The organism is Flavobacterium columnare NBRC 100251 = ATCC 23463 (assembly GCF_002530675.1).
Taxonomy (GTDB): Bacteria; Bacteroidota; Bacteroidia; order Flavobacteriales; family Flavobacteriaceae; genus Flavobacterium; species Flavobacterium columnare.
Window position 1 is genome coordinate 1 of record NZ_PCMX01000005.1, and the last position, 53654, is coordinate 53654.

General features: G+C 30.3%; 41 protein-coding genes and 2 tRNA genes. 24 read left to right on the forward strand and 19 right to left on the reverse strand.

Going from position 1 to position 53654, the window contains the following annotated elements; genetic code table 11:
• Nucleotides 1-46 precede the first annotated feature (46 nt).
• The 4 genes from B0A78_RS00945 to B0A78_RS00960 form a co-directional block, all read right to left on the reverse strand.
• A complete protein-coding gene (locus B0A78_RS00945; protein WP_097609303.1) occupies nucleotides 47-898 on the reverse strand; it encodes a class I SAM-dependent methyltransferase in 852 nt (283 codons plus the stop codon).
• Nucleotides 899-993: 95 nt separating this feature from the next.
• Nucleotides 994-2865, reverse strand: a complete 1872-nt coding sequence (gene mnmG, locus B0A78_RS00950; RefSeq protein WP_097609293.1) for a tRNA uridine-5-carboxymethylaminomethyl(34) synthesis enzyme MnmG — start codon at nucleotides 2863-2865, stop codon at nucleotides 994-996.
• A gap of 132 nt (nucleotides 2866-2997) precedes the next feature.
• Nucleotides 2998-3420 (reverse strand): rRNA maturation RNase YbeY, encoded by a 423-nt coding sequence (gene ybeY, locus B0A78_RS00955; protein ID WP_014165846.1) that lies wholly within the window; start codon nucleotides 3418-3420, stop codon nucleotides 2998-3000.
• A complete protein-coding gene (locus B0A78_RS00960; RefSeq protein ID WP_065212846.1) occupies nucleotides 3407-6766 on the reverse strand; it encodes a DUF4175 family protein in 3360 nt (1119 codons plus the stop codon). The genes ybeY and B0A78_RS00960 overlap by 14 nt, the downstream gene beginning before the upstream one ends.
• Nucleotides 6767-6937: 171 nt before the next feature.
• Between B0A78_RS00960 and gltX the strand changes: the two genes are divergently transcribed.
• Entirely contained in the window at nucleotides 6938-8440 is a 1503-nt protein-coding gene (gltX, locus tag B0A78_RS00965) for a glutamate--tRNA ligase (RefSeq protein ID WP_065213907.1), read from the forward strand.
• Nucleotides 8441-8555: 115 nt separating this feature from the next.
• Nucleotides 8556-9536, forward strand: a complete 981-nt coding sequence (locus B0A78_RS00970) for an SPFH domain-containing protein (protein ID WP_014165843.1) — start codon at nucleotides 8556-8558, stop codon at nucleotides 9534-9536.
• Between the two features lie 201 nt (nucleotides 9537-9737).
• Here B0A78_RS00970 and B0A78_RS00975 read toward each other — a convergent pair whose 3' ends face one another.
• Together B0A78_RS00975 and B0A78_RS00980 are read right to left on the reverse strand one after the other, a co-directional pair.
• On the reverse strand, nucleotides 9738-10493 hold the full coding sequence (locus B0A78_RS00975; RefSeq protein ID WP_097609294.1) for a T9SS type A sorting domain-containing protein: 756 nt from the start codon (nucleotides 10491-10493) through the stop codon (nucleotides 9738-9740).
• A gap of 91 nt (nucleotides 10494-10584) precedes the next feature.
• Nucleotides 10585-12273, reverse strand: coding sequence for a glutamine--tRNA ligase/YqeY domain fusion protein (locus tag B0A78_RS00980; RefSeq protein ID WP_014165840.1), 1689 nt, complete (start codon nucleotides 12271-12273; stop codon nucleotides 10585-10587).
• 118 nt (nucleotides 12274-12391) lie between these two features.
• Here B0A78_RS00980 and folB point away from each other — a divergent pair, with 118 nt between their 5' ends.
• Both folB and B0A78_RS00990 read left to right on the forward strand, forming a co-directional pair.
• Nucleotides 12392-12748, forward strand: a complete 357-nt coding sequence (gene folB, locus B0A78_RS00985; protein ID WP_065212844.1) for a dihydroneopterin aldolase — start codon at nucleotides 12392-12394, stop codon at nucleotides 12746-12748.
• Between the two features lie 57 nt (nucleotides 12749-12805).
• Nucleotides 12806-12876 (forward strand) — tRNA-Cys (locus B0A78_RS00990).
• A 195-nt stretch (nucleotides 12877-13071) separates the two neighbouring features.
• On the opposite strand, the gene B0A78_RS00995 is transcribed toward B0A78_RS00990, so the two are convergent.
• From B0A78_RS00995 to rnr, 5 genes are all read right to left on the reverse strand, one after another.
• Nucleotides 13072-13156: transfer RNA gene (locus tag B0A78_RS00995), tRNA-Ser, on the reverse strand.
• Between the two features lie 146 nt (nucleotides 13157-13302).
• The gene (locus B0A78_RS01000) at nucleotides 13303-13968 is read right to left on the reverse strand and encodes a GldM family protein (RefSeq protein WP_014165838.1); all 666 of its coding nucleotides are present in this window, start codon (nucleotides 13966-13968) and stop codon (nucleotides 13303-13305) included.
• A gap of 101 nt (nucleotides 13969-14069) precedes the next feature.
• Complete coding sequence (locus B0A78_RS01005) at nucleotides 14070-14756, reverse strand: LysE family translocator (RefSeq protein WP_014165837.1); 687 nt, start codon at nucleotides 14754-14756, stop codon at nucleotides 14070-14072.
• A gap of 115 nt (nucleotides 14757-14871) precedes the next feature.
• Nucleotides 14872-15549 (reverse strand): head GIN domain-containing protein, encoded by a 678-nt coding sequence (locus B0A78_RS01010; RefSeq protein WP_097609295.1) that lies wholly within the window; start codon nucleotides 15547-15549, stop codon nucleotides 14872-14874.
• A gap of 353 nt (nucleotides 15550-15902) precedes the next feature.
• Nucleotides 15903-18080 (reverse strand): ribonuclease R, encoded by a 2178-nt coding sequence (gene rnr / locus B0A78_RS01020; RefSeq protein ID WP_065213906.1) that lies wholly within the window; start codon nucleotides 18078-18080, stop codon nucleotides 15903-15905.
• A gap of 838 nt (nucleotides 18081-18918) precedes the next feature.
• On the opposite strand from rnr, the gene B0A78_RS01025 reads away from it, so the two are divergent.
• Both B0A78_RS01025 and B0A78_RS01030 read left to right on the forward strand, forming a co-directional pair.
• Nucleotides 18919-19350: an RpiB/LacA/LacB family sugar-phosphate isomerase gene (locus B0A78_RS01025; protein ID WP_014165833.1), complete on the forward strand. Its 432-nt coding sequence runs from the start codon at nucleotides 18919-18921 to the stop codon at nucleotides 19348-19350.
• Nucleotides 19351-19439: 89 nt separating this feature from the next.
• The gene (locus B0A78_RS01030; protein ID WP_014165832.1) at nucleotides 19440-20354 is read left to right on the forward strand and encodes a cation diffusion facilitator family transporter; all 915 of its coding nucleotides are present in this window, start codon (nucleotides 19440-19442) and stop codon (nucleotides 20352-20354) included.
• Nucleotides 20355-20364: 10 nt separating this feature from the next.
• Here the strand turns inward: B0A78_RS01030 and B0A78_RS01035 are convergent, their stop codons facing one another.
• The gene (locus tag B0A78_RS01035; RefSeq protein WP_014165831.1) at nucleotides 20365-20967 is read right to left on the reverse strand and encodes a trimeric intracellular cation channel family protein; all 603 of its coding nucleotides are present in this window, start codon (nucleotides 20965-20967) and stop codon (nucleotides 20365-20367) included.
• A gap of 213 nt (nucleotides 20968-21180) precedes the next feature.
• Between B0A78_RS01035 and B0A78_RS01040 the strand changes: the two genes are divergently transcribed.
• A complete protein-coding gene (locus B0A78_RS01040; protein ID WP_014165830.1) occupies nucleotides 21181-22227 on the forward strand; it encodes a hypothetical protein in 1047 nt (348 codons plus the stop codon).
• A gap of 127 nt (nucleotides 22228-22354) precedes the next feature.
• A complete protein-coding gene (locus B0A78_RS01045; protein ID WP_014165829.1) occupies nucleotides 22355-23491 on the forward strand; it encodes an ATP-binding protein in 1137 nt (378 codons plus the stop codon).
• A gap of 39 nt (nucleotides 23492-23530) precedes the next feature.
• On the opposite strand, the gene B0A78_RS01050 is transcribed toward B0A78_RS01045, so the two are convergent.
• A complete protein-coding gene (locus B0A78_RS01050) occupies nucleotides 23531-23791 on the reverse strand; it encodes a DUF1294 domain-containing protein (RefSeq protein WP_065213905.1) in 261 nt (86 codons plus the stop codon).
• A 110-nt stretch (nucleotides 23792-23901) separates the two neighbouring features.
• Between B0A78_RS01050 and B0A78_RS01055 the strand changes: the two genes are divergently transcribed.
• Together B0A78_RS01055 and B0A78_RS01060 are read left to right on the forward strand one after the other, a co-directional pair.
• The gene (locus B0A78_RS01055; RefSeq protein ID WP_169859062.1) at nucleotides 23902-26106 is read left to right on the forward strand and encodes a TonB-dependent receptor; all 2205 of its coding nucleotides are present in this window, start codon (nucleotides 23902-23904) and stop codon (nucleotides 26104-26106) included.
• The gene (locus B0A78_RS01060) at nucleotides 26051-26932 is read left to right on the forward strand and encodes a DUF4249 domain-containing protein (protein ID WP_050855781.1); all 882 of its coding nucleotides are present in this window, start codon (nucleotides 26051-26053) and stop codon (nucleotides 26930-26932) included. Before B0A78_RS01055 ends, B0A78_RS01060 begins: the two co-directional genes overlap by 56 nt.
• Before the next feature lie 33 nt (nucleotides 26933-26965).
• On the opposite strand, the gene B0A78_RS01065 is transcribed toward B0A78_RS01060, so the two are convergent.
• Nucleotides 26966-28303, reverse strand: coding sequence for a hypothetical protein (locus tag B0A78_RS01065; protein ID WP_014165825.1), 1338 nt, complete (start codon nucleotides 28301-28303; stop codon nucleotides 26966-26968).
• A gap of 114 nt (nucleotides 28304-28417) precedes the next feature.
• On the opposite strand from B0A78_RS01065, the gene B0A78_RS01070 reads away from it, so the two are divergent.
• Nucleotides 28418-30541: a Tex family protein gene (locus B0A78_RS01070; protein WP_014165824.1), complete on the forward strand. Its 2124-nt coding sequence runs from the start codon at nucleotides 28418-28420 to the stop codon at nucleotides 30539-30541.
• Nucleotides 30542-30645: 104 nt separating this feature from the next.
• Here the strand turns inward: B0A78_RS01070 and B0A78_RS01075 are convergent, their stop codons facing one another.
• From B0A78_RS01075 to B0A78_RS01090, 3 genes are all read right to left on the reverse strand, one after another.
• Complete coding sequence (locus tag B0A78_RS01075) at nucleotides 30646-33144, reverse strand: T9SS type A sorting domain-containing protein (protein ID WP_065213902.1); 2499 nt, start codon at nucleotides 33142-33144, stop codon at nucleotides 30646-30648.
• Between the two features lie 613 nt (nucleotides 33145-33757).
• Nucleotides 33758-35020 (reverse strand): lipopolysaccharide biosynthesis protein, encoded by a 1263-nt coding sequence (locus tag B0A78_RS01085; protein WP_097609298.1) that lies wholly within the window; start codon nucleotides 35018-35020, stop codon nucleotides 33758-33760.
• A 3-nt stretch (nucleotides 35021-35023) separates the two neighbouring features.
• A complete protein-coding gene (locus B0A78_RS01090; RefSeq protein ID WP_014165821.1) occupies nucleotides 35024-35980 on the reverse strand; it encodes a CZB domain-containing protein in 957 nt (318 codons plus the stop codon).
• Nucleotides 35981-36591: 611 nt separating this feature from the next.
• Here B0A78_RS01090 and B0A78_RS01095 point away from each other — a divergent pair.
• Genes B0A78_RS01095 through argH form a run of 8 tightly spaced genes read left to right on the forward strand, consistent with a single transcriptional unit; the run spans nucleotide 36592 to nucleotide 44592 of the window.
• A complete protein-coding gene (locus B0A78_RS01095; RefSeq protein ID WP_231138875.1) occupies nucleotides 36592-37164 on the forward strand; it encodes an N-acetyltransferase in 573 nt (190 codons plus the stop codon).
• Nucleotides 37133-38344, forward strand: coding sequence for an argininosuccinate synthase (locus tag B0A78_RS01100; protein ID WP_065213973.1), 1212 nt, complete (start codon nucleotides 37133-37135; stop codon nucleotides 38342-38344). Before B0A78_RS01095 ends, B0A78_RS01100 begins: the two co-directional genes overlap by 32 nt.
• A complete protein-coding gene (argC, locus tag B0A78_RS01105; RefSeq protein ID WP_065213899.1) occupies nucleotides 38331-39293 on the forward strand; it encodes an N-acetyl-gamma-glutamyl-phosphate reductase in 963 nt (320 codons plus the stop codon). Before B0A78_RS01100 ends, argC begins: the two co-directional genes overlap by 14 nt.
• A gap of 36 nt (nucleotides 39294-39329) precedes the next feature.
• Nucleotides 39330-40454, forward strand: a complete 1125-nt coding sequence (locus B0A78_RS01110) for an aspartate aminotransferase family protein (protein WP_097609304.1) — start codon at nucleotides 39330-39332, stop codon at nucleotides 40452-40454.
• Between the two features lie 33 nt (nucleotides 40455-40487).
• Nucleotides 40488-41435, forward strand: coding sequence for an N-acetylornithine carbamoyltransferase (locus B0A78_RS01115; protein ID WP_063744159.1), 948 nt, complete (start codon nucleotides 40488-40490; stop codon nucleotides 41433-41435).
• 3 nt (nucleotides 41436-41438) lie between these two features.
• Entirely contained in the window at nucleotides 41439-42212 is a 774-nt protein-coding gene (gene argB, locus B0A78_RS01120; RefSeq protein ID WP_097609299.1) for an acetylglutamate kinase, read from the forward strand.
• Nucleotides 42213-42215: 3 nt separating this feature from the next.
• The gene (locus B0A78_RS01125; protein WP_097609300.1) at nucleotides 42216-43310 is read left to right on the forward strand and encodes a M20 family metallo-hydrolase; all 1095 of its coding nucleotides are present in this window, start codon (nucleotides 42216-42218) and stop codon (nucleotides 43308-43310) included.
• On the forward strand, nucleotides 43282-44592 hold the full coding sequence (gene argH, locus B0A78_RS01130) for an argininosuccinate lyase (RefSeq protein WP_097609301.1): 1311 nt from the start codon (nucleotides 43282-43284) through the stop codon (nucleotides 44590-44592). Before B0A78_RS01125 ends, argH begins: the two co-directional genes overlap by 29 nt.
• On the opposite strand, the gene B0A78_RS01135 is transcribed toward argH, so the two are convergent.
• Both B0A78_RS01135 and tatA read right to left on the reverse strand, forming a co-directional pair.
• Nucleotides 44589-45050, reverse strand: a complete 462-nt coding sequence (locus B0A78_RS01135) for an Lrp/AsnC family transcriptional regulator (RefSeq protein ID WP_014165812.1) — start codon at nucleotides 45048-45050, stop codon at nucleotides 44589-44591. The two genes, argH and B0A78_RS01135, sit on opposite strands and share 4 nt — an antisense overlap.
• Before the next feature lie 23 nt (nucleotides 45051-45073).
• Complete coding sequence (gene tatA, locus B0A78_RS01140; RefSeq protein WP_014165811.1) at nucleotides 45074-45253, reverse strand: twin-arginine translocase TatA/TatE family subunit; 180 nt, start codon at nucleotides 45251-45253, stop codon at nucleotides 45074-45076.
• Nucleotides 45254-45401: 148 nt separating this feature from the next.
• On the opposite strand from tatA, the gene B0A78_RS01145 reads away from it, so the two are divergent.
• From B0A78_RS01145 to B0A78_RS01165, 5 genes are all read left to right on the forward strand, one after another.
• A complete protein-coding gene (locus B0A78_RS01145; RefSeq protein WP_014165810.1) occupies nucleotides 45402-45884 on the forward strand; it encodes a hypothetical protein in 483 nt (160 codons plus the stop codon).
• Nucleotides 45884-47365 (forward strand): GH3 auxin-responsive promoter family protein, encoded by a 1482-nt coding sequence (locus tag B0A78_RS01150; protein WP_097609302.1) that lies wholly within the window; start codon nucleotides 45884-45886, stop codon nucleotides 47363-47365. Before B0A78_RS01145 ends, B0A78_RS01150 begins: the two co-directional genes overlap by 1 nt.
• 170 nt (nucleotides 47366-47535) lie before the next feature.
• Complete coding sequence (gene cas9 / locus B0A78_RS01155) at nucleotides 47536-51915, forward strand: type II CRISPR RNA-guided endonuclease Cas9 (protein ID WP_014165808.1); 4380 nt, start codon at nucleotides 47536-47538, stop codon at nucleotides 51913-51915.
• A 1077-nt stretch (nucleotides 51916-52992) separates the two neighbouring features.
• Nucleotides 52993-53388 carry a PAAR-like protein gene (locus tag B0A78_RS01160; RefSeq protein WP_097609305.1) on the forward strand — a complete coding sequence of 132 codons (396 nt, stop codon included), beginning with the start codon at nucleotides 52993-52995 and terminating at the stop codon, nucleotides 53386-53388.
• A gap of 18 nt (nucleotides 53389-53406) precedes the next feature.
• Nucleotides 53407-53654 (forward strand): hypothetical protein (locus B0A78_RS01165; protein ID WP_133065776.1); only part of this gene is annotated, 248 nt, incomplete at its 3' end.

The following is a 53654-nucleotide window of genomic DNA, read 5'->3' on the forward strand; positions in this document are numbered from 1 at the left end:
AGCGAATCAATTGATTCGCTTTTCTATACCAAATTATTTGATTTAATTAATTGTTGTTTTTTACGATGTAAATATGAGAGGAAAATTCTTTTTTAGCACCAGCCTTAATATTTGATTTTAATCCAATCCAAAAAGCTTTTAAAAAATTCATTTTACCTGTTTTATATTTCTCAGATAAAAGTGAAACATAAAAACTATCAAAAATCATAGGGTGAATTTGAATAACCTTCATTTTAGTTTGACCAAATAATTTTTCTATGCTTTTTTTAGAAAAATGCCATAAATGTCTAGGTGCGTCATAAGCTGCCCAATATTCCCCATAATATTCTGCATCATAGGATTTGTAATTAGGAACAGCAATTACTAAAGTTCCATTGGGTTTTAATAAACGTTTTAATTCTTGAATTTGTTCTTCTAAATTAGGTACATGTTCTAAAACATGCCACATTGTAATAAGATCTACAGAATAATCGGATATTGATTGGGTAGCATCTACTAATTCTATTCCTTTTGATAAAGCTAAATTTCGAGCGTTGGTATTAGGTTCAAATCCTTTTGTTATCCAACCTGCATTTTTTGCAGTAACTAAAAAATCACCTGTTCCAGCACCTATATCCAGAAGAACTCCTTTTGTTTTATGAATGCTACTAACTAAAGCTACTTTCTTTATTAAAGCATACGATTTCACTAAATGGTATAAACGTTCAAATAAAGAACGTTTACCATCTGTATGCGAAATATAGTCTTCGCTTTCATAATAAAATCCTAAACGCTCTAAAGAGGGTTGAGGATGTGTTTTTAATAATTCCGTTTCAGGATCTAATAATAAATTAAAATTTTCATTAGAAACGGAATGGTCTTTTACTTTTATGTAACTATTTTGTTCTGAAAAATTCATTTGTATAATAAAACTTTGGTTTAAAAAAGAATATTTAGTTTTCAAGAAAGTTCCACGTGAAACAAAATATTCTTTTATTTTAAATCTTTAAAAGGTTATCTCCCCATGTAAACTAACATAACAGAAATATCATTAGGGGATACACCGCTAATACGTGATGCTTGCGATATAGTAACTGGACGTATTTTTTTTAGTTTTTCACGTGCTTCGTAGGACAAAGATTTTAATTGATCGTAATCAAAATTATCAGGAATACGGATATTTTCTAAACGATGCAATTTTTCAGCATTAGCACGTTCTTTTTCTATATAGCCTGAATATTTAACTTGTATTTCTGATTGTTCTATAACTTCTTGATCTAAATTATTAGAAGCTACATAATCTTTAACTTTTTCAAATTTCATCATATCCTCCATTTCTATTTGAGGGCGAGAAAAAATCTTAAACATTTTATCTCCTTGGGTAATAGGAGAACTTAGCTTAGCTTCTAAAACAGGATTTGCTTCTTTTATTGAAACTGATGTTTCTCTAAAAAAAGCAACCATTTTTTCAGCTTCATTAAATTTATATTCCATTCGTTTTAATCGTTCTGAACTTGCCAGACCTATTGCGTGTGATTTAGGTGTCAAACGATAATCAGCATTATCTTGACGAAGTAAGGTTCTATATTCTGCACGAGATGTAAACATACGATAAGGTTCTTCTGTACCTTTCGTTATTAAGTCATCTATTAATACTCCTATATAGGCTTCGTCTCTTTTTAAGGTAAATTCTTCACGTTCTTGCGCTTTTAAAGCAGCATTTATACCCGCCATTAAACCTTGAGAAGCTGCTTCTTCATATCCTGTAGTACCATTTATTTGTCCTGCAAAATACAAACCAGAAATTATTTTCGTTTCTAGAGTATGTTTTAATTGGGTAGGAGGGAAGTAATCATATTCTATTGCATACCCTGCTCTAAAAAATTTTACCTTTTCAAAACCTTCTACTGAACGCAAAGCTTTAAACTGAACATCCTCAGGAAGGGAAGTAGAAAATCCATTTACGTAAACTTCAACAGTATTCCATCCTTCTGGTTCAACAAAAAGTTGATGGCGATCTTTATCGGCAAAACGGTTAATTTTATCTTCTATAGATGGGCAATAACGAGGACCTAAAGATTTAATTCTACCATTAAACATAGGAGATCGATCAAAACCTTCACGCAACAATTCATGCACTAAAGGAGAGGTGTAAGTCATATAACAATCACGCTGTTTTACCAAAGACTTTGTAGAATCGGAAAAAGAAAACTTAGCTGGATTTAAATCTCCTGGTTCTACACGCATTTTAGAATAATCTAAAGAACGACCATCTACACGAGGCGGTGTACCTGTTTTCATACGACCGGCTTGTAACCCTAAACGAACTAAATCTTCGGTTATACCATAAGAAGCACTTTCACCAGCTCTACCACCCCCAAATTGTTTCTCACCAATATGAATCAAACCATTTAAAAAAGTACCATTTGTTAGAACAACTGTCTTAGCGTAAATAGATAATCCTATAGCAGTTTTAACCCCTATCACACGTTCTTTTTCAGTAATCAAACCAACAACCATTTCTTGATAAAAATCAAGATTAGGTGTTTGCTCTAACATTAAACGCCATTCTTCTGAAAAACGCATACGATCACTCTGACAACGCGGAGACCACATTGCGGGTCCTTTTGATTGATTTAGCATTTTAAACTGAATTGCTGTCTTATCAGACACTATACCAGAATACCCTCCTAAAGCATCAATTTCACGAACGATTTGTCCTTTTGCAATTCCACCCATAGCTGGATTACATGACATCTGTGCTATATTCTGAAGACTCATTGTAACCAACAAAGTCTTAGAACCTAAATTAGCAGCTGCAGCTGCAGCCTCACAACCAGCATGTCCAGCCCCTACCACAATTACATCATAATTTTCTACAAACATTATATATCTTTAAAATAATTACTTTTACATATAACTTTTTCTTTCTTTAAACTGTTTCACGTGAAACAGTTTAAAGAAAGAAAAAGTTCCACGTGAAACAAATAAAATTTGTTTCACGTGGAACTAAAGCCGTTAATCATGTTTCACGTGAAACATTTTTATTTTCTCATCTTCTTTTAATCGCATCATTTTTTCTTCTTCCGAACTCTTGTCTTTGTATCCACAATAGTGCAATACTCCATGAATAATAACTCTCTTTAATTCTTCTTCAAAAGAAACACCTAAACTACTAGCATTTTCTTTTACACGGTCAATAGATATAAAAATATCACCAGCAATTAAGCCTTCTTCTGTGTAATCAAAACTTATAACATCTGTATAGTAATCATGATCTAAATATTGCTTATTAATTTGTAATAAATATTCATCATCACAGAAGATGTAATTAATTTCGTTTAACTCCTTATCCTCAGATTTTACAACAGATTCAATCCACTCAGTATAACCTATCTCATTCTCTAACAAGAAATTAGTTTCGTAATTATAATTTATCATTTTGTTTAAAATATTCTTGAATACGTTTATTAAATTGCGAGCGCAAAGGTAAGCTTTGTCTATTTAATATTTCTATACTATTTAAATATTCTTGTAACTTTTGCGGTAGGGTAGAAGAGGTGTTTTGAAATTCTCTTTTATTAGTAATCCCTTCTCTTTTATTATCTTGGTTTTGTTCTTGTGCTGCTTCCTGTAATTTTAATAGTTCGTATTTTAATTGCAATGCTTTTTGTACTAACTGTTGATTGAATCCTTTAGTTATTAATTGTTTTTCTAGCTGTTTCATTTGATCTATAGCATTCTGTCCTTGTACTCCTAAACCTTGTTTGTTTAATTCTTTTTCTAAAGCATCTCGTAATTGTTGCTGCTCTTTTAGAACATCTATAATATCTTTTGCATTCCCTTCACCATTTTCACCTGAATTATTTTGTTTTGAATTTCCTCCTTTAGAATTTGAATTTCCTTGAGTACCTGACTTGTTACCTCCTGCTTCTTTCCCTTCACCTTCGCCATTACCAGAGGATCCAGAAGAGCTAGGTTTTTGTGATTTACCTTTTCCCATCTTTTTCATCAACTCCTCTTGTTTCATAATAATATCTGGTAATTGCATACCTGATCCTTGTCCTTTTCCAGGACTAGGAGTCCCTTGCCCTGATCCTGATCCTGACATAGACATTTGCATATTATCTAAAACATCGGCTAATAAATTAGCTAAATTATTGGCACCAGTAAACGTATATTGTTGACTAGATACTCCACGCGATATTTGATTTTCTGTAAAATAATCTATGGATTTATCTAAGTTGTAATAAATAGTTCCCACTTCTTTAGTCACTTTTTCTCCAATTTTAGGATTACGTAATGACAGGGCAAATAGACTATCGTCTACATGTTTGAATTGATTTTTCAAATCTTGCTGTGTCTTAATGTGTTTAGAAAATGAAGAAGATGAACCATTAATACTTTTAAAATTATTCATTAACTTTTCTTCTGAAAAAGAAAATTCAAGTAGGTTGTCTACAATTTGTCTAAGCATTTTTATATCCTCACTCATTTGTTCTTTATCACCACCTTGCATATCCTTCTCAATTGATTGTGCCATCTGACGCATTTTACGCGAAGCACTTTTTTGTTTAGCACTAGCCTTAGAATTATTTTTAGCTTTTAACTCATTACTTGCACCCTTCATATCTGTATCAATACTCTTTTGTTTTTCATTATCAGAAGGAATTGAAAGAGGTTTTTTTAACTCTTTATTTTCCTTATCCAAATCGTTTAATTCTTTTTGTAAACGATCAAAAGAAGAATTTAACTCTTCTTGTTGTTTTTCATTATTGTCTTTATTAGTAGATAATTGTTCTTGTTTATCAGCCAATTTTTCTAATTTATCTACCAGTTGTTTTGCTTTTTGTTCAATATAATAACGCTTCGTCAATTCTACTAACTGCTCTAAACTTTTAGATTGATTCTTAGATTTTTGCTGAAATTTTTCTATCTTATCAAATAACTCTTCATGCTGTAATTTTTCGTTTAGTTCTTTTAATTCATCTAACAATTTTTTGTTTTTATCTAAATCTTTTTGAACATTATCTAAACGTTTTTCTAATTCTTCTTTTTTAGGATCTTTAGAAGTGGGTTTAAATTGATCTAAATTTTCTTTTATTTTTTCAGCGTAATTTTTTAATACTTCTTCTTGTTGCTTTTGACGTTTGATAAAATCATTTACTTTCTGTTGTTCTTTATAATCTAATTCTTTTTTTTCTTTACCTATTTGTTGCAGTTTTTCTAATTCTGATTGTTGTTTGTCTTGCAATTTTAAAGATTTTGAAAGACTATTAATATGATCATTTTGTTGTTGTAAAAATTCTTCTTGTTTTTCTTGCTCTGTTGATTCACGGTGAGAAAAAACAGAAGACTTAGAAATCTTAAAACCATTTAAAGCATCATTATCTGAAATTTCAAAATAATATTCATACTGAACTCCTGCTTTAATAGGAAGAGAACTAGGAAAGCTAAAAACAAATTTATCATATACACCTTGTTTAAAAGATAAAATCCCTCGTTTTGCCTCATGTACTTTACCTTTAGGGAAATAGATAATACTCAAACGATGAAACCCGTAATCATCTGCAATTTGACCTACTACGTAAGGTTTAGAAATATGTAAACTATCAGGTGTGTTATCAATTTTAATAGTTGGGTATTGGTCTTTAATAACATTTAAAGAATAAGTTAATTTTTCGAAGTTTTTAACTGATTTATTTGAAGTAACTATTTGATAATCTGAATTTTGATTGATTCTTTTAACTAAGATAAAACTATTATTCTGCCAATTGAAGTTACTCAAATACTTATTTATATTCATCTGAACTAACTCGGTAGATTGAGCCTTAATTGTCCAAGTTATAGTGGTCCCTTCTGGAATAATGGCATTACCTGTACCTCTAATTAATTCAGGTTTTTTACCCAAATAACTTGGGAAATTTAATACCATTTGAAAATCAGTAATAGCAGGAATAGGATTTACTTTTAAATGATAGTTTTTACTAATTACTTCATTTGATTGAATGTAAAATTTTGCATCGGCTAAAGGATTTTCAAATGTGTATTGAAAAGTACCTGGAGCAGTATTTTCCATAAAATATTGTTCATTACCAATAACAATAATTGCTTTGTCTGGATTTACTTTTCCTTTCGAAAAAACAGTTAAAGTAAAATCTTTATTTTGTTGTGTTACCAATGAATCTTTAATATATAATTCAAATGGAGCAGGAGGGGAGAAGTGTTTATTATAATTAACAACACGATTCATACCTTGAGCCAAATATTCTTCTTTCCCTGAAATCATAAAAAATAAAATAATCAGAAAAGGAATTAATGCTAAAGGAATGTATTTTTTATTCTTTTTAAAATCTATTGCCTTTGTAAAAGGTATAGGTTGTAAACTTTTTGCTTTTTGATCTATAGAAGCTAATAATAATTCAGATTGATTAGCATCTTTTACTAACTGTAAGAAATTAACTAATTTATCATTTACTTCATTAAAATGTTTACCTATTATAAAAGAAGCCTGTTCATAACTCAATCCTTGTTTAAACTTAAATAATTTAAATAACGGAATGATTATAAAACGAATTAATAAGAAGCATTCTACTAGAATAAACAATCCAAATAAAATACTTCTTCCAATAGGCTGTAACCAAAGAAAATATTCGATAAAGTTGGTAATTAAAAAATAGAGTAAACCTAATCCTATAAAAAATAAGCTACCACGAAGCAATTCATTGGTATAATATTTCTTAATAAAACTTTCTAACTTAGCAAATATGAGTTGTTTTGATTCCAAAATTCAATACTTTAATTATAACCCATAAAGTTAGTAAATTATCAAATACAATAGCAATACTCAAAATCAAACAAATATGTAAAGAGTATGATGTATCTTTGTAAAACACATTGCCTCTTAACTAGACTCAAAATGATGCTTTGTGTAATAAATAACAAAAACAATAAAAAAATGTCAAAGCCAGTTAGAGTGCGTTTTGCACCCAGTCCAACAGGACCTTTACATATAGGCGGTGTAAGAACAGCCTTATTTAATTATTTATTCGCTAAAAAACATAACGGGACATTCTATCTACGAATAGAAGATACAGATCAAACTCGTTTTGTTCCTGGAGCAGAAGCTTATATTTTTGAAGCTCTAGAATGGTTAGGAATAGCTCCCGATGAAACGGTAGGGAAAAATGAAAAATTTGGTCCTTATCGCCAAAGCGAACGTAAGGCAATGTATAAACAATATGCTGACGAATTAATTGAAAAGGGGTGGGCTTATTATGCTTTTGATACAGCTGAAAAACTAGATGAACTAAGAAAATCTACGGAAACTAATGGTCAAACTTTTATATACAATCATACCGTTCGAGAAACTTTAGATAACTCCTTAACTATATCAAAAGAAGAAATAGAAAAACGCATAGCTAATGGTGATGCTTATGTTGTACGTTTTAAAACTCCAGTTAATCAAATATTAGAATTGAAAGATATTATCCGTGGGGATATAAAATTTGATACTAACCTATTAGATGATAAAGTATTATTTAAAAGTGATGGCATGCCTACTTATCACTTAGCTAATATTGTTGATGACCATTTAATGGAAACTTCACATGTTATTCGTGGCGAAGAATGGTTACCTTCATTGCCATTACATATTTTATTATATAATGCTTTTGGTTGGGAAGCTCCGGAATTTGCACACTTACCATTAATATTAAAACCAGTAGGCAATGGCAAATTATCCAAACGTGATGGTGATAAAATGGGATTCCCCGTATTCCCATTAGAATGGAAAACAGAAGAAAATACTTCTATGGGGTACCGTGAAAATGGTTTCTTCCCAGAAGCTGTAGTAAATTTCCTTGCTTTGTTAGGTTGGAATGATGGTACAGAACAAGAAATCTTTTCATTAGAAGAATTAATAAACAAATTTGATTTAGCGCGTGTAAATAAATCGGGAGCTAAATTTGACCCTGAAAAAAACAAATGGTTCAATCATCAGTATTTATTAGGGAAAAGTGATGACTCACTAACTAATAGTTTTGCTAAGGAATTAGAAAAAAGAGGGATTACAACTTCCTTAGATTTGGAAAGAATTGTTTCCTTAAACAAAGAACGTGCAAATTTTGTAACTGATTTATGGGATTTAACTGATTATTTCTTTGTAGCCCCTACATCTTATGATGAAAAAGGTTTAAAAAATTGGAAAGAAGAAACTCCTGAATTATTAAAACAATTGATTGCGGTTTTAGAAGAAATTTCAGATTTTACAAGTGCAACCATCGAAACATTAGTAAAAGAATGGTTGACAGCTAATGAAATTGGGATGGGTAAAGTAATGCAACCCTTCCGATTAAGTTTAGTAGGAAAAATGATGGGACCCCATTTATTTGATATTGTAGAGATTCTTGGAAAAGAAGAAACTATTAAACGTTTAAAAAGAGCTATAACAAGTATATAAAAGTATAACCCTCAGCAAATGCTGGGGGTTATACTTTTATAAATTAAAATAATATGTGTAACAAAAGTTTACTTGGCACATATAAATAAATATTTAACAAACTAATTTTTTTATTATGAATTCATTATTTATTCTTTTTATCCTCTTTGGATTTATTTTATTAATATCATCCTTCTTCACTGTAAAACAACAAACGGCTGTTGTTGTGGAACGTTTTGGTAAATTTAATAGCATTAGACAATCTGGTTTGCAAATTAAAATTCCAATTATTGATCGTATAGCTGGACGTGTAAATTTAAGAATACAACAATTAGATGTGGTTATTGAAACTAAAACAAAAGATAACGTATTTGTTAAAATGAAAGTTTCAGTACAGTTCAAAGTAATTCAAGAAAAAGTATACGATGCTTTTTATAAATTAGAATATCCTCACGATCAAATTACCTCTTATGTATTTGATGTAGTTCGAGCAGAGGTACCTAAACTTATTTTAGATGATGTTTTTGTACGTAAAGACGATATTGCTGTAGCTGTAAAACGCGAATTAAATGAAGCAATGACTACTTATGGATATGACATTATAAATACCTTAGTTACTGATATTGATCCAGATATACAAGTAAAAAATGCTATGAATCGTATTAATGCAGCTGATCGCGAAAAAACGGCTGCTGAATATGAAGCAGAAGCACAACGCATTCGAATCGTAGCTAAAGCTAAAGCGGAAGCAGAAAGCAAACGCTTACAAGGACAAGGTATTGCAGATCAACGTCGTGAAATTGCACGTGGCTTAGTAGAAAGCGTAGATGTATTAAATAAAGTGGGTATTAATTCACAAGAAGCCTCCGCACTTATTGTGGTAACTCAACATTATGATACTTTACAAGCTATTGGTAGTGACACCAACTCTAACTTAATTTTATTACCTAACTCACCACAAGCTTCAACCGATATGTTAAACAATATGGTAGCAAGTTTTTCAGCAAGTAATCAAGTAGGAGAAGCTATGAAATTAGGAGCTAAAAAGAAGCAAGAGCAAGATAAAAAGTTTCCAAAAGAAAATTTTGGAGATCATAACTCTGAGGAAACTATTTAAAAAATAAAAAAGTGGTCAAATGACCACTTTTTTATTTTAAAGCTTTTTAAGAGACTATTATACTAATAGTAATAAAATCACCTTATCTATTTTTTTTTATTGCTTAAATTAAAAATATAAAAGCCAAAATAATAAAATAAAATCTATTAATTTTTAAAAACAATAAAAAAAACCTATAATAATAAAAAACTATTAAAAGTACTAATTCTTAATAATTTTCATAATACTTCTTTTATCGTTTTCAAAAAACACATCTAAAAAATAATGGCCTTGCTCTAACTTATTAATATCAATCGAAGAAAAAGAATAAGGCAATTCTAACGTTCTTCCATTAATATCATAAGAAATAACTTTTTTAATTTTTTCTGTAGTATCTACAAAAACATTTGTCTGAGCAGGATTAGGATAATGGTTAACTGAAATAGGTTTAAAATTTTCAGTACCTAAAGTTTCGCCTACGTTAATACTCTGACCTGGCACATTATTATAAGCATAACTTTTAAGAGTAATAACTCCATTAGCCGTACTATTAACTAATAACCAACCATAATATTTAACCCCCGAAATTTTGAAAAAACATCCAATATAAGAATCTCCTATAGGAAATTTTTCATTTGGATTAGCCCAATTAGGATTAATGTAAGCATCGCCTTGCGCATCAAAACTACTTGTATTTGAGATAGTTGAACCAAGAGCTAAAGATTTAATAATATCCCAACCATGACCACTAGCTAAGGTGCCTGTACCAATAAAATTAACATCTGTAGGGTTAAAAAAACTACCTACAGAACCTCCCATTTCTTGAAAACTAAACTCTGAAACTGCATCATTATTAAAATCAATATCAAGAGATGCATTAGGTGTAAATGTAAAATCAGCTATGTCACGAACAATAATATTTGCTTGTGATTGTACATACATAAAAAGGCAAAAAATGCCAGAAGTAATTTTTTTCATAGATCAACATATTAAATTAATGATATTAAAAGTAATAAAAAAAGAGCTCAATTTAATCATTAAGCTCTTTAAAAAATAAATATCTATTTAACTATTCTTCTTTACTTTCAACCTTTGCCCAAGTATCTTTTAAACCAACTGTTTTGTTAAAAACAAGCTGATTTTCAGTAGAATCCTTATCTACACAGAAGTAACCTAAACGTTGAAACTGAAAATGTTCTAATTCCTTTGCTGAAGCTAAACTAGGCTCTAAATATCCTTTAATAACCGCTAAAGAATTTGGATTGATAAACTCTTTAAAATCAACTTCTTTGTTTCCATCTGGATTTTCATGCGTAAATAAACGATCATAAACACGAACTTCAGCTTCAATAGCATGGTTAGCTGAAACCCAATGAATAGTCCCTTTTACTTTACGTTTAGAAGCTTCTGAGCCACTTCCTGAACGTGAGTCCGCGTCATACGTAGCGTGAATTTCTATAATATTACCTGCCTCATCTTTAATAACAGACTCCGCTTTAATAATATACGCATTTTTTAAACGTACTTCTCCGTCTAATTTCAAACGGAAAAACTTTTTATCAGCTTCTTCTTTAAAGTCCTCTCTTTCAATATATAATACTTTAGAAAAAGGTACTTTTCTAAAAGTCAATACTTCTTCTTCTGGATTATTTTCAGCTTCTAACCATTCTTCTTGACCTTCAGGATAGTTCGTAATTACCAATTTTACAGGATCTAAAACCGCCATGACACGTGGTGCAGTCTTATTTAAATCTTCACGTACACAGAACTCTAATAAAGAAACATCAATCAAATTCGTACGTTTAGCAATACCAATCGTTTTAGCAAAATTACGTATTGAAGCTGGTGTATAACCACGACGACGCATTCCTGAAATGGTACTCATTCGAGGATCATCCCAAGCAGTTACATGACCTTCTTGTACTAATTGCAACAATTTACGCTTTGAAACTACAGTATGTGATAAATTTCTACGAGCAAATTCACGTTGTTTTGGACGTGTTTTTGAACTATCATAAATATTATCTAAAAACCAATCATACAACTCTCTGTGAGGCAAGAATTCAAGCGTACAGAACGAATGCGAAATCTGTTCTATATAATCACTTTCACCATGAGCCCAATCGTACATAGGATAGATACACCATTGATTAGCCGTACGATGATGGTGTTCGTGCATGATACGATACATCAAAGGATCACGCATCAACATATTAGGCGATGCCATGTCTATTTTGGCACGTAATACATAGGAACCGTTAGGAAATTCACCGTTTTTCATACGGTTGAATAAATCTAAATTTTCTTCCACGGAACGGTCACGATTTGGACTATTTACTCCTGGCTGGGTAGGCGTACCTTTTTGTTTTGCCATTTCTTCCGAAGACAAATTATCAACATAAGCCTTGCCCTTTTTGATTAAAACAACAGCCCAGTCATATAATTCTTGAAAATAATCAGAAGCATAACATTCTTTATCCCATTGAAAACCAAGCCATTCTACATCTCGTTTGATTGCATCTACATATTCCTGTTCTTCTTTAGAAGGATTGGTATCATCAAAACGAAGGTTAACGGGTGCGTTATAATCTAATCCCAAACCAAAATTCAAACAAATAGCACTGGCATGACCGACATGCAAATAACCATTAGGTTCTGGTGGAAAACGGAAACGTAATTTATCTTGTAACAAACCATTTTTTAAGTCTTCTTCAATGATCTGTTCTATAAAATTCAAAGATTTTTCAGTATTTGACATGGTAATTTTTATACTTTTGACAAAGATAGAAAAAAGAGTTTATAAGTTTAGATGTTTAAAAATTTTAGAAGACAAACGTTATCATATACACTTATAAATTCCTAAACTTTTAAACAAAATGGGAGTTATAAAATTAAAAAACATACGTACTTTTTCCTATCATGGTTGTTTAGTAGAAGAAAGTAAAATAGGTAGTAACTATCGAGTAGATCTTGAAATAGAAGCAGATTTAACAAAATCTGCTCTAAGTGATCAATTAGTAGACACTGTAGATTATGTACATTTAAACAAAATAGTAGTAGAAGAAATGGCGATTCGATCAGAACTTTTAGAGCATGTAGCCAAAAGAATTATCGACCGAACTCTAAATGAACTGCTATTAGTAGAAAAAGTTACGGTAGAAGTAGCAAAAATTAATCCTCCTATAGGTGGTGACGTTCAAGAAGTTACTATTTTAATAACAAAAAAAAGATAAACTTTTAGCGAGAATTCTTTTAAAATATAAACTTTTCATTATATTTGCATCCGCAATGGCGTCGTGGCCGAGCGGCTAGGCACCGGTCTGCAAAACCGTCTACCCCGGTTCGAATCCGGGCGATGCCTCAAAACCTTTCAATTTTTTGGAAGGTTTTTTTATATCCTCGCATTTCAACTTCTTTTTAATTTACTTAAATTATCAATCCCACAATTTTTTGACTTGATCCCCTTTTGTTCTTGATCCCTAAATCCTTGATAATTTAAAAATTTATATAAAATAAAAAAGGTCTGATTACTCAGACCTTTTTTCCTTTTGGCTTGCGGAGAAAGAGGGATTCGAACCCCCGGACCTGTTACAGTCAACAGTTTTCAAGACTGCCGCATTCGACCACTCTGCCATTTCTCCAGTATATCTCGCTTTACTTCCGTATTGCGAGTGCAAATATAAGACAGTTTTTTATATTTACAAACTACTTTTAGCATCTTATTTAGAAAAATATTTTACAAAAATATAACTATCTAAAAAATAGTGTATTATACTCTTGAAAAAAATTAGATTTTTTTAATTTTTATAACGGGAGTCTTGGAAATAGCTAAATTTAAATCTGATAAAAAAGTAATTTTATGAATTTGAATTAATGTAGCTTTATCTTTATTTAATATAGCTTCATATACATCTGCTGGAATTTTATTTCCTTTAATTTCAAAACTATCTAGGAATTCACCTGCCATATTAGTTAAATGCAGACGAAATCCTGTAACCGTAATACTATAGTCTAATAAAAAATCAATTAATTTGAATGTAATTTCTGCATTTAATAATTCTTTGGTAGGAATTTCTAAGACACAATCACTATTAATACATCCTTTTTGATTAACTAACAAAGCGGCCAAAGGCAAATCTTTTACTCTCAAGGTATGTTCTTCAATTACTTTTGTACTATCAGAGGTGTTAATTTCCACAAATACTTTAGTTTCCTTGCCATTTTTAGGTTGAAGGGTATAATTGCCATCAGAAGACTGAAAAAGTCCCTCTCCTTTAATTTTAAAAGGTTTTGATTCTTTTACTTGAACAGAAATTGGATTGGGAATCCCTTTGTATACAATATTTAATTTATTTAATCCTATCAAAGAAAGATTGGGTTTAGAAGTAGTAATAGAATCATTTTGACTGTAAAGCACAAAGGGTAAAAGAATTAGAAGTAATAATTTTTTCATATTCGTTTATTTTAGATTAGGGGTTTTTATTGGGTATGAAATTACCAAAAATAAAATAAGTATTTTGAATTTTAGTTATACAAAAAAGAGTAATATTTCTATTACTCTTTTTCTATTTTCTCGATTGTATCTTTTACAAATTGTTTATCAGAAGGAAACCAGCCCTGGGCTAATAATATGGCTCCAAAAATTATTAGTAGTATAGAACTGACTTTTTTGATTTTAATAATATTGGATGGGGTTAGTTTAGAACGCAATTGTTTTGCAGCTAATATTTTACAGACATCTGTAGTTAAATAAGAAAGTATAACAGTTGTAAAAAACCAAAAAACATTTGAACTATCCATTTCTAAACGAGGACCAAAAGTAATGATGATTAATAACCAAAATCCTAGAACTCCAATATTAATAAAGTTTAAAAGAAAACCTTTGATGAATAAACTGATATAGTTTTTCTTTATTAAATCTACAACTTCTTCATCTTCTTCAATATTTTTACTGGCTTTGTATAATTTGGCATACGAAATAATGCCATAAGCTAACATAACAATCCCTCCAAAAATAAATAAAGCAGGATCATCTTTTAAACTTTGAATCAAACGATAACTACCTAAATAAGCTAAACCGATAAAGAAAATATCGCCAAGAACAACTCCTAAATCAAAAAACAAAGCGGCTCTAAATCCTTTTGTTATACTAGTTTCTAATAAAACAAAAAAAACAGGACCAATCATAAAGCTCAGGAAGATACCTAAAGGAATTCCGTTACTTAAAATGTATTGTAACATAAATTAATTGCTAGAATGAATTGGCAATTTAATTCTATATTCTTAAAAAATCTAATTTTTAGTGATTTTAAGAAAATTTTATTTCAAAAGATCTATTAATCAATACGGTGTACTATTAACTTTTATCTCTACGTACAATTATATTTCCACCGAAAATAGTTTTTTCATTTACTTGTTTAGGTTTTCCATAAATAGTAATATTTCCTCCAGCCCTTGCTTTAGCATCTACTACATCATAAGCCTTAATATCTATTTGACCACCCGCATTTACTGTAACTGTAGCTTGTTGTGTTTCACAATTAATAGCATTTAAAATACCACCTGCTGTTGAAACAGCATCTATAGTTTGAGTTTTGCCCCCTAAAGTAACCACGCCACCACTACTGGTTTTGATATTAATTTTCGATGCTTCTACAACAATATCAACTTTACCACCTTCTTTCGCAATAATGTCAAACAGAGCTGATTTTAAAGTGGCGTCGCTAGTAACTAAACTTCCTTCATTGGCTTCTACCGCTTCTAAAGCTTTAAAATACACTGTAGCGGTAATCGCATCACCTTTTAACATTTTGCCAAAAGGCATACGAACTTTCAATTCTCCATCTTTAGTAACTAATTCAACTGCTTCAGAATTAGTTCCTTTTAATTCAATTTTGTTTTCAGTAGAGGGAACCAAATGAATTTCTATTTGATCAAATCCCGTTACTTTAGAAATGGTTCCCAAAGATTTACTGGTTTGTGCACTCATTATACTTACAGCAAATAACGAAAAGGCTATTATATGTTTTTTCATAATTATATAAAAATCAATAATGTAAACAAAAGAAAAATAACTAACTCAACAAGATTTAATTTGCTTCTTGATTTAATGATTGCTTTTAAAACTAAGTCAAAAGCAATCAAACCTAACGCAAGAAAGCCAAAAAATATTTTTCCTAAAAAAATAAATCCTTGACCGCAACCAGCTACTTTTCTTTCTGGATTTATAAAAATTATAAATAGAAAAAATAGAAATGCTAATAAGTTAAAAACGGAAATATTTTTCTTTATAAAATTTATTATCATTTAAAATTTTGTACTATTTAAAAAATTAACTTCATACTTCAATTAAAAACTGCTAACTGTTACTTAACAATGAATACTCAACTAATTTCTTCTAATAAAATGATAATCCAATTGTTTTTTTACTAAATCCGCGTTCTTCACTTTTACCAAAACTTCATCTCCCAACTGTAATAAATCTTTAGTCACTTGACCCACTAAAGCATATTGCTTTTCATCAAACGTATAATAATCTTCTTTTATTTCACGAATGCGAATCATTCCTTCACATCTGTTTTCAATAATTTCAACATAAATACCCCATTCCGTAACTCCTGAAATAACGCCTAAAAACTCTTGGTCTTTATGATCTTGCATATATTTTACCTGCATATATTTGATAGAGTCACGTTCAGCATTGGATGCACTATTTTCCATATTAGATGAATGGATACATTTTTCTTCATACGTTTCTTCATCGGCACTTTTAGCTCCATCTAAATATTGTTGTAACAAGCGGTGTACCATAACATCAGGGTAACGACGAATAGGAGAGGTAAAATGCGAATAGTAATCGAATGCTAATCCATAATGTCCAATATTTTCCGTAGAATACTTAGCTTTACTCATGGTTCGGATAGCTAAAGTATCCACCATATTTTGCTCTTTTTTACCTGCCACATTTTCTAACAAAGTATTCAAGGATTTAGAAATCGTATCTTTTGATTTAAAATTCAAGGAATATCCAAACTTAGAAATAATGCCTTGTAAGTTCATCAACTTGTTTTCATCGGGTTCATCGTGGATACGATACACAAAAGTTTTCTTTTGTTTACCAATGAATTCAGCTACTTTTCTGTTAGCTAACAACATGAACTCTTCAATCAAGTGATTAGCATCTTTTGCTATTTTAAAATAAACCCCTACAGGTTCATCGTTTTCATCTAATTTGAATTTCACTTCTACTTTATCAAAAGAAATAGCACCGTTGTTCATACGGTTTCTTCTTAAAATTTTAGCCAATTCATCTAATTTCAAAGTCGCTTCAACGATAGCATCAGGAACGATGTACGCTTCCTCGGTCAATGAAATTTCAGCAGGAATAGTATTTCCTTTTGTTTCAATGATATGCTGCGCTTCTTCATAAGCAAAACGTTGGTCAGAATAAATTACGGTACGACCAAACCACTGGTTCACCACTTGCGCTTTTGCATTGATTTCAAAAACAGCAGAGAAAGTATATTTTTCTTCATGCGGACGTAACGAACAGGCAAAATTACTCAAGACTTCAGGCAACATAGGCACCACACGGTCCACTAAATATACCGAAGTAGCACGCTTGAAAGCTTCATCATCTAAGATAGTCCCTTCCTGAACATAGTGCGAAACATCGGCAATATGAACCCCAATTTCATAGTTTCCGTTTTCTAAAACTTGGAAAGAAAGAGCATCATCAAAATCTTTTGCATCTTTAGGGTCAATCGTGAATGTCAATACGTTACGCATATCACGACGCTTGGCAATTTCTTCAGGTTGAATAGTAGTATCTAACTTTTTAGCATAGGCTTCAACTTCCACAGGGAAATCATAAGGCAAACCATACTCGGCAAGAATGGCATGAATTTCAGTATCATGTTCCCCAGGACGACCCAATACTTTTTCAACACTTCCAAAAGGGGAATCTGCTTTTTTAGGCCAATCTTCAATTTTTACTAAAACGACATCACCATCTTTAGCTTCACCAATTTTTTCTTTAGGAATAAAGATATCGGTGTACATCTTTGGATTAGCAGTAGTTACAAATGCAAAATTCTTTTGAACATCAATAACTCCTACAAATTCCATTCGCTCACGTTCAATAACTTCTATCACTTCAGCCTCAGGTCGTTTCCCTTTACGACGGTTATATACATACACTTTTACCTTATCGCCATGCAAAGCATGATTCAAATTGGCAAAAGGAATAAATACATCTTCTTCAAAATCTTCACAAAGTAAATAGGCTGTTTTACGAGCCGTCATATCTATGATTCCTTCATAATAATCCTGACTTTGTGCCTTAACAATATACTTACCAGGTTCTATTTCAAGAATGTCTTTTTTAGAAGCCAAAATTTTTAAGTCCTTTATAATTTCATTTCGACTTTTAGTATCATCTACATCTAAACGAGCTGCAATCTGTTTGTAGTTAAAAGGCTTATTAGGCTCTTTAGAAAGCAACTTTAAAATTTTTCCTGAAAAGTCTCTCACTCCTTTACTAAATCTTCTAGGCTTTTTACTCATCTTCAATTTTTAAATATCGCTGAAAAATACGAAATATTTCTATTAAAGAATGAAGATTAACAAGATAAGATTTTTTAAAGCTTTTTTGAATTCAAAAAAGCTTATCAGAAATCAAGAGTTTTTAACAATAATTAAAATAATAAAAAAGAAGATTTTTTAAAAATATAAAATTTGATGGTTATGATAGGATGTTAATAAGGCTTAAAACTTTTTATTTTTTATTTTGTTTATTGAGTTTTGTATAGTTATACAACGATATGAACAACTTATTAGGTATTTAATGTTTTGTTTTTTAGTTAGTTGGGTTGGGTTATTAACAATTGTTTGTTTTTTGTTTTTTGTAGATTTTATTGAAAACTTAGGTTGTTAATTGTTGTTAATAACTATGAATAAGTGTTGGATATTTTTTCTAAAAGTAACTAAAACTTTCCTTGTGTAATTGAAAGTAATTTTTGATTAGAAAAAAAATATACTTTTCCAAAAAAACTTTTGTTTTTATCTTAATAGTTATTAACAGATAATGCGTTTTTTTAAATGATTGATTTTTAAGTATTTAATTTAGGTTGTTAACAACTCCAAAATGGCTCATTTTTTGAAAATATAAGTATTTGTTTATCAGTTTTTTAAGTTATTAGTACAATTGTTAATAACTGTATAATGTATTCATAATCAGATTAATATATAAAAAGTTGTCATCTTAAGTTTAATACAAAGAAAATAAGTACTTGTAGGTAGTAAAAAACTTTTAGTTTATTACTGATCTAAAATTGGTAAACGGGAATATATATAACGTATTATTATTTATTTTTGTACTAGACAAAAATAACGATTAATTATTATGATTATCTCTATAGGAAATGACCATGCAGGTCCCGATTATAAAATAGCAATTGTTAATTATTTAGAATTAAATGGGTATACCGTGATTAATCATGGTACTGATACATTTGATAGTGTGGATTATCCTGATTTTGGACATCCAGTGGCATATGATGTTGAAAGTAAAAAAGCTGATTTTGGTATTGTAATATGTGGTAGTGGTAATGGTATTGCTATGACTGCTAATAAACACCAAGATATTAGATGTGCTTTATGTTGGAATGTAGAAATAGCAGAATTGGCACGTCAACATAATGACGCTAATATTATTAGTATTCCTGCGCGTTATACATCTATTCCACAGGCAGTAGCAATGGTGGAAACTTTTTTAGATACCCCTTTTGAAGGAGGTCGTCATGCTAATAGAGTAAAGAAGATTGCTTGCAAGTAGTTTTTTAAAATAATATTTAACCATGTTCATTTTAATGTCATTTCTTCTGAATGAAGGAGTGATTTTTTTTGTCAATAAAATTACAATTTATGTTACACTCGCACCAAAACGTCCATATTCATAAACATCAAGTAAAAGGAAAAAACTTAGTTTTTTCTATTTTTTTAAATGTATTAATTACTGTAGCTCAAGGAATAGGAGGATTGTTATCAGGGAGTTTAGCATTAATATCAGATGCGTTACATAACTTTTCAGATGTGTTATCATTAGTATTTAGTTATGTGGCACATAAATTATCTAGGAGAAAAGCATCTATAGATTATACATTTGGATATAAAAGAGCTGAATTAATAGCCGCCTTTATAAATGCTATTACGTTATTAATAGTGGCTTTATTATTAGGTTTTGAAGCAATTCAGCGTTTTTTTCATCCAGAATCAATAAAAACAGGTTTAGTTATTTGGTTAGCATTATTAGGAATTGTGGCTAATGGTCTTTCTGTTTTATTATTACAAAAAGATGCGGAGCATAATTTAAATATAAAATCAGCTTATTTACATTTATTAACAGATATGATGGCTTCTATAGCCGTTTTAGTAGGCGGTTTGTTGATGAAATTTTATGGTTGGTTTTGGATTGATAGTGTTTTAACTATATTTATTTCAATCTATTTGATTATAGTGAGTATTGATCTTTTTAAATCCTCTATTAAAATGTTAATGCTTTTTACACCTGAAGAAATAGATATAAAAGCTATAGTTAGGGAAGTACATAAAATACCAGGAGTAGGTAAATTACATCATATACATGTTTGGTATTTAAACGAAGAGGAATTACATTTAGAAGCGCATTTAGATTGTGCAGAGGATATTAAAATGAGCGAGTTTAATGAGTTACTTCATCAAATAGAAATAGTTCTTTTTCAAAATTTTGGAATAAATCATATTAATATCCAACCAGAATATAAAAAAGAAGATCCTAAGGAATTCATAGTTCAAGATTAAAAAAGAATTTTTAGATTATGGGTAATTGCAATTTTTTTCTAATAGCATAAATACGTATTGATGCTGTAATTAACACACTGATAATCATACTTGTTTCAGCTTGTAATTGATAGTTAATCATGATTAAATAAAGTCCACCACCAATAAGACAAGCAGTAGCATATAATTGACCCGGTTTTAATAAAGCAGGTACTTTATTACATAATACGTCACAAAATAAACCACCAAATGTAGCTGTAATCATCCCCATAATTAGTGCATAACCTGTGGGAATAGAATTTCGTAATGCTACCTGTATACCTACTACTGTAAATAATCCAATACCAAAAGCATCAATCCAAAATATTAATTTTTTTATTAAACTTGAGTTTAATTTAAAAAAGAAAGCTATAATAGTTGAGGTTAGTACTATTATAATAGCTACATTATCGTTTACCCAATTTACTGGGCGTATACCTATTAATAAATCTCTTAGTGTTCCTCCTCCGTATGCCATACAAAAAGCCAATACAGATGCACCAAAAATATCAAACCGTTTTGTTCTTGCTTTTAAAACACCTGTAACAGCAAATACAAAAACACCTGTATAACTAAAAATTTGTAGGGTATCCATTTTAATTTTTGGCAAATATATTAAGTAATTTTTCAATAATAAATAGTAATTACACTTATAACAAGGTTAGTCTAATTTGTGATTTTTAATAGATGATAGGTATCATTCAATTCTATGCTAATATTAAAAAAACAAGACAATATAACAGGTAGATAAAGAGTTTATAAAATAAAATTTTAGTATATTTATTCCTACCAATGTATTCATTTTTATATGTCTTTCGATAAACCTTTATTAAAAAAACAATATTATCCTATTAATCAGGAATTGTATGATTATTTAGAAAAATACAAAAGGTTAACAAAAACAAATGTGTTTTATGAAGATTTATTGCGATTTCAAGGTTCGGTAGTAGTTTATGATACTAAAGGAAAAGATACTTTATGGATTAGAGTTTATTATAATGAATATGAAAAAAAAGAAATAGATTTTAGTCTTAAAAAGATTTACACATTATTACATTCAGATGGTGATGAAAGTAAAATACAATTCTTAAATGTAGACCATATAGACTTTTGTACTTTTGGTAATTCTAAACCATTTAGGGTAAAAGTTAGAAATATATTAAATGATAATTATACCCATTTTTATGTAAAAAAAGCAGATGCTTCACGTATTTTCGGGTTAGAATTAGAAGATATAATTTCTCCTAATCGGATTAATTATTTAGTATTTAAAGATACGCTTATAGAGGAACATATTGTTGGAATTCCTGGTGATATCTTTATAAAACAACATTTAGCTACTTGTTCTGAATCAGAAAAAGCTCAAATTGCTAAGGAATTTGTGAAATTTAATGAGCGTTGTATGGTAGGACTTTTAGGAGATATGCGTTCTTATAATTTTGTGATAATTCCTATTTATGATTATGATCATTTGGTTTTTAAAATTCGGGCTATTGACTTTGATCAACAATGCTATGAAGGTAATTTTAAGTTATACAAACCTCATTTATTTAAAGAAAATTTTCATTTCAGCAAATTAGTAAGTAATAAATTAGAAGCGAACTCTATTGAGCAATATCAAAATGAAGAACGTTCAATAATGGTAAAAAGAATGGTGGGCTCTGAAGAGCGATTAAATGATTTATTGCAAGCCATGAAATCTATGGAACTATCTACTAGCGAAAAACTAGAGCAATTAAAAACTGAAATTTATCAATTTACTTACGATATACAGTTTAAGAAAGCTACTTCTATGGGAGAAGTGATTGAATCTGCATTACAATTTTTAAAACGAAATTACAAAGTAAACTTTTAATAATTGACTGAATTTACATTAATTCCGTCAATAAACTGACTGAATTTACATTAATTCCGTCAATAAACGGACTTATTTACTATTTTTTAATAACTTTGTATTCTGTAATTACTATATAAAAAGAGATATGAGTTATATTAAAAGAGCCGTACTTGATGATTTTAGTAATCATTTACAACCCAATAAAGTATTGATTTTATTAGGTGCAAGGCGCGTAGGAAAAACTCAACTTATAAAAAAATATCTAAAAATAACAGATAAAAAAGTTTTACAACTTAATGGTGAAGATAAAAATGATGCAAGACTTTTAGAAGAAAGAACATTTGAAAATTATAAGAGATTATTCAAAAACATAGATCTTTTGGTAATTGATGAAGCACAAGCAGTAGATGATATTGGATTGATATTAAAATTTATTGTTGATACAATTGAAGGAATAAGAGTTATAGCAACAGGATCATCTATGTTTGACTTAAATAATAAATTAGGTGAACCTTTAGTTGGAAGAAAAAATACTTTGTTTTTATATCCATTGGCACAAATAGAATTTTCAGAATACGAAAATTACAAACAAACAATCGAAAATCTTGAGATGCGATTAATTTATGGTGGTTATCCAGAACTAACACATTATGAATCATGGTCTGAAAAGCAACATTATTTACGTGAAATTGTAAATTCGTATTTATTAAAAGATATATTAGTTTTTGATGGTATTAAAAATTCTAATAAAATTTATGATTTATTAAGACTCATTGCTTTTCAAGTGGGGAAGGAGGTTTCCTTACAAGAATTGGGTAATCAATTGCAATTATCTAAGAACACAGTAGAACGCTATTTAGATTTATTAACTAAGGTATTTATTATTTTTAAAGTTGAAGGTTTTTCTCGCAATTTAAGAAAAGAAATTACTAAAAGTAATCGTTGGTATTTTTTTGATAATGGTATTCGTAATGCTATTATTGGAAATTTTAATACATTACAAAATCGTATGGATATAGGTGATTTATGGGAAAATTACCTTGCTTCTGAACGTTTAAAAAAGCAAACGTATCATAAGTTACACAAACAAAATTATTTTTGGCGTACTTATGATCAACAAGAGTTAGACTGGCTTGAAGAAAATGTAGATAATTTAGCTGGATATGAGTTTAAATGGAATGAAAATAAAAAAACAAAAATTCCAACGGCTTTTGCCAAAGCATATCCTGATGCTACTTTTGAAATTGTAAATAAGAAAAATTACTTAGATTTTATATTATAAATTAATAGCTTTTTTTGAATGAAAAATTAAGAAAGGCTACTATTTCAGTAAAAAATAAATTCCTATTACGTTGGCAATAAATATAATTGTGAATCGCCAAATGAAACTTATTTTTGAAGTTTTGTGTTTAAATATAAACATTCCTAATAAGCTACCTATAGCACCTCCTATTAATGAGATACTTAATAAATCTTTTTCAGATATGCGTCTTTTGTTTTTTATAGCTAATAATTTGTCAATTCCGAAGACTATTAACGAAAGGATATTTACAATTAAAAGGTAAGTAAGAAACATTTTCATTAAATCAGAATTTTAAAGAAACCAAAAGTAGTCATAATACTTATATTTGTTAGCTAAATTTTTAAATACTATAATCATTGAAGCCTATCTTTTTATACTGTATACTATTTTTGAATACGTTTGTTTGGACTCAAAATACTTTTAAAATAAATGGAAACGTAAAAGATATAAATAAAAAGAGAGTTATTGCATTGGTTACATTTACTATTAAAGGTTTTGATAAAACTATTGTAACTGATAGTTTGGGTAATTTTAATTTCAAAATAACAGATGATAAAATAAATATAAAAATTGAAGCTGAAGGTTATATAAATTACGAATCTGATTTTAAAATTACTGAGGATACTGATTTAAATATTATTTTAAAGGAGAATAAGAAAATTGATGAAATTATTATTACAGAGGATAAAAGGAAAACATTTTTTAAAAATGATAAGAATTTTTTAAAATTAAATGTATCTCAATTGAGTGATTTGCCTTCTTTAACTGGTAGTATTGATGTTTCAAAGATTTTGCAATTAACTCCTGGTGTTCAAAATTCAGGTGATATTAACGGATATTTGTATGTTAGAGGAGGAGATGCTGGGCATTCTATTTTTAAATATAATGATGTACCAGTGTATGGATCAGCTCATTTGTTTGGAATATTTCCTTATTATAATGCTTTTCATATAGGTGAATTAATGTATGATAAATCAAATTTAAGTTCTGTTAATGGTAATATACTAGGGGCTTACATTAATACTAAGAGTAATATTATGAGTATTGATAAGGCAAGTTTTCAGGTTAATTTAGGTTTGTTAGCTTCTCAGTTTAATATTAAAATACCTTATAAAAAAACTGTGTTTTCTTTATCTTATAGAAAAACTTATCTAGATGATTTTCTTAAATTAATTAATGCTAAAAATGAAGTAAATTACAGTTTTGAGGATATTAATTTTTCTTATCTACATAAAATGAGTAATAAATCCAAGCTCATTTTTGATTTTATGACAAGTAAAGATAAATTAAAATATAACAGTGAAGAGTTATTTGCTGATATTAATCTAACTTGGAAAAATTATATTGCTGCTACTCAGTTCCAACATTCTAAAAATGAAAAATTTAAATTTACTGCAAACGCATATTTTTCAAAGAGTCTATCTTCAATGAATATATTTCAACATGATTTATCTATAAAAGTAAATACTTCTATTACTGATTTTAGTTTAAAGAGTAATATTATTTACAACATTTATAAAATTAAATCCGAAATAGGATTAAGTTATAATAATTATACAATTTCACCTTATAATTTAATTTTGGCTAATTTTGGTTTTACACCTAAAACAAAATATGAGAATATTAATTCTAATTTATTCTCAATCTATCAAGATTTTAATTTTTTTATAACAGATAATATCAATCTTAAATCAGGAATTCGTTTCAATTACTTTAATCACTCTAGTTCAAATAAGTATTCCTTTGAGCCTAAGTTAGGTATTTATTTTAATGAAAAAAGAAACACAAATTATTATATTACTTTGGCTCAAAAAAGTCAACATTTAAGTTTAGTGACCACTTCTAGTATTGGAATTCCAACAGATTTTTGGGTTGCATCAGCAAATAATATCCCTTTCCAAAAGTCAAAAGAAATTTCTTTTGGCATAAACCATCATTTCAACAAAAATATTGTTACGAATTTTGATTTATTTTACAATGAAATGAAAGATTTATTAATTTATCCATTTGCTCTTTCTCAATTTAATGAAGCCTCTTCTATAGAAAAAGATATTTTCATAGGAAATGGTAAAGCTTATGGTTTTGAGTTTTTATTGAAGAAAGAAAATGGAAAATTTAAAGGTTGGATGAGTTATACTTGGAGTAAATCATTAAGAAGCTTTCCAAGGATTGATGAAGGTAGTAATTTTTACGCCAAATACGATAGAAGACATAATTTTACAACAATTATAACTTATAGTTTCACTCCAAAATTTGTGGTAGGTTTTACACAAATACTAAGTTCTGGGAACCGTTTTACTTCTGCGGATCAGATATATTTTGTAAATAATGTTCCTGTAAAAGAGTATAACGAATATAATAAAGCACAGCTTCCCTTTTATAACAGAACAGATTTTTCTTTTAATTTTTGGATTATGAAAAATAAAAGAAAGGAAAGCAAAATTACTTTAAGTGTTTATAACTTATTTAATATTGAAAATCCAGTATATCAATCAGTCAATTTTGAAAAAAATGAAGAACAATTATCCATTACAAAAAATGATAAAGTATTTTACAAAATTTTACCTTCGATTAATTGGTATTTTAAATTTTAGTTTAAAAACTACTGTATTGGTGTTTTCTTTTTATTCTTGTCAAGACAATCTAAACGATACTAAAGTTTCAAAACCTAAATTGATTGTTGAAGGTTGGATTGAAGAAAATGGTGTGGCAAATGTAATTTTATCAAAAAGCATACCCACTAACACTAATTTTAACCAAAATAATATTGATAAATATTTTATAAGGGCAGCTAAAGTGACTGTTTCAGACGGGGTAAATGCTGAAATATTACATCTAAAAATGGTAAATGGGTATATTCCCCCTTTTATTTATACAGGAGAAAATATAATAGGTAAAAAAGGATTTACTTATACCTTAACGATAGAGTTTGATGGACAAGAATTAAGAGCTGAAACAAGTATTCCTGAATCTGTACCTATAAAAGAACTAAGTATTGAAAAAATAGATGATTTTAAAAGAAAAATAGGAATAGAGTTTATAGATCCTGATAACAAAAATTACTATCAAATAGGAACTAGAATAGTTGGAAAAGATTCATTATTTATCCCTACTTTATACGGAACCATTGATGATGAAACGTTTATCACAAAAAAAGTAAAATTAAATTTATTAAAAGGGATTCAATTTTATCCAGTAGAAAATACCGAAACCTATTTTCCTTCAGGTAAAATTATAGAAGTAAAATTAAGAACATTAGAAAAAAAGAGTTACGAATTTTGGAACAGCTGGCAAAATGATGTTTTAAATGGTCAAAATCCATTGTTTCCAGCCACTTTTAATCTAAAATCTAATATAAAAGGAGGCTTAGGAATTTGGGCTGGTTATGGTGCTGATGTAAAGATAATAAAAATAAAATAGTATAAAAAAAGCTGTCAAAGACAGCTTTTTTATTTATTTATTTAAAAAAGTTATAAAATCTTCTATTTGACTTTTTAAACTATCAAATCCAGTAGAAAAATACACATTCATTGCAACTACTGAATTATCATCGAATTTTAGATAATATTTGACATCATATCGCTCAACTTTTTGATAAACTGTTCCCATACTATATTCCCATGTTCCATTTCTCCAAACAAAAGGCGTATTACCTGAAGATACGAGTTCAGATTTTGCTACAATACTAGCAATTTTATTTTTATCCTTTTTAGAAACTAAAACTAATTTGCTATGTTTATTATAAAGTTCAGCTTTTAAATCGCTTATTTTTTTACTTTTTTCATTAGATTTTATATAATAATCAGATGAAAAATAATTAGGTTTAGGAATACTGCTTTCAGCTTTTTCAAGTTCTGCCGTAGTAGTTTCAATATCACCTGATCCTAAAATAGCAAAATCATCTAGAATAGTTATCAAAGTATTTGCCTTACCATAATCTATTGATGAAGAGTTATTATTATTTAACAATTGATCAATGTTACCATTTGAATTAAAATTATAACCTAAAATAGATTTACTATTATGTGTTAATAAAGCACTAGCAACTGATGGAGAATTATTTCTATCGTTTTTGATTTCTAAAGCATAACCATCGTTTAACGTTAATTTCAAGTTAGATGTTGTAGGAATATGATTGTTGTTATTGTATGTATTTACAACACTAATATTTCCAGAATCAATACCTTTTATTTTAATTGTTGCATCAACAGTTAAAGGCAAATGAATTTTATCTAATACTTCATTAGATACTAGAACTGGAACCATATTTCCTACATTCGGATCATATACCCATTGATAACGTTTTGGAGCATCAATTATGTCAACTTTAATAGGAGAAGGCGTTGCGTTTAAAACTATTTCAGCGTCATTAGTAGTTCCTGAAATTTTAGAAGGATATCTAAAAGTTAAGTTATTTGTTGAAACTGTTTTTTCCCATCTTTTAACAGTATTATTCCAAGTGTATATACCAAAAACAGCAGACACATTAAAAACATCACTTATACCATTATTATTAAGGCCACTTAAGATATCAATTCTATCAGTTTCCAATAATTTATCTAGATTTTGAATGGCTTCGATAGTTGAAGATGTTTTTGTTTTTTCAAACTCTGAAACAGTTGATTTAGCTTCTGTTTCTAATTTCAACTTTTTTTGTTCTGAAGTTAAGGAAGAATAAGGAGCATCCAATAAACCAGTTACTGATACTGGAGTTTCCTCAATGGCTTCTTCATTTTTTGAACAACCAAAAAGTACTTGTAAAGCTAGTAGCCCTAAAAAAATTTTTTTCATGAATAGTCTATTTAATTATGCAAAAATAAATTTTTAAATAAAAAAACAAAGCCCAAATTTTAGATTTTAAAAATTTTAATTTATATGCTATTTTAGCATTCTTATTTTTACAAAATGACAAATATTGACTTTATCCTAAAAGGAGTCCAAACGACTCCCAAAAATATCCAAAATACACTTGAATTACTTTCGCAAGATTGTACAATTCCTTTCATAGCACGTTATCGAAAGGATACCACAGGAAATTTAGATGAGGTAGTTATAGAACAAATAGCCAAACTAAACAAACAATATGATGAAATTATAAAACGTAAAGAAAGTGTTTTAAAATCAATAGAAGAACAAAATGCTCTTATACCAGAACTAAAATCAAAAATTGAAAACAGTTTTGATTTACAAGAAATAGAAGATTTATACCTTCCTTACAAAAAGAAAAAGAAAACTAAGGCAGATACCGCCCGTGAAAACGGATTAGAACCTTTGGCAAAAATAATTATGTCGCAGCGTAACGATGATATTGAATTTTTAGCATCTAAATATATTAATGATAAGGTAACTAACGAAGAGGAAGCCTTACAAGGAGCTCGTGATATTATAGCAGAATGGGTTAATGAGAATATTTTTATTCGTAAAAATTTACGTAGAATGTTTCAGCGAAAAGCTGAAATTACAACTAAAGTAGTGAAAGCTAAAAAAGACGATCAAGAAGCTCAAAAGTATAATCAATATTTCGAATGGGCTGAACCCATTAGTAAAGCACCTTCGCACCGATTGTTAGCCATGCTAAGAGCGGAAGCAGAAGGTTTTGTTAAATTGAATGTAGAAATTGAAAAAGAAGAAGCTGTTAGTTTTATTGAAGATAACATTATTAAATCAAAAAATGATACAACATTACATATTCAATTAGCTATTAAAGATTCTTATAAACGATTGTTAGAACCTGCTATTTCTAATGAAACGTTACAAGAAGCCAAAGAAAAAGCTGATATTAAAGCAATTGATGTTTTTGCGAGTAATTTAAGTCAGTTATTATTGGCTCCACCTTTAGGTGAAAAACGAATTTTAGCTATTGACCCCGGATTTAGAACGGGATGTAAAGTGGTTTGTCTGGATGAAAAAGGTGATTTGCTATACAATGAAACCATTTTTCCGCACGCACCGCAAAATGAAACGACTATGGCAATGAAAAAAATAAAATCGATGGTGAATGCTTATAATATTGAAGCCATTTCTATAGGCAACGGAACAGCGAGTCGTGAAACCGAATTTTTCATCAAGAAAATTGCTTTTGATAAACCAGTCCAGGTTTTTGTAGTTTCAGAAGCTGGAGCGTCAGTCTATTCGGCATCTAAAATTGCGAGAGATGAATTTCCTAATTATGATGTGACGGTTCGTGGTGCCGTTTCTATTGGGCGCCGTTTATCTGATCCCTTAGCCGAATTGGTTAAAATTGACCCAAAATCTATTGGTGTAGGGCAGTACCAACACGATGTGGACCAAACCAAGTTAAATTCAGCATTGGATACCACGGTAGTACGTTGCGTAAACTCGGTTGGGATTAATATTAACACGGCGAGTAAATCATTGTTGAGCTATGTTTCAGGAATTGGCGAAAAAATGGCTGAAAACATTGTGGCGTATCGTAGTGAAAATGGGGCTTTTGAAGACCGTAGCCAACTGAAAAAAGTGCCGCGATTAGGAGATAAAGCGTTCCAACAGGCAGCGGCATTTATTAGAATCAAAGACGGTAAAAACCCGTTGGATAATTCGGCCGTGCATCCTGAATCGTATAAAATGGTCGAGAAAATGGCTAAAGATTTGGGTGTTAAAGTCAATGAATTAATCGGGAATAAGGAAAAAATCAGTCAAATCAAACCAGAGAATTATATTACTGAAAACGTGGGTATTTTAGGTATCAAAGATATTTTAAAAGAATTGGAAAAACCAGGACTAGACCCACGTAAAGCGGCCAAAGTTTTTGAATTCGACCCGAATGTAAAAACCATTGCTGATGTTCGTAGCGGAATGATTTTGCCAGGTATTGTAAATAATATCACCGCATTTGGTTGTTTTGTTGACATTGGAATCAAAGAAAGCGGACTCGTACATATTTCCCAACTCAAAGAAGGCTATGTTGCCGATGTGAATGAAGTGGTAAAACTCCACCAACACGTGCAAGTAAAAGTCGTTGAGGTAGATGAAGCCAGAAAAAGAATTCAGTTGACGATGATATTGTAAATTTTTAAAAGAGAGTTAAGGCGCTTGAAACCACTGTAAAAAACAAAAATCCCAATTTCCAATTTGATTAGTCGATCGTTATTGAAAATTGGGATTTTTTTAAGTTATTCCTTAATAAACTTTTTAATTATTTCTTCTTTATCCGTTTTGATTTTAATTATATACAATCCTGATGGTAATTCAGAAACATTTATAGTTTCATTTATATCTTCATGTACAACCTTACCTTCTAAATTTAATATTTGGATAGAAGAGATGGAAGAATCATTATCTAAATTAATGTTTAAAATATTACTAGTTGGATTTGGGAAAATAGAAACATTCGTTGTTCTACTTAGTTTAAAGTTATTACTTTCCTCCTCTTTTGCAACAGAAATTTTAGGGGAACTAGAATTATTATATAAACTTACCAAGTAAGCGGTATTTATAGAATTTTTGTAGTTATTAAAATTACCTGAAACTAAAATTTTTCCATTGCTAATAGGAGTAATAGATAGAACGGAATTATTAAAACCATTTTCTGTAATGAATGTACTATCTTTAGTCCCATTAGAGTTTAAACGGATAATATAATTTTCTTGATTTTCGTTAAAACTGGTAAAAGACCCTCCAACAATAATTTTTCCATCCGTTTGCATTAACATAACAGAAGGTGAACTGTTAAAACCAGTTCCAATGTTAAATGTTGTATCTATAGTACCATTTGTATTTAATCTTACAAAGTAATTTGCACTAGAATTGTTGAAATTAGAGAAATAACCACTAACTAAAATTTTACTATCAGCTTGTAAAGTAATGTTGTTGACTGCACTATCAAAACCAGCACCAATATTAAATAACGTATCTTTAACTCCATCTGCTTTTAATCGAATTATATTTTTTTCAACTTCATCATTGTATGAACTAAATTCACCTCCAACAATTAAATTTCCATTAGGTTCTAAAGCCATTGTTAATACATCTCCATCAAAACCAGTACCTGTGTTAAAAGAAGTATCAATGCTACCATTGGAATTTAGTTTAATAATTCGGTTTGCAGTAACTTCATTATATTTTGTAAATTCACCACCTAAAAATATTTTTCCATCAGGTTGTAAAAGGATAACATTAATATTTCCATCAAATCCAGTTCCTGTATTAAAAGTTACATCCTTAGTTCCATCAGGGTTTAAACGAATAATATGATTTTCTGTAACTCCTTTGTAAGTACTAAAAGACCCTGCAACAATTAATTTTCCATCTGGTTGAACTACAATTACTGATACATTTTTATCAAACCCATTTCCTACATTAAAAGATCTATCTTTAGATCCATTAGGATTTAAACGGATGATATAGTTTGATAAATTGTTTTTATAACGTGTAAAATGACCACCCAGAACTATTTTTCGATCCTTTTGTTCTACTGCGGTTAGTACAGTTTTGTCAAAACCAATATTAGGGTTAAAGTTTAAATCAAATGTCCCATTTGTATTTATTGAAACTATATTATTAGCTGAATATCCTTGACCATAAATAGTGAAATATCCTCCTGCTATGATTTTTCCACAGGGAAGAAGCGAAAGACAAATAAGACTTCTTTTACAGCTTCCTGTACTAAAATTAAGGTCTTTTTTCCCATCAGGATTTAAACGAATTATATTAGTTTCTAAAGGACCAACATGTACATACGGTTTTCCTATTACAGCTATTACAATTTTTCCATCATTTTGAATGGCTAATGATCTTATAGCACCATCAAACACCACATCTGTATCGAAAGTTCCGTCTTTTGATCCATCATTATTTAATCGAATTAAATATTTTTGAGAAATACCATTAAAATTCTTAAAATTTCCTCCAATAATAATTTTACCATTAGTTTGTATGGCAATAGAGTTAATTGTACTATCAAAACCACTACCATTATTAAAACTATTATCTTTTGTACCATTTGCATTGATACGTATAAAATTATTTACAGTTTGACCTTTATATGTTGAAAATAGACCGGTAACTAAAATTTTCCCATCAGCTTGAAGAGCCATATCAGTTACTAAATTATCAAATCCCGTATTTGTTATAAATGAAGTATCGCTAGAACCGTTACTATTTAGTCTAGCTATTTTTTTTTGAGTAGATCCATTATAAGTGTTAAAATTTCCTCCAACAATAATTTTTCCATTGGGTTGTACGAGTATTTTAGTTACACTAGCATCAAATCCAGTTCCAATAATAAAAGTATTATCTTTAGTTCCATTACTATTTAGTCGTATAATTTTATTTTGATTTACTCCGTTATAGGTGGTAAAATGTCCACCTACAAGTATTTTTCGATCAGGTTGTACAGCAATACAAGTTATATCATCATCAAGAAGTATTGTTGTAGAAAAAGACGTGTCTATTGTACCATTGCCATTTAATCGTACTATTTTTTTGACCGGTTGTCCAGAATATTTATGAAAAGTACCCGCTACAAGTATTTTCCCATCAGGTTGCACAGTAATAGTACTTACAGTACCATCAAAGCCGTTTGTGGAACCAAATTTTTGTGCAATTTGTCCAGGATTTTGCGCATTGCTAACAAGCGTAAAAAACATCAAAAGATATAAATATTTTCTCATAATTTTTATTTAGATATCCAAATTAGATAAATAAGCTTACAAAAACAAGCGCATTAAATCAAAATATAAACATCTGTATATAAATAAGCTAAATAAAATTAGTTTAAAAAAGAGTAGCTATTAAGGTTAGACTTTTACGCCTCATTTCTGGATAGATTTTGTGATGAAGATGAAAAAGAGAAAGAAGGTAAAATACACACAAAATTTTTACCGCAGTCGTAGTTTAGTTTTACATTGAGGACAAAAAACAGAGTACACTGTTTAGATTCAAAATCATTTTTATTTGTAATCAATTTCTAATGCGGAATTCGGATAAATAAAAAGAGGGTGTCCTAAAAAGTTACAATCGTACCATTTCTATGACAAGAGAAGTGGCAAACTAGATGTTAAGTAACTATGTTAGACACCCACTTTTTATTATTTGATAACCTTGTATTTTAAATGATTATTTTTAAATACTCTATAAAAAATAATATTTAAAGCTAGATAAACCAATAAGATTAAAAAAGTTATGAATGGAGTTTGTTTTTGATAAGAAATATTTAAAATTCCTATAAAAAGTACTATGTTCAAACAAATAATTTGTAAATAGCTCTTACTGAAAGGAAGTATATTATATATATACATAATAAGTTTTAAAAATATTATATAATACAATAGAAATAGTAGAACTAATAGCAACACCTAACAAACCTAATTGAGTGAATTTTAAAAAATAAACCACCATACTTAAATTTAACAATAATAAGAGAGCAACAATCAGTAGATTGAATTTAAAGTATTTAGAATACGCAATAATCTCACTGTTAAATCCTGTAGCTACATTGCTAAAAGCTCCTAAGCATAGAATCCAAATAATGGTTTCTATGTTTAAAAATTGGTTTTGTGGATCCAATGTATTTTTTATAAGAGGTAGATAAATTAGGATAATACCTATAAATATTAACGAATAAAAAGAGGCATGATAGGTTGAACTTTTATACAATCGACTTAATAAATAGATTTTCTTTTTCAACAACAATTTTGAAATAGCTACACCATAAATAGCATTTATCCCTGTAGCGTGCATAAAAATAACAGAAGTTAATGTTGTTAAAATAGAATATAAACCATTTTCGCTCATTGATAAATAACTAGGAACAATGATACTGTCAATCTTGTTTATTAACAATAGTGCAAAAGAACCTAAAAAGCTAAAAAAGCAATATTCAAAGAATTCTTTCACGCTTACTTTTTCAAATAGAAAATAATATTTAAGAGAAAAGTTAGTATTACTATCTTTGGTTACATAAAAGTGCATACCAAATGTTAATACCGCATAACAAAGAACATAAAGTAAAAGTAATTCATTATTTGGAATGATTTTTATATAATTTAAATAGAAGAGAATAGGTAAAAATAAACGAGGAGCAACCTTTTCTAGAATTATTAAAAAACTTACCCTATTATATATGATAGAAACACTTTTTGTTAAATCTATTAAGGCTAAAATTAAACCCAAAATAAGACCAAATTCGTAAAAAACAATTTTGTTAAAAGGATTAATTTTATTTAAAACAATAAGACCTGTAAAAAATAGAAAAAAAATACCTACTGATATTAGTAGGGAAGTTCCATGTAATTTAGGAACATGAAACTTCTCGAAATAAGGTGTAAATTTTACTAAGCCTTGCGCTAATCCAAAGAGGAAAAAAGGAAAAACAAAATAACCAATCGTCTCTATATATTTAATTTCACCCAATATATCCAGTGATTTTGGGAATAGAAAAAAACTAGCTATTATACTTAGAAATAAGCCTAAATAATTTGCAGTAGAATACCAGTAGAGTTTTACTTTTCTACTGTTGTTAAGGATCTTTGGGGCTACAATATGCATAATTTACAAATTGAAATTAAAAAGTTTACCCAACCAACTTCTTTTTTCAGCACTTTTAATAGAATCTCGACCCGTTATAATAAGATTTTGAATATACTCATCCATAGTACGATTACGTTCTTCTAAGAAGTTATTTAAGAATAAAATACCACCAGATTCGCCTTTTTTAGCTTCTATGATTTTAATTTCTTCATACAAAGGAATAATAAACTTAGCCAAAATAGCATTGTTAACGCCTGATAATTTAACAGTAATGTCAACTATTTTATCATCAACTATAGTAGGTATAAAATCCGCAACAGCCCAAACGAATTTACCGTTATAAGTAACAAATTTTAAAATTTTAGTAGTTCTTTCTGCTTCTTTGTTGTTTTCAAGTATTAGTCGTTCAATAGCTTTTGGAATATCAGGGTGAAGAATAGAATTAAAGTTTTTACCCATCAAGTCTTTGTTCTCAAAACTTGATACTTCAGTAAAAAACGCATTTACATATTCTATTTCGTTGTTTGGTAAAATTTTTATAACCAATGTGTTGCTTTTATCCCACGGAGCAGCATCATCTAGCAATTTAATAGGAATTTCTCTTTCTACTACTTTTGTAAGACCTATATTTAATTTAGTTTCAGCTTCATTCAAAAGTGTTACAATTTCTTGTGAAGTATTAGAGAGATCTGTAAATAATTCTTCCGCAATGGCCTTATTTCCTAATTTATTTTCAATATAAATTTCTTTAGCAAGTTTATGAAGTTTAACATGTTTTACATCAAACTTTTGAAGTTCTTCTAATTCTCCAAACTCGTCGCGACCTTCTGATTCAAACCATTTTCCCAGACGACATTGTAAGTGTGATACAATTTCACTTTCGACTAATTCCACCTTACCGTCTAATAGGTCTCTCATTTTATGCATCCAACCTAAATGATCCAAGCGTGCTTGTTCAAAGCTAATTTTCATTTCCATATCAAGTAAATATTTAGTTTTTTAGTACAAAAATAATCATTATAAATATTGTCTTAAAATGTTTGGGTTAGTTTTATTATAAATTCATTAAACAGGTTGTTTGGTGTTATTATAATCAAATTTCACCTTAAAAAAACAACTGTTTAAATTAAATATATTCTAAGGATAGTTTAAAAATATATTTGTTTTTTGATTTAAATAATAATTTAAGACAACAAATTGTTGATAATTCGCTTAAATTAATAAAAATTAATAAAAAAAGTAAATTTTAAAAAAAATAATTTCCTTTTTTAATCTACAACCTCTGTTTTAATAACTTTTAGTGATTTAAAAACAAAACAACCTTATTTAGGTTTGTTTTTATAACATTTTGTTTTTTAAATTAAAAGTCATCTTTTTACTTTAAAAATAACGCTAACGCTTTTTAACTTAGGTTTATTTTATTTCACAATCTTTTTATTTTAAAATATATTATAAGAGTCATTGAATAATAAATCAACCAAGAAGATAATTATTACTTATTAACCCGATTAATTAGATAAAATAATTTATTAAAAATACTTTTAAAGATATTATATCTTTTATTTATATATTTGCGCAAAAATTAATCTATGTTTAGTATTCAAATTGCAAATAATAACCATATTCAATTTGCCCAGACGATATGCGATGAGATGGAAGCATCAGCGAAAGTGAGAGGTACGGGTATTGCAAAGCGATCGGCTGAATACATTATTGAAAAAATTCAAGAAGGAAAAGCGATCATTGCTTTGACAGAAAATAAGGAATGGGCTGGGTTTTGTTATATCGAAACCTGGCAAAATGAAGAATATGTGGCGAATTCGGGATTGATTGTATCACCACAATTCCGTCAGAGCGGATTGGCACGAATGATCAAATCTAAAATTTTTGAATTATCACGAACCAAATACCCTAATTCTAAAATCTTTGGATTAACTACTGGTTTAGCTGTGATGCGAATCAATTCGGAATTAGGCTATATGCCAGTAACTTACTCGGAATTAACTACCGATGAAAAATTCTGGAAAGGTTGCCAGAGTTGTGTGAATTTCGAAATTCTGCAAAGTAAAAATTATAAAAATTGTTTGTGTACAGCCATGCTGTATGACACTAATATCAAAGAACAAAAAAATGCAAAAAAAGAAAATAGTATTAGCGTATAGTGGTGGTTTAGACACAACCTATTGTGCGGTGTATTTGAGTAAAATTGAAAATTATGAAGTGCATGCCGTAACAATAAATACTGGAGCGTTCGATCAGAAAGAGATTGCAATTTTAGAAGAAAAGGCATTGCAAAGTGGTGTGGCATCGTATATATGCATTGATGTACGCAAGGAATATTATGACGATTGCATTAAGTATCTAATTTATGGTAACGTATTAAAAAATGGAACATATCCTTTAAGTGTCAGTGCGGAAAGAGCGGTTCAGGCAAAAAGCATTGCCGAATATGCCATCCAATTGGGAATTCACACGATTGCTCATGGAAGTACAGGAGCTGGTAACGACCAAGTGCGTTTTGATATGATTTTTAATCATTTGTTGCCTAATGTGGAAATCATTACACCAATCAGGGATAAAAAATTGAGCAGAGAAGCGGAAATCGAATTCCTGAAATCACATGGTGTAAGCTTCAATTTCGAAAAAGCAGTGTACAGTATTAATAAAGGATTGTGGGGAACTTCTGTAGGAGGTAAAGAAACGTTGACTTCGTATCAAAGTTTACCGGAAGAAGCATGGCCAACATCGGTTTCGGCTACTGAATCTGTAGATATTACATTGAGTTTTAATGAAGGCGAACTGATTTCAGTAAATGGACATTCATTTGAACATCCGTCTATTGCCATTGAATATTTACAGCAAATGGCACAACCTTTCGGAATTGGAAGACACATTCACGTAGGAGATACGATTATAGGGATTAAAGGAAGAGTGGGTTTTGAAGCCGCAGCTCCAGAATTGATTATCAAAGCTCATCATTTACTGGAAAAACATACGTTGACCAAATGGCAATTATTCTGGAAAGAACAATTATCAAGCTGGTACGGCAACTGGTTGCATGAGGGCCAAATGCTGGATCCCACTATGAGAGATATAGAAGCTTTTTTGGCCCACACTCAAAAGACCGTTAGTGGCGAGGTGTACATTACCTTACATCCGTATAGATATGAATTGAAAGGGATTGAGAGTCCGTTTGATTTAATGTCGGCAAAATTCGGGTCATACGGTGAAATGAACAACGGCTGGAGTTGCGAAGATGTAAAAGGATTTACAAAAATATTCGGCAATCAAACCTCGATTTACCATCAGGTTACTAAAGAATTGAGTGATGCAAATAATTAAAGCCGGAATTATTGGTGGAGCTGGTTATACAGCTGGAGAATTACTCAGAATCCTGATTAATCATCCGCAGGTGGAAATTGGGTTTGTGCATAGTAAAAGCAATGCTGGGAAGTTCATTTATGAAGTGCATGATGATTTGTTTGGGGATACCGATTTGAAATTCTCTGAAACGTATCATTCTGATATCGATGTGGTTTTTTTATGCGTCGCGCATGGTGAAGCTAAAAAGATAGTGACTGAATTTTCATCTTCGGTTAAGATAGTCGATTTAAGTCAGGACCATAGAATTTCGGCTAATCATTCTTTTGTTTATGGTTTGTCAGAATGGAATAGAACAGCGATTCAAAATGCTAATTATGTTGCGAATCCGGGTTGTTTTGCAACAGCCATTCAATTAGCGTTGCTGCCTTTGGCCAAAGCAGGTTTACTGAGTGGTGATGTGTATGCTTCGTGTACAACAGGATCTACAGGTGCCGGTCAATCATTGACCGAAACTTCGCATTTCAGTTGGAGACAGAATAATTTGTCGGTATACAAAGCTTTTATACATCAGCATCTAGCAGAAATCAATCAAAGCGTACAGCAAGTTCAGGAAGTGTATACGGGCAATCTCCATATTTTACCACAAAGAGGATCTTTTACCCGAGGAATTTTGGCCTGTATCACTTTAAAATCAAATCAGTCTTTAGAACAATTGCAATCGTTATTTAAAGAAAAATACAAGCAGGAATCTTTTGTGTTTGTATCACCTAAAAACATTCATTTGAAACAAGTGGTGAATACCAATAAATGCCTGCTGTATCTGGAAAAAAACGAAGAGGATGTCATGATCGTGAGCGTAATTGATAATTTATTGAAAGGAGCATCAGGACAGGCGGTGCAAAATATGAATCTGATGTTCGGTTTACCCGAAACAACAGGGTTAAAATTAAAACCAAGCGCATTTTAAATTATGGACACAATAACTATAAATAACCCAACACAAATGAATCTATTCGACGTGTATTCGGTTTCAGATATTGAAATTGTGAAAGCACTAGGTTCGGACTTATGGGACAAAAACGGAAAGCACTATTTGGATTTATATGGCGGTCATGCCGTAATTTCCATTGGTCATACGCATCCTCATTACGTTTCAAGCCTTACAGAACAGTTGCAGAAAATTGGTTTTTATTCTAATTCGATTGTGATTGACCAGCAGAAACAATTGGCAACAAAATTAGGCCTACTTTCGGGCTATACTCATTATCAGTTGTTTTTGTGCAATTCAGGTGCAGAGGCAAATGAAAATGCCTTCAAATTGGCATCTTTTCATAATGGAAGAAAAAAAATAATCGCTTTTAATAAGGCTTTTCATGGTAGAACATCATTGGCCGTTGCAAGTACAGATAATCTTGCAATTGTAGCACCAGTGAACGAAAACAACAACACAACTTTTTTACCATTAAATGATAGTAATGCTTTTGACCAAGCTGTAAACGATGAGGTGTGCTGTGTCATTATTGAAGGAATTCAAGGCGTTTCCGGTATTCAGATTCCAGAGCCTGCATTTTTACAACATGTGGCGCAAAAGTGTAAAACACTAGGTATTGTTTTGATTTTGGATGAAGTGCAGTCGGGTTACGGAAGAACGGGGAAATTTTTTGCCCATCAACATGCGGGAATACAGCCCGATATTATTACTGTGGCGAAAGGAATGGGCAACGGATTTCCTATAGCTGGTGTTTTAATCGCACCGCATATTCAGCCAAAAAAAGAAATGCTGGGAACCACTTTCGGAGGAAATTATTTGGCTTGCGCTGCTGGATTAGCAGTTTTAGAAGTGATTGAAAAGGAAAACCTAATGGAGAATGCCCAAAAAATGGGAGAGTATCTCATGGAACAATTGCAAAACATTCCAAATATCAAAGAAATCAGAGGCATGGGATTAATGATTGCCATCGAATTGTATGAGCCTTGCGCAGCTGTACGTAAACGATTATTGGACGAATTCGGAATTTTTACCGGAACCGCGAGCAATAAAAATACCCTGAGAATTTTGCCTTCATTGGCAGTGACGAAAAAAGAATTGGACGAATTGTTACAAGCTTTAAAGATTATTTTGAAGTAAACGTCCTGATTAGAAATGATTAATGAAAGAGAAATGAAACATTTTACATCAGTAAACGATATTGAAGACCCCATGGCTTTAGTGAAAGAAGCCATAGAATTAAAAAAAACAGAAAGAATATCTCAAATAGGGAAGAATAAAACCATCGGATTGTTATTCTTCAATTCAAGCCTGAGAACTAGAATGAGTACGCAAAAAGCCGCACAAAACCTAGGAATGGAAGTGATGATTCTTAATGTAAACAACGATGGTTGGGCACTGGAATTTGAAGAAGGAGCCGTGATGAACGGAAAAACTGTGGAACACATTAAAGATGCAGCTGCCGTTATGGGTTTGTATTGTGATATTTTAGCCATTCGTTGTTTCCCCAATCTAGAAAATAAAGAAGAGGATTATGCCGATAAAATTATCCATCAGTTTATGCAATATGCTAAAGTCCCAGTGGTGAGTTTAGAATCGGCAACAAGACATCCGTTACAAAGTTTGGCGGATATGATTACAATTCAGGAATACAAAACCAAAGAGAAGCCAAAGGTGGTGCTGACTTGGGCGCCACACATCAAACCGATTCCGCAGGTGGTAGCCAATTCGTTTGCCGAATGGACTTTGTCCAGCGGTTATGATTTGACTATTACACATCCTGAAGGATATGAATTGAGCGAGGAGTTTACAAAAGGCGCAACAATCGAATTCAATCAGGAAAAAGCATTACAGGATGCCGATTTTGTTTATGTAAAAAACTGGTCTTCGTATACCGATTACGGAAAGGTTTTACCTGTTACAGAAAATTGGATGTTAACTAACGAAAAATTGAAAGTAACCAATTCAGCAAAAGTGATGCATTGTCTGCCAGTGAGAAGAAATGTAGAAGTATCGGATGAGGTTTTGGACAGCGAAAACTCGTTGATTCTACAACAAGCTGAAAACAGAGTATATGCGGCTCAAACGGTATTGAAAAAAATAGTGGAATCTAATTTTTAAGCTATGGTACACGTAATAAAAATTGGTGGGAATATTATTGACGATGCAATAAAATTAGATGATTTCCTTAACAGATTTGCTAAGCTGGATGGACCAAAAATTTTGATTCACGGTGGCGGAAAATTGGCTACCAGTGTAGCAAAGAATTTGAACATTGAACAACAAATCATCGACGGTAGAAGGATTACTGATGCTGAGACTTTAAAAATTACTGCGATGGTCTATGCCGGATTGGTAAATAAAACCATTGTGGCTAAATTACAGTCAAAATCATGCAATGCTATTGGATTAAGTGGTGTAGATGGAAATTGTATTCAATCGGTAAAAAGAAATCATCCAACTATTGATTACGGTTGGGTAGGTGATGTGGAAAGTATTCATGCCGGTTTTTTGCAAAATCTTATAGACAATAGAATTGTACCCGTTATCAGTCCAATTACCCACGATGGAAAAGGTAATTTATTAAATACCAATGCCGATACTATTGCAACCGAAGTAGCTATAGCACTTTCTGAAACGAACGAAGTGAATCTTAGATTTTGCTTTGAAAAATTAGGGGTGTTGACAAATCCTGAAGTCGATGGTTCATGGTTAAGAAAGCTCGATAAGAAAGAATATCAATCTTTAAAAGAGACACAAATTATTTCAAAAGGAATGCTCCCTAAATTGGAAAATGCTTTTAAAGCGAGTGAATCTAAAATAACGAGGGTCGAAATCTGTCATGCCGATTATGCTAATGAACAAGGGGAGTCGTTTATTGGAACTTTAATAGTATAAAGAATGGAACAATTACAAAAAGAAGCATTGGAATTGCTGAAAAAGTTAATAGCGACACAATCTTTTAGTAAACAAGAAAATCATACGGCTGAAATTCTGAATGATTTTTTTGTTCAAAAAGGGATCCTTACTAATCGATTGCTACATAATGTTTGGGTAAAGAATAAATATTTTGACGATTCAAAACCAACAATTTTACTGAATTCACATCACGATACGGTACAACCAAACAAACAATATACTAGAAATCCTTTTAGTCCAGATATTGAAGACGGGATTTTATATGGTTTGGGAAGTAATGACGCTGGTGGACCACTGGTTTCTCTAGCGGCCTGTTTTTTGCATTTTTATGACAGACAGGAGTTGCAGTTCAATTTGATTTATGCGGCCACCGCAGAAGAGGAAATTTCTGGAAATAACGGAGTGGAAATCGTTTTACCAGAATTAGGAAAGATGTATTTCGGTATTGTGGGCGAACCTACCAAAATGGATATCGCTATCGCAGAAAAAGGACTTTTTGTGATTGATTGTATTACCCACGGGAAATCAGGACATGCCGCCAGGGAAGAAGGAGAAAACGCCATTTATAAAGCGTTGAAGGATATCGAATGGTTTCGAACATTCGAATTTCCAGAGGAATCGGAAATGCTGGGCAAAGTCAAGATGTCGGTAACTATTATCAATGCGGGTGTACAACATAACGTGGTTCCAGAAAGATGCCAGTTTACAGTGGATATTAGAACCACCGATATATACAATAACGAACAAGCTTTGGAAATTATCAAACAGCATGTGGATTGCGAAGTCATTCCGCGTTCGACTCGTTTGAATCCTTCATTTGCTCCAATAGAGCATCCAATTGTGCAAAGTGGTATCGCATTAGGAAGAGCTATTTATGCTTCACCAACCACTTCAGATCAGGCGTTGATGAGTGGTTTTCCAACGTTCAAAATGGGACCAGGCGATTCGGCAAGATCACATACAGCCAATGAATACATTTATGTGGAAGAAATCAACAAAGGCATTGCAATCTATATTGAAATGCTAGAAAAATTTAATACGATAGACTATGAAGTTGTGGCAAAATACATCAGATAACGTAAAAACTTCCATTTCAGCAATGGTGGAACAATTTACGATAGGCCAAGATACTATTTGGGATTTATATTTGGCAGAAGCTGATATCAAAGGTTCTTTGGCTCATACATCTATGTTGCATGAAATAGGGTTATTAACTACTGAAGAACTAAAAGAAGCCCACGAGGGGTTGCAATCCATTCTGAAAATGGTACTTGATAAGTCATTTATAATTGAAGAGGGTGTAGAAGATGTGCATTCCCAAGTCGAATTGTTACTAACTCAAATGAAAGGAGAGGTAGGAAAAAAAATCCATGCCGGTCGTTCCAGAAACGATCAATCATTGTTGGATATTAAGTTGTTTCTAAAATCAGAATTGAAACAAATTGTCGAAAAGACCGAAACTGTTTTTAATACTTTGATTGATTTAAGTGAGAAACATAAAAACGAGTTATTACCAGGCTATACGCATTTTCAATTAGCAATGCCTTCCTCGTTTGGTTTGTGGTTTGGCGCTTATGCAGAAAGCTTAAGTGATGATTTAGAACTGATTTTAGCGGCTTATGCTATGGCTAATAAAAATCCTTTGGGATCTGGTGCTGGTTATGGTTCTTCTTTTCCTTTAAATAGAACATTCACCACCTTGCTACTCAATTTTGAATCGATGAATCATAATGTGGTCTATGCTCAAATGACAAGAGGAAAAATGGAAAAAACAACTGCTATGGCTTTATCTGGAATAGCAGCTACACTCACAAAATTTTCAATGGACGTGTGTTTGTACATGAATCAACATTTCGGATTTATTAGTTTTCCTAAAGAATTAACCACAGGAAGTAGTATCATGCCGCACAAAAAAAATCCAGATATTTTCGAATTGATCAGAGCCAAATGCAACAGAATTCAAGCTTTGCCTAATGAGCTAACGTTATTGACTAACAATTTACCCTCGGGGTATCACAGGGATATGCAATTAACCAAAGAATGTTTATTCCCAGCGATTATCAGCTTGAAAGAATGTTTAGACATGCTTCAAGTAATGTTAGAAAATATTACCATTAAGCAAAACATTCTATCAGACGAAAAATATTTGAATCTATTCACGGTTGAAGCCGTTAACGAATTGGTTTTATCCGGTATTCCGTTCAGAGAAGCCTATAAAATAGTTTCAAAACAAGTGGAAGAAAATCAGTTTATCTATAATTATGAAACGCTAAACCATACCCACGAAGGAAGTATTGGTAATTTGCAAAATGATAAAATCAAAGAGGAGTTTATTAAAAAGAAAAAGAAAATGATTTAATCCTCAGCTAAATAGTAAGAAGTTTCATTTTTCACCATACTCATCACAATATTACTGTGATATTGTCCAATGTTTGGAATATTGGCTAATTTATTCACTACAAAATTATTGTAAGCATCAATATCTGTAGTCGCAATTTTTAACATATAATCGTAAATACCTGAAAGACTAGTAACTTCTAGTATTTCAGGCATTTTCATAACTTCATCCTCGAAATTTTTTAAATGCTCTCGAGATTGTTTTTTGAGTGTAATATTGCAGTAAGCAAATAGCTTGATACCTACTTTTGAAGGGTTAAGAATAACAGCACTTTTCTTAATAACTCCTGATTCTTGAAGATGTTTAATTCTTTCATAAGTAGGAGTATAGGAAAGCCCCACCATAGCCGCAACATCTTTCACCGAAAGTGTACAATCTTGTTGTAAAATATTAAGAATCTTTGCGTCTATTTTATCCATAAAAAGAAGGTAAATAGTAAGAGTTACTCTTTAGTTTCTTCTTCTTTTTTTGGTGCAGCAGTATCTTCTCCTTTAGAAGCTTTTTTGAATTCATTCAATCCACTTCCTAAACCTTTCATTAATTCAGGAATTTTCTTACCGCCAAATAACAATAATAAAGCTGCAATTATTAGTATAATTTCCGTTGGACCTAATCTTCCCATATTCTTAAAAATTGTGCAAAAGTTGCATTTAAATTACTTTGCAAAGATAATAAAGAAAAAACTCAAATGTAATTTTTAACGAATTATTATTCGTATACTGAAGAGCCATTCTATTTTCCTATATTTGTAATAGGTATAAATTTAGTTTATGACGATACTTAAAAGATTCAAACGCAAAGAATTTCTTGATAAAATTATCACGAAAAGACGTTTAATTATCTTAAATGAAGATACTTTTGAAGAACAATTTTCACTTCGATTAACCATTTTAAATGTTTTTCTATTATTATCCATTGGCGCTATTTTTTTAATTTCAGTAACTACTTACATAATTGCTTTTACAACTTTAAGAGAATACATCCCAGGATATTCATCAACAGAATTGAAAGAAAAAGCATTGTTACTAGGTTTAAAATCAGATTCATTAGATTTTGAGATAAAAAAGAATGACGCTTATATACAATCGGTTAAAAAAGTATTAACAGGCGATTTAGAATATGCTAAAGTAAACAAAGATTCTATTTTAGCTTCTGATTATGTGGATCCATCGGAATATGATATGCAAGTATCCGAAGAAGAAAAAGAATTACGAAAACAAGTAGAAGCAGCTGCGAAAAAAGATAGTAAATAATGTCGATCAAAAGTATTGGAGCAAAACTATTTGCCTCCTTCATTTATCATAAAACCCAAAAGTGGGTAAATAATCCTATTGAAACCCAACAAAAAATCTTTAAAAAATTAATTCAACAGGCAAAAAACACCCAGTTTGGTAAAGACCATCAATTTGAACAAATACACACATATAATGATTATGTTCAAAAAGTCCCTGTTCGCGATTACGAAGAATTACGTCCCTATGTAGATCGAGTAGTCAAAGGAGAAGAAAATATTCTTTGGACTGGTAAACCTATTTATTTTGCAAAGACTTCAGGAACGACTTCAGGAGCAAAATACATTCCGCTAACTAAAGAATCTATGCCGTATCACATAGAAGCAGCTCGTAATGCCATTTTAAGTTATGTACATGAAACAGGTAAAACTGATTTTGTAAATGGAAAAATGATTTTTTTGCAAGGGAGCCCAATTCTGGAAGAAAAAAACGGAATCAAATTAGGAAGACTTTCAGGAATTGTGGCACATTTTGTTCCAAAGTATCTTCAAAAAAACCGTATGCCTTCATGGGAAACGAATTGTATTGAAGATTGGGAAACCAAAGTCAATGCCATTGTTGAAGAAACGTTTCACGAAGACATGGCGGTAATTTCTGGAATTCCATCTTGGGTACAAATGTATTTTGAAAAACTTTCCGAAAAAGCTAAAAAGCCAGTTGGTGAGGTTTTTAAAAACTTCAATTTGTTTATTTACGGTGGCGTAAATTACGAACCCTACCGCGCAAAATTCGAAAATTTAATTGGGCGAAAAGTAGATGCTATAGAGTTATTTCCAGCTTCCGAAGGGTTTTTCGCATATCAAGATTCTCAGAAAGAAAAAGGAATGCTTTTGTTGTTGAATTCTGGAATTTTTTACGAGTTTATAAAAGCCGATGAGTTTTTTACAGAAAACCCTAAAAGATATACCATTGGAGAAGTCGAATTAGGGATTAATTACGCATTGATTATATCTACGAATGCGGGATTGTGGGCATACAATATTGGGGATACAGTACAATTTACTTCTTTAAGTCCGTATCGAGTAATAGTTTCTGGACGAATCAAACATTATATTTCAGCTTTTGGAGAACATGTCATAGGTAAAGAGGTAGAAAGTGCTCTACAAGAAGCTATGGAAGGGACATCAGTTCGGGTAAATGAATTTACAGTTGCTCCACAAATTAATCCCTCAGAAGGCTTACCCTATCATGAATGGCTCATTGAATTTGAAAATGAACCCGAAGATTTAAAAGCTTTTGCATTAAAAATCGATCAAGCCATGCGTAAACAAAACGTGTATTACGATGATCTAATCGTTGGACGCGTTTTACAGACTGTTGTGATTACTAAAGTGGCAAAAAACGGATTTCAGGAATATATGAAATCTATTGGTAAGTTAGGTGGACAAAATAAATTACCACGTTTGGGCAACGATCGTAAAATTGCTGATTTTTTTAAATAAAAAAAGCCTCCTGATCATAGGCAAGAGGCAACCTAAATGTTTTCACAACGGAATAATCCTTATTGTGAATTGCTTTCAAATTTTGTTATACGAATATACAATTTTTTGATTAAAAAAATAGTATTAGTTTATTTTTTATAATAATATTGTTATAAATAAGTACACTAATGATGAAATTTAACTTAGGATTAGATATAGGGACCAATTCTATTGGTTGGGCTCTAGTAAATGAAGACTATGAAAACAAAAAAGGTAAAATTATAGCGGCTGGTAGTAGGATCATACCTATGACACAAGATATTTTAGATAAATTTGGTTCAGGAGCAATTACTGAAACGCAAACCGCTTTACGCACAGATTATCGTAGTAAACGCAAATTAATACAAAGATTCTTATTAAGAAGAGAGCGTTTACATAGGGTTTTAAACGTACTAGATTTTTTACCTAAACATTATGCTGAAAGCATTGATTTTGAAAAGTATTTTGGAAAATTTCTGCCTAATACAGAACCTAAGTTAGCATACAATCAAAATCAATTTATTTTTCAAAATTCTTTTCTTGAAATGCTAAAAGAATTTCAAGAAAAACACCCTGAACTACTTACTAATAATAAAAAAATCCCTTATGATTGGACTATTTATTATTTACGAAAAAAAGCATTAAATCAAAGAATAGAAAAGGAAGAATTAGCTTGGTTATTACTTCAGTTTAACCAAAAAAGAGGATACAATCAATTAAGAGATGAGGAAGAGGAGAGTGTACCGAACAAACAAGTAGAATTTTATTCTCTAAAAATTATAGATGTTGTAGCGGATCAACCCAAAGAAGGAAGGGATAAAAGATGGTATAGTATTAATCTAGAAAATGGATGGACGTATAGGAGAGAAAGTAAAACGCCCTTATTTAATTGGGAAGGGAAAACAAAAGATTTTATTGTTACTACTGATCTGAATCAAGATGGGTCTATTAAAAAAGATAAAGAAGGAAAAGAAAAAAGAAGTTTTAGAGCCCCTAGTGAAGGAGATTGGACGCTACTTAAAAAAAAGACAGAAAAAGAAATTTACGAATCAGGAAAGACTCTTGGAACGTATATTTATGATGCCTTACTTAATACCCCTGATCTTAAAATAAAAGGTGATTTTATACGAACCATAGATAGAAGTATTTACAAAGAAGAGCTTCAACAAATCATTAACAAACAAAAAGAATATCACCTAGAACTGAATAGTTCTAAACTCTATAAAGCTTGTTTAGAAGAATTATATCCTAAGAACGAGATATATAAAAGCGCATTAAAAAATAAGGATATTGCGTACTTATTTATTAATGATATTTTGTATTATCAACGTCCATTAAAAGCCCCAAAATATAATATTGGAAAATGTACTTATGAAAGTCGTACATTCAAAAAAGAAGATAAAAAAATCAGAGAGTATATCCCAGCAGTTGCTAAATCACATCCTTTATTTCAAGAGTTTCGTTTATGGCAATGGATAAAAAACCTAAAAATATATGAAAAATTATCCAGTGATAATTGCACGGATTTTTTTCTTACTAATGAACAAGATTTTGAAAATCTTTTCGAATTTTTATGGAATAAAAAAGAAATTGACCATAAAGGGATATTAGAATATTTAGTAAAAACAAAATTTCCCGATCTAAAACCCAAGCAAGTTAAAACTAAGGTTAAAGAATATCGTTGGAATTATGTATATGATCATGAAAAAGATGAATCTAAAACCTATCCTTGTGGTGAAACCTATTTTTTATTAAAAAATAAATTAGATAAAATTTACAATGCTCAAGACGATTTTTTAGATAAAGAAAGACTTTATAATCTTTGGCATATTATTTATTCCGTAACAGATAAAAAGCAGTATGAAAAAGCCTTAGCAAAATTTGCTCTTAAGAATCACCTTGATACAAAATCTTTTGTAAATACCTTTAAAAGAATTCCTCCTTTTAAAAATGATTATGCTATTTACTCTTTAAAAGCAATAAAGAAATTATTACCATTAATGCGAGTAGGAAAATATTGGAATTATGATGATATTGACCCAATTACCAAACAAAAAATCCAATGTATTATTACAGGTGAAGAAAATGATACTATTTCTACTCTAGTTAGAGAAAAAACAAATCATTTTTCTAACGAAAATGATTTTAAAAACCTACCTCTTTGGTTGGCAGGGTATATAGTATACAATAGCCATAACGAAAGTTCTGAAATTGAAAAATGGAAATCGCCTCAAGATATAGATACTTTCTTAAAAAAGTTTAAACAACATGCTCTAAGAAACCCTATTGTAGAACAAGTAGTAACCGAAACCCTTCGAGTAGTAAGAGATATATGGTCAAAAAAAGGCCAAGGTAAAAAAGATTTTTTCAACGAAATACATATAGAGTTAGGGAAAGATTTAAAAAACCCTGTTGATAAACGCAGAAAATTATCCAGTACTAATACTAAAAATGAATCTACAAATACAAGAATAAAAGCACTCCTTATAGAGCTATTTACACAAGGTGTTGAAAACGTAAAACCCAATTCGCCCAAACACCAAGAAATTTTAAAAATATTTGAAGAAGGGGCTTTAAATTCAGGAATTGAAATAGAAGAGGATATTATAAAAATCAGCAATACAGATCAACCTACAAAAAAGCAGTTAGAACTTTATATACTCTGGTTAGAACATAAATATAAATCGCCTTACACAGGCCAATCCATTCCGTTAAGCAAATTGTTTACTCCTAATTATGAAATAGAACATATCATACCTAGAAGTAAATATTATGATGACAACCTATCAAATAAAGTGATATGCGAAACAGAAATAAATAGATTAAAAAATAATCAATTAGGATACGAATTTATTAACAACCACGAAATACGAGAGGTTACTTTAGAAGAAGGCAAAACAATAAGGTTATTAAGCCCAGAACAATATTGGAATTTTGTTACTACATATTATGCAAAAAACAAAGCTAAAAGAGAAAACCTTTTGTTAAAAGAACTTCCAGTACAAATGGTTGAAAAGCAGTTAAACGATACCCGTTACGTAAGTAAATATGTGATGCAATTATTGTCTAAAATAGTTAGAAAAGAAGACGGAACAGATAATGGCATAAATTCAACAAATATCTTATCTATTTCAGGAAAAATGACCCGAGCACTTAAAAACGATTGGGATCTTAATGATGTCTGGAATGATTTATTACTCTATCGCTTCGAGCGGTTAAACACAATTACAAAAACAAATTTGTTTACTACCTATAGTGAACAAAAACAAAAAAGGATGCCTATAGTGCCTGATCAGTATGCTAAAGGATTTCATAAAAAAAGACTAGATCATCGCCATCATGCCTTAGATGCCATTGTAATAGCCTGTATTACTCGTAACCATATTAATTATATGAATAACCAAAATATACAAGGTGAAAAATTAAAGAAGAACGCAATTGAGAAAGAAAATTATCGTGAAATACTTCAAAAATCACGATTGGATATCAGAGCACAATTATGCGAAAAAAAATACAATGATAATGATCCAACAAAATACAATTGGGTTTTTATAAAGCCTTGGGCTGATTTTACTGAAAACACAAAAGATATTTTAGAATCTATTATTCCGTCTTTTAAACAAAATTTAAGAATCATAAACAAAACCGTAAACTACTACGAAAAGTATAATGAAAATGGAAAAAAAGTAAAAGTAAGACAAATTAAAGGAGATAATTGGGCCATTCGTAAACCATTACATAAAGAAACCATTTCTGGAAAAGTACATTTGTCATATAAAACACCAGCCAAAGGAAAAATCTTAACAGCAACGCGCAAGGTATTGGATAGCAGTATGGATTTTAAATCTATTGAAAAAATTACGGACACAGGAATTCAAAAAATACTCAAAAATTATTTAGAATATAAAAAAAGTCCTGAATTGGCTTTTTCCCCAGAAGGGATAGAAGAACTAAACGCAACGATAACAAAATATAACAATGGTTTTCATCATAAACCTATTTATAAAGTACGTATTTATGAAGAAGGAGTAAAGTTTCCTTTAGGGAATAAAGGCAACAAAAAGAGCAAATATGTAGAAGCCGAAAAAGGAACAAATTTGTTTTTTGCCATTTATAAAGACCAAGAAAATAATCGTTATTTTGAAACAATCCCTTTTAATGATGTTTTAGAAACATTAAAGAAAGGAATGTCCGCAGTGCCAGAAAAAAATCAAGAAGAAAATACTTTAGTCTTTGCATTATCACCACAAGATCTAGTATTCGTACCTACATTAGATGAAATAGAAAATCCAGATATTGTAGATTTTAAGAATTTGACAAAAGACCAAACCAATAGAATTTATAAAATGGTCAGTTCCTCTGGAAAACAATGTTTTTTTATTAAGGCTGAGGTTGCCACTTCTATTGTAAACAAAATGGAATTTAGTACTTCTAATAAAATGGAAAACTCCATTGAAGGTATTCAAATTAAATCAAACTGTTGGAAATTAAAATTAGATAGATTAGGTACTATTACAAGAGTAATCAAATAATCCCCGTTCTCCCCACCTCATTCAACCTATTTAGAAGTAAAGGACAAACAATTTTATTTTGTTTGTCCTCATCCTCGATAAAAAACAAAACACTCCTTTAAGTCTATATATTCCTTTCGTATTCTAATACAACTTGATAAAAACATAAAAACTTAGCATAGGAAAGTTTCTAAATCAACTTAACTCACACGAAAGGAGTTGGATAACCTAAATAAAAACGTATGATTTTTTTAGTTAACATGGTATCTGATTAGTACTAAATCATCCCAAAGAAACCAAGAATGACAAAAAAGAATAAACTTTTAGATTAGTACGAAATATAGAACCTTCTTTTTTAGAGGAACTCAGTTTATATACTAATCCTCTGATTTTCTAAAACTTTTAGTAGGATATAAGTATTCTTATATTAGAATAAAAAAAAATCAAAGTTTAACTGCTAATTCCTAAAAGGAAGCAAAAAGAGCTAAAAGACCAATTTCTTTTTTAATTGAAATTGTAACGCATTATGAAAAAATCAAAAATTGAAAGCAATTCACAACAAATAAAAAAACTGATTAAAAGGGTTTTAGACTGTGAAACAGTACAAAGATACAAAAAATTGAAAGCAATTTACAACTGTAATATCTGTTAAAAAAATCATAATAATGGATGTAATTTCTTACAAAGATAAAAAATATAAGTTATAAAACAATTTTTTTTTAAAAAATTTAATATCTAATATTTAAAAATCACAAAATATTAAATATCTTTCACTGTGCTATAGATGATAATGTTTTGATGCTACATAAAAATCTATCCAAAATTTATTAAAAAAGGAATCTAAACACACTAAAAAAGATAAGATCTCATATCAGAAAACATTATTTATTGAATCCTAGCTTCACGTAAAAAATATCTTTAGTTTATTATATATTGTGTGTTTTTAAAAAAATGCACAAAAAAAACACATGTGTAGATAAAAAAAAATAAAAAACAAATTACATTTAGTTAAATAATTAAAATATATTATTTAATGCGAAATTTTTAAATTTGCTAATAGAAAAAAAACAAATGTTGTTATATTCTGTTTTTAAACTTATGAACATCAGTTGGTCTGTACAGGTAGTACAAAAAGGAGACACCCTAAACTCCTTAGCTGAGAAATTTGCTACAAAAGACGGAGCCCATCTTCGAGCATTTCACAACCTATATTGCGCTTTAGAAGACTTATTAGAGGCAGAAGTAGCAGCCGGAAAATGGAGTAAAACCTACGACAAAGTAAAAATTTTAGACAAAAAATGCGTTACAGAAATATCCAAATTAAAGTGCAGTACAGGAGGTAAAATAACGATTTTAAAACACGGACAACAAAGTCAAACCAGTAAAAGCCAAGTAAAAAAAGCCAATCCACGAGAACAACATTTATACAACCCCATTATGAATTTTGAAGAATTTCAAGAAGAAATCAGCAGTAAAAACAACGAAGCTTGGTAATAAAAACACAAATATATAATGAAAAAAGGCATATCCGCAATATCAGGAGTAACCTCGCCCACAGTAGGCGAAAAATACACCTATCACATATCCGAATGGTACCCTAATACCCCGATATCCGAAAGAGAACAAGCAAACGTTACCTGGGAACTATTCAAAAAAAGAAGCGATGGTAGATTTACCACCACCCATATTAAGAAAAAAGGAGACAGCAGTTTTACCTTTGGCGAATCCTCAGTAGGAGAGACCTACCGATTGGAAGGATA

What these genes read in the sequence shown, in the direction of transcription:
- B0A78_RS01045 (WP_014165829.1), top strand. Translation starts at nt 22,355, where the DNA reads ATGAGTTATATTAAAAGAGCCGTACTTGATGATTTTAGTAATCATTTA.
- mnmG (WP_097609293.1), bottom strand. Translation starts at nt 2,865, where the DNA reads ATGTTTGTAGAAAATTATGATGTAATTGTGGTAGGGGCTGGACATGCT.
- B0A78_RS01160 (WP_097609305.1), top strand. Translation starts at nt 52,993, where the DNA reads ATGAACATCAGTTGGTCTGTACAGGTAGTACAAAAAGGAGACACCCTA.
- B0A78_RS01150 (WP_097609302.1), top strand. Translation starts at nt 45,884, where the DNA reads ATGTCGATCAAAAGTATTGGAGCAAAACTATTTGCCTCCTTCATTTAT.
- B0A78_RS01135 (WP_014165812.1), bottom strand. Translation starts at nt 45,050, where the DNA reads ATGGATAAAATAGACGCAAAGATTCTTAATATTTTACAACAAGATTGT.
- B0A78_RS01090 (WP_014165821.1), bottom strand. Translation starts at nt 35,980, where the DNA reads ATGGAAATGAAAATTAGCTTTGAACAAGCACGCTTGGATCATTTAGGT.
- B0A78_RS01085 (WP_097609298.1), bottom strand. Translation starts at nt 35,020, where the DNA reads ATGCATATTGTAGCCCCAAAGATCCTTAACAACAGTAGAAAAGTAAAA.
- B0A78_RS01095 (WP_231138875.1), top strand. Translation starts at nt 36,592, where the DNA reads ATGTTTAGTATTCAAATTGCAAATAATAACCATATTCAATTTGCCCAG.
- B0A78_RS01000 (WP_014165838.1), bottom strand. Translation starts at nt 13,968, where the DNA reads ATGAAAAAATTATTACTTCTAATTCTTTTACCCTTTGTGCTTTACAGT.
- B0A78_RS01110 (WP_097609304.1), top strand. Translation starts at nt 39,330, where the DNA reads ATGAATCTATTCGACGTGTATTCGGTTTCAGATATTGAAATTGTGAAA.
- tatA (WP_014165811.1), bottom strand. Translation starts at nt 45,253, where the DNA reads ATGGGAAGATTAGGTCCAACGGAAATTATACTAATAATTGCAGCTTTA.
- B0A78_RS01125 (WP_097609300.1), top strand. Translation starts at nt 42,216, where the DNA reads ATGGAACAATTACAAAAAGAAGCATTGGAATTGCTGAAAAAGTTAATA.
- ybeY (WP_014165846.1), bottom strand. Translation starts at nt 3,420, where the DNA reads ATGATAAATTATAATTACGAAACTAATTTCTTGTTAGAGAATGAGATA.
- B0A78_RS01030 (WP_014165832.1), top strand. Translation starts at nt 19,440, where the DNA reads ATGTTACACTCGCACCAAAACGTCCATATTCATAAACATCAAGTAAAA.
- argH (WP_097609301.1), top strand. Translation starts at nt 43,282, where the DNA reads ATGAAGTTGTGGCAAAATACATCAGATAACGTAAAAACTTCCATTTCA.
- B0A78_RS01100 (WP_065213973.1), top strand. Translation starts at nt 37,133, where the DNA reads ATGCAAAAAAAGAAAATAGTATTAGCGTATAGTGGTGGTTTAGACACA.
- B0A78_RS01065 (WP_014165825.1), bottom strand. Translation starts at nt 28,303, where the DNA reads ATGAAAAAAATTTTTTTAGGGCTACTAGCTTTACAAGTACTTTTTGGT.
- B0A78_RS01145 (WP_014165810.1), top strand. Translation starts at nt 45,402, where the DNA reads ATGACGATACTTAAAAGATTCAAACGCAAAGAATTTCTTGATAAAATT.
- B0A78_RS01115 (WP_063744159.1), top strand. Translation starts at nt 40,488, where the DNA reads ATGAAACATTTTACATCAGTAAACGATATTGAAGACCCCATGGCTTTA.
- B0A78_RS01010 (WP_097609295.1), bottom strand. Translation starts at nt 15,549, where the DNA reads ATGAAAAAACATATAATAGCCTTTTCGTTATTTGCTGTAAGTATAATG.
- B0A78_RS01070 (WP_014165824.1), top strand. Translation starts at nt 28,418, where the DNA reads ATGACAAATATTGACTTTATCCTAAAAGGAGTCCAAACGACTCCCAAA.
- argC (WP_065213899.1), top strand. Translation starts at nt 38,331, where the DNA reads ATGCAAATAATTAAAGCCGGAATTATTGGTGGAGCTGGTTATACAGCT.
- cas9 (WP_014165808.1), top strand. Translation starts at nt 47,536, where the DNA reads ATGAAATTTAACTTAGGATTAGATATAGGGACCAATTCTATTGGTTGG.
- B0A78_RS00975 (WP_097609294.1), bottom strand. Translation starts at nt 10,493, where the DNA reads ATGAAAAAAATTACTTCTGGCATTTTTTGCCTTTTTATGTATGTACAA.
- rnr (WP_065213906.1), bottom strand. Translation starts at nt 18,080, where the DNA reads ATGAGTAAAAAGCCTAGAAGATTTAGTAAAGGAGTGAGAGACTTTTCA.
- B0A78_RS01050 (WP_065213905.1), bottom strand. Translation starts at nt 23,791, where the DNA reads ATGAAAATGTTTCTTACTTACCTTTTAATTGTAAATATCCTTTCGTTA.
- B0A78_RS01075 (WP_065213902.1), bottom strand. Translation starts at nt 33,144, where the DNA reads ATGAGAAAATATTTATATCTTTTGATGTTTTTTACGCTTGTTAGCAAT.
- B0A78_RS01060 (WP_050855781.1), top strand. Translation starts at nt 26,051, where the DNA reads ATGATAAAGTATTTTACAAAATTTTACCTTCGATTAATTGGTATTTTA.
- B0A78_RS00980 (WP_014165840.1), bottom strand. Translation starts at nt 12,273, where the DNA reads ATGTCAAATACTGAAAAATCTTTGAATTTTATAGAACAGATCATTGAA.
- gltX (WP_065213907.1), top strand. Translation starts at nt 6,938, where the DNA reads ATGTCAAAGCCAGTTAGAGTGCGTTTTGCACCCAGTCCAACAGGACCT.
- B0A78_RS00970 (WP_014165843.1), top strand. Translation starts at nt 8,556, where the DNA reads ATGAATTCATTATTTATTCTTTTTATCCTCTTTGGATTTATTTTATTA.
- B0A78_RS01040 (WP_014165830.1), top strand. Translation starts at nt 21,181, where the DNA reads ATGTCTTTCGATAAACCTTTATTAAAAAAACAATATTATCCTATTAAT.
- B0A78_RS01025 (WP_014165833.1), top strand. Translation starts at nt 18,919, where the DNA reads ATGATTATCTCTATAGGAAATGACCATGCAGGTCCCGATTATAAAATA.
- B0A78_RS01005 (WP_014165837.1), bottom strand. Translation starts at nt 14,756, where the DNA reads ATGTTACAATACATTTTAAGTAACGGAATTCCTTTAGGTATCTTCCTG.
- argB (WP_097609299.1), top strand. Translation starts at nt 41,439, where the DNA reads ATGGTACACGTAATAAAAATTGGTGGGAATATTATTGACGATGCAATA.
- B0A78_RS01035 (WP_014165831.1), bottom strand. Translation starts at nt 20,967, where the DNA reads ATGGATACCCTACAAATTTTTAGTTATACAGGTGTTTTTGTATTTGCT.
- B0A78_RS00945 (WP_097609303.1), bottom strand. Translation starts at nt 898, where the DNA reads ATGAATTTTTCAGAACAAAATAGTTACATAAAAGTAAAAGACCATTCC.
- folB (WP_065212844.1), top strand. Translation starts at nt 12,392, where the DNA reads ATGGGAGTTATAAAATTAAAAAACATACGTACTTTTTCCTATCATGGT.